At 57.0% G+C, this 57,023-nt stretch carries 53 protein-coding genes and 4 tRNA genes (1 of these 57 running past the window's edge); 13 read left to right on the forward strand and 44 right to left on the reverse strand.

Features of this window, described 5'->3' with window-relative positions; genetic code table 11:
• Positions 1-200: 200 nt before the first annotated feature.
• Genes hemG through pepQ form a run of 4 tightly spaced genes read right to left on the reverse strand, consistent with a single transcriptional unit; the run spans position 201 to position 4,183 of the window.
• Positions 201-734, reverse strand: a complete 534-nt coding sequence (gene hemG, locus NWP14_RS25955) for a menaquinone-dependent protoporphyrinogen IX dehydrogenase (protein WP_375216212.1) — start codon at positions 732-734, stop codon at positions 201-203.
• An 11-nt stretch (positions 735-745) separates the two neighbouring features.
• Positions 746-2,197, reverse strand: coding sequence for a Trk system potassium transporter TrkH (gene trkH, locus NWP14_RS25960; protein WP_095105217.1), 1,452 nt, complete (start codon positions 2,195-2,197; stop codon positions 746-748).
• A 40-nt stretch (positions 2,198-2,237) separates the two neighbouring features.
• Positions 2,238-2,852, reverse strand: coding sequence for an IMPACT family protein (locus NWP14_RS25965; protein WP_095105215.1), 615 nt, complete (start codon positions 2,850-2,852; stop codon positions 2,238-2,240).
• A complete protein-coding gene (pepQ, locus tag NWP14_RS25970; RefSeq protein WP_095105214.1) occupies positions 2,852-4,183 on the reverse strand; it encodes a Xaa-Pro dipeptidase in 1,332 nt (443 codons plus the stop codon). The genes NWP14_RS25965 and pepQ overlap by 1 nt, the downstream gene beginning before the upstream one ends.
• A 192-nt stretch (positions 4,184-4,375) precedes the next feature.
• Here pepQ and fadB point away from each other — a divergent pair, with 192 nt between their 5' ends.
• Together fadB and fadA are read left to right on the forward strand one after the other, a co-directional pair.
• Complete coding sequence (fadB, locus tag NWP14_RS25975) at positions 4,376-6,565, forward strand: fatty acid oxidation complex subunit alpha FadB (RefSeq protein ID WP_375216213.1); 2,190 nt, start codon at positions 4,376-4,378, stop codon at positions 6,563-6,565.
• A gap of 9 nt (positions 6,566-6,574) precedes the next feature.
• Entirely contained in the window at positions 6,575-7,738 is a 1,164-nt protein-coding gene (fadA, locus tag NWP14_RS25980; RefSeq protein ID WP_095105212.1) for an acetyl-CoA C-acyltransferase FadA, read from the forward strand.
• Positions 7,739-8,044: 306 nt separating this feature from the next.
• Here the strand turns inward: fadA and fre are convergent, their stop codons facing one another.
• Positions 8,045-8,746 (reverse strand): NAD(P)H-flavin reductase, encoded by a 702-nt coding sequence (fre, locus tag NWP14_RS25985; protein WP_095105211.1) that lies wholly within the window; start codon positions 8,744-8,746, stop codon positions 8,045-8,047.
• A gap of 55 nt (positions 8,747-8,801) precedes the next feature.
• The gene (ubiD, locus tag NWP14_RS25990) at positions 8,802-10,271 is read right to left on the reverse strand and encodes a 4-hydroxy-3-polyprenylbenzoate decarboxylase (protein WP_095105209.1); all 1,470 of its coding nucleotides are present in this window, start codon (positions 10,269-10,271) and stop codon (positions 8,802-8,804) included.
• A 177-nt stretch (positions 10,272-10,448) separates the two neighbouring features.
• Between ubiD and rfaH the strand changes: the two genes are divergently transcribed.
• Positions 10,449-10,937, forward strand: coding sequence for a transcription/translation regulatory transformer protein RfaH (gene rfaH, locus NWP14_RS25995; protein ID WP_041143524.1), 489 nt, complete (start codon positions 10,449-10,451; stop codon positions 10,935-10,937).
• 8 nt (positions 10,938-10,945) lie between these two features.
• Here rfaH and tatD read toward each other — a convergent pair whose 3' ends face one another.
• From tatD to udp, 9 genes are all read right to left on the reverse strand, one after another.
• Positions 10,946-11,740 carry a 3'-5' ssDNA/RNA exonuclease TatD gene (gene tatD / locus NWP14_RS26000; protein ID WP_375216214.1) on the reverse strand — a complete coding sequence of 265 codons (795 nt, stop codon included), beginning with the start codon at positions 11,738-11,740 and terminating at the stop codon, positions 10,946-10,948.
• A 27-nt stretch (positions 11,741-11,767) separates the two neighbouring features.
• The gene (gene tatC / locus NWP14_RS26005) at positions 11,768-12,541 is read right to left on the reverse strand and encodes a Sec-independent protein translocase subunit TatC (protein WP_041143522.1); all 774 of its coding nucleotides are present in this window, start codon (positions 12,539-12,541) and stop codon (positions 11,768-11,770) included.
• A 2-nt stretch (positions 12,542-12,543) separates the two neighbouring features.
• Positions 12,544-13,080 (reverse strand): Sec-independent protein translocase protein TatB, encoded by a 537-nt coding sequence (gene tatB, locus NWP14_RS26010; protein WP_375216215.1) that lies wholly within the window; start codon positions 13,078-13,080, stop codon positions 12,544-12,546.
• A gap of 3 nt (positions 13,081-13,083) precedes the next feature.
• Positions 13,084-13,335 carry a Sec-independent protein translocase subunit TatA gene (tatA, locus tag NWP14_RS26015; RefSeq protein WP_095105206.1) on the reverse strand — a complete coding sequence of 84 codons (252 nt, stop codon included), beginning with the start codon at positions 13,333-13,335 and terminating at the stop codon, positions 13,084-13,086.
• Between the two features lie 131 nt (positions 13,336-13,466).
• On the reverse strand, positions 13,467-15,107 hold the full coding sequence (gene ubiB / locus NWP14_RS26020) for a ubiquinone biosynthesis regulatory protein kinase UbiB (RefSeq protein ID WP_095105205.1): 1,641 nt from the start codon (positions 15,105-15,107) through the stop codon (positions 13,467-13,469).
• Complete coding sequence (locus NWP14_RS26025) at positions 15,104-15,709, reverse strand: SCP2 domain-containing protein (RefSeq protein WP_375216216.1); 606 nt, start codon at positions 15,707-15,709, stop codon at positions 15,104-15,106. Before NWP14_RS26025 ends, ubiB begins: the two co-directional genes overlap by 4 nt.
• Before the next feature lie 13 nt (positions 15,710-15,722).
• Entirely contained in the window at positions 15,723-16,478 is a 756-nt protein-coding gene (gene ubiE / locus NWP14_RS26030) for a bifunctional demethylmenaquinone methyltransferase/2-methoxy-6-polyprenyl-1,4-benzoquinol methylase UbiE (RefSeq protein ID WP_375216217.1), read from the reverse strand.
• A 70-nt stretch (positions 16,479-16,548) separates the two neighbouring features.
• Positions 16,549-17,997: a DNA recombination protein RmuC gene (rmuC, locus tag NWP14_RS26035; RefSeq protein ID WP_375216218.1), complete on the reverse strand. Its 1,449-nt coding sequence runs from the start codon at positions 17,995-17,997 to the stop codon at positions 16,549-16,551.
• A 141-nt stretch (positions 17,998-18,138) separates the two neighbouring features.
• Complete coding sequence (udp, locus tag NWP14_RS26040) at positions 18,139-18,900, reverse strand: uridine phosphorylase (protein ID WP_375216219.1); 762 nt, start codon at positions 18,898-18,900, stop codon at positions 18,139-18,141.
• A 267-nt stretch (positions 18,901-19,167) separates the two neighbouring features.
• Between udp and NWP14_RS26045 the strand changes: the two genes are divergently transcribed.
• Positions 19,168-19,983, forward strand: a complete 816-nt coding sequence (locus NWP14_RS26045) for a dienelactone hydrolase family protein (RefSeq protein WP_375216220.1) — start codon at positions 19,168-19,170, stop codon at positions 19,981-19,983.
• A gap of 81 nt (positions 19,984-20,064) precedes the next feature.
• Here the strand turns inward: NWP14_RS26045 and metE are convergent, their stop codons facing one another.
• A complete protein-coding gene (metE, locus tag NWP14_RS26050; protein WP_375216221.1) occupies positions 20,065-22,329 on the reverse strand; it encodes a 5-methyltetrahydropteroyltriglutamate--homocysteine S-methyltransferase in 2,265 nt (754 codons plus the stop codon).
• Between the two features lie 236 nt (positions 22,330-22,565).
• Here metE and metR point away from each other — a divergent pair, with 236 nt between their 5' ends.
• Complete coding sequence (gene metR, locus NWP14_RS26055) at positions 22,566-23,519, forward strand: HTH-type transcriptional regulator MetR (protein ID WP_095105193.1); 954 nt, start codon at positions 22,566-22,568, stop codon at positions 23,517-23,519.
• On the opposite strand, the gene NWP14_RS26060 is transcribed toward metR, so the two are convergent.
• The 3 genes from NWP14_RS26060 to pldB all read right to left on the reverse strand — a co-directional run bounded on the left by NWP14_RS26060 (position 23,407) and on the right by pldB (position 26,380).
• Positions 23,407-24,306: a carboxylate/amino acid/amine transporter gene (locus NWP14_RS26060; protein WP_095105190.1), complete on the reverse strand. Its 900-nt coding sequence runs from the start codon at positions 24,304-24,306 to the stop codon at positions 23,407-23,409. The genes metR and NWP14_RS26060 overlap by 113 nt on opposite strands.
• A gap of 88 nt (positions 24,307-24,394) precedes the next feature.
• Positions 24,395-25,195, reverse strand: coding sequence for a sugar/pyridoxal phosphate phosphatase YigL (yigL, locus tag NWP14_RS26065; RefSeq protein ID WP_375216222.1), 801 nt, complete (start codon positions 25,193-25,195; stop codon positions 24,395-24,397).
• Positions 25,196-25,387: 192 nt separating this feature from the next.
• Positions 25,388-26,380 (reverse strand): lysophospholipase L2, encoded by a 993-nt coding sequence (gene pldB, locus NWP14_RS26070; protein ID WP_375216223.1) that lies wholly within the window; start codon positions 26,378-26,380, stop codon positions 25,388-25,390.
• A 109-nt stretch (positions 26,381-26,489) separates the two neighbouring features.
• Between pldB and rhtB the strand changes: the two genes are divergently transcribed.
• Complete coding sequence (gene rhtB, locus NWP14_RS26075; RefSeq protein ID WP_095105181.1) at positions 26,490-27,110, forward strand: homoserine/homoserine lactone efflux protein; 621 nt, start codon at positions 26,490-26,492, stop codon at positions 27,108-27,110.
• Between the two features lie 43 nt (positions 27,111-27,153).
• On the opposite strand, the gene rhtC is transcribed toward rhtB, so the two are convergent.
• From rhtC to pldA, 3 genes are all read right to left on the reverse strand, one after another.
• Positions 27,154-27,774 carry a threonine export protein RhtC gene (rhtC, locus tag NWP14_RS26080; protein WP_375216224.1) on the reverse strand — a complete coding sequence of 207 codons (621 nt, stop codon included), beginning with the start codon at positions 27,772-27,774 and terminating at the stop codon, positions 27,154-27,156.
• A gap of 160 nt (positions 27,775-27,934) precedes the next feature.
• Positions 27,935-29,761: an ATP-dependent DNA helicase RecQ gene (gene recQ, locus NWP14_RS26085; protein ID WP_375216225.1), complete on the reverse strand. Its 1,827-nt coding sequence runs from the start codon at positions 29,759-29,761 to the stop codon at positions 27,935-27,937.
• A 68-nt stretch (positions 29,762-29,829) separates the two neighbouring features.
• On the reverse strand, positions 29,830-30,702 hold the full coding sequence (gene pldA / locus NWP14_RS26090) for a phospholipase A (RefSeq protein WP_375216226.1): 873 nt from the start codon (positions 30,700-30,702) through the stop codon (positions 29,830-29,832).
• A 156-nt stretch (positions 30,703-30,858) separates the two neighbouring features.
• On the opposite strand from pldA, the gene yigI reads away from it, so the two are divergent.
• Both yigI and rarD read left to right on the forward strand, forming a co-directional pair.
• Positions 30,859-31,323, forward strand: coding sequence for an acyl-CoA thioesterase YigI (gene yigI, locus NWP14_RS26095; RefSeq protein WP_095105177.1), 465 nt, complete (start codon positions 30,859-30,861; stop codon positions 31,321-31,323).
• 49 nt (positions 31,324-31,372) lie between these two features.
• A complete protein-coding gene (gene rarD, locus NWP14_RS26100) occupies positions 31,373-32,266 on the forward strand; it encodes an EamA family transporter RarD (protein ID WP_095105176.1) in 894 nt (297 codons plus the stop codon).
• 46 nt (positions 32,267-32,312) lie between these two features.
• Here the strand turns inward: rarD and NWP14_RS26105 are convergent, their stop codons facing one another.
• The 9 genes from NWP14_RS26105 to NWP14_RS26145 form a co-directional block, all read right to left on the reverse strand.
• Positions 32,313-33,215 carry an endonuclease/exonuclease/phosphatase family protein gene (locus NWP14_RS26105; RefSeq protein ID WP_095105174.1) on the reverse strand — a complete coding sequence of 301 codons (903 nt, stop codon included), beginning with the start codon at positions 33,213-33,215 and terminating at the stop codon, positions 32,313-32,315.
• Positions 33,216-33,431: 216 nt separating this feature from the next.
• Positions 33,432-34,382: a magnesium/cobalt transporter CorA gene (gene corA / locus NWP14_RS26110; protein WP_041143496.1), complete on the reverse strand. Its 951-nt coding sequence runs from the start codon at positions 34,380-34,382 to the stop codon at positions 33,432-33,434.
• Between the two features lie 148 nt (positions 34,383-34,530).
• On the reverse strand, positions 34,531-34,587 hold the full coding sequence (ysgD, locus tag NWP14_RS26115; protein WP_350028775.1) for a YsgD/CorL family protein: 57 nt from the start codon (positions 34,585-34,587) through the stop codon (positions 34,531-34,533).
• 148 nt (positions 34,588-34,735) lie between these two features.
• Entirely contained in the window at positions 34,736-36,898 is a 2,163-nt protein-coding gene (uvrD, locus tag NWP14_RS26120) for a DNA helicase II (protein WP_095105173.1), read from the reverse strand.
• 78 nt (positions 36,899-36,976) lie between these two features.
• A complete protein-coding gene (gene yigB / locus NWP14_RS26125; protein WP_375216227.1) occupies positions 36,977-37,693 on the reverse strand; it encodes a 5-amino-6-(5-phospho-D-ribitylamino)uracil phosphatase YigB in 717 nt (238 codons plus the stop codon).
• Complete coding sequence (gene xerC / locus NWP14_RS26130; protein WP_095105170.1) at positions 37,693-38,595, reverse strand: tyrosine recombinase XerC; 903 nt, start codon at positions 38,593-38,595, stop codon at positions 37,693-37,695. Before xerC ends, yigB begins: the two co-directional genes overlap by 1 nt.
• Entirely contained in the window at positions 38,592-39,299 is a 708-nt protein-coding gene (locus tag NWP14_RS26135) for a DUF484 domain-containing protein (RefSeq protein WP_095105169.1), read from the reverse strand. The genes xerC and NWP14_RS26135 overlap by 4 nt, the downstream gene beginning before the upstream one ends.
• Positions 39,296-40,120 carry a diaminopimelate epimerase gene (dapF, locus tag NWP14_RS26140; RefSeq protein WP_045853712.1) on the reverse strand — a complete coding sequence of 275 codons (825 nt, stop codon included), beginning with the start codon at positions 40,118-40,120 and terminating at the stop codon, positions 39,296-39,298. Before dapF ends, NWP14_RS26135 begins: the two co-directional genes overlap by 4 nt.
• Positions 40,121-40,184: 64 nt before the next feature.
• Positions 40,185-40,388: a lipoprotein gene (locus tag NWP14_RS26145; RefSeq protein ID WP_095105167.1), complete on the reverse strand. Its 204-nt coding sequence runs from the start codon at positions 40,386-40,388 to the stop codon at positions 40,185-40,187.
• Between the two features lie 138 nt (positions 40,389-40,526).
• Here NWP14_RS26145 and cyaY point away from each other — a divergent pair, with 138 nt between their 5' ends.
• Positions 40,527-40,847: an iron donor protein CyaY gene (gene cyaY / locus NWP14_RS26150; protein ID WP_095105166.1), complete on the forward strand. Its 321-nt coding sequence runs from the start codon at positions 40,527-40,529 to the stop codon at positions 40,845-40,847.
• Positions 40,848-40,909: 62 nt separating this feature from the next.
• Here cyaY and cyaA read toward each other — a convergent pair whose 3' ends face one another.
• On the reverse strand, positions 40,910-43,462 hold the full coding sequence (cyaA, locus tag NWP14_RS26155; RefSeq protein ID WP_095105165.1) for a class I adenylate cyclase: 2,553 nt from the start codon (positions 43,460-43,462) through the stop codon (positions 40,910-40,912).
• A gap of 348 nt (positions 43,463-43,810) precedes the next feature.
• Here cyaA and hemC point away from each other — a divergent pair, with 348 nt between their 5' ends.
• The 4 genes from hemC to hemY are packed head-to-tail and all read left to right on the forward strand — an operon-like array spanning position 43,811 to position 47,898.
• Entirely contained in the window at positions 43,811-44,752 is a 942-nt protein-coding gene (hemC, locus tag NWP14_RS26160) for a hydroxymethylbilane synthase (protein ID WP_095105163.1), read from the forward strand.
• Positions 44,749-45,489, forward strand: coding sequence for a uroporphyrinogen-III synthase (hemD, locus tag NWP14_RS26165; protein ID WP_375216228.1), 741 nt, complete (start codon positions 44,749-44,751; stop codon positions 45,487-45,489). The genes hemC and hemD overlap by 4 nt, the downstream gene beginning before the upstream one ends.
• A 21-nt stretch (positions 45,490-45,510) precedes the next feature.
• On the forward strand, positions 45,511-46,698 hold the full coding sequence (hemX, locus tag NWP14_RS26170) for a uroporphyrinogen-III C-methyltransferase (RefSeq protein WP_375216229.1): 1,188 nt from the start codon (positions 45,511-45,513) through the stop codon (positions 46,696-46,698).
• 3 nt (positions 46,699-46,701) lie between these two features.
• Entirely contained in the window at positions 46,702-47,898 is a 1,197-nt protein-coding gene (gene hemY, locus NWP14_RS26175; RefSeq protein ID WP_095105160.1) for a protoheme IX biogenesis protein HemY, read from the forward strand.
• A gap of 497 nt (positions 47,899-48,395) precedes the next feature.
• Here hemY and NWP14_RS26180 read toward each other — a convergent pair.
• From NWP14_RS26180 to wecC, 12 genes are all read right to left on the reverse strand, one after another.
• Positions 48,396-48,472: transfer RNA gene (locus NWP14_RS26180), tRNA-Pro, on the reverse strand.
• A 42-nt stretch (positions 48,473-48,514) separates the two neighbouring features.
• Positions 48,515-48,600, reverse strand: a tRNA-Leu gene (locus NWP14_RS26185).
• 22 nt (positions 48,601-48,622) lie between these two features.
• Positions 48,623-48,698: transfer RNA gene (locus NWP14_RS26190), tRNA-His, on the reverse strand.
• Positions 48,699-48,763: 65 nt separating this feature from the next.
• Positions 48,764-48,840 (reverse strand) — tRNA-Arg (locus NWP14_RS26195).
• 102 nt (positions 48,841-48,942) lie between these two features.
• Positions 48,943-50,328, reverse strand: a complete 1,386-nt coding sequence (locus NWP14_RS26200) for an amino acid permease (RefSeq protein ID WP_095105158.1) — start codon at positions 50,326-50,328, stop codon at positions 48,943-48,945.
• A gap of 338 nt (positions 50,329-50,666) precedes the next feature.
• Positions 50,667-51,407 carry a lipopolysaccharide N-acetylmannosaminouronosyltransferase gene (gene wecG, locus NWP14_RS26205; RefSeq protein ID WP_095105157.1) on the reverse strand — a complete coding sequence of 247 codons (741 nt, stop codon included), beginning with the start codon at positions 51,405-51,407 and terminating at the stop codon, positions 50,667-50,669.
• Positions 51,408-51,418: 11 nt separating this feature from the next.
• Positions 51,419-52,765: an ECA oligosaccharide polymerase gene (gene wzyE, locus NWP14_RS26210; RefSeq protein ID WP_375216230.1), complete on the reverse strand. Its 1,347-nt coding sequence runs from the start codon at positions 52,763-52,765 to the stop codon at positions 51,419-51,421.
• Entirely contained in the window at positions 52,762-53,841 is a 1,080-nt protein-coding gene (locus tag NWP14_RS26215) for a TDP-N-acetylfucosamine:lipid II N-acetylfucosaminyltransferase (protein WP_375216231.1), read from the reverse strand. The genes wzyE and NWP14_RS26215 overlap by 4 nt, the downstream gene beginning before the upstream one ends.
• Positions 53,838-55,088, reverse strand: coding sequence for a lipid III flippase WzxE (gene wzxE, locus NWP14_RS26220; protein ID WP_375216232.1), 1,251 nt, complete (start codon positions 55,086-55,088; stop codon positions 53,838-53,840). Before wzxE ends, NWP14_RS26215 begins: the two co-directional genes overlap by 4 nt.
• A 1-nt stretch (position 55,089) precedes the next feature.
• Positions 55,090-56,220 (reverse strand): dTDP-4-amino-4,6-dideoxygalactose transaminase, encoded by a 1,131-nt coding sequence (gene rffA / locus NWP14_RS26225; RefSeq protein WP_375216239.1) that lies wholly within the window; start codon positions 56,218-56,220, stop codon positions 55,090-55,092.
• Positions 56,221-56,224: 4 nt separating this feature from the next.
• Positions 56,225-56,899: a dTDP-4-amino-4,6-dideoxy-D-galactose acyltransferase gene (rffC, locus tag NWP14_RS26230; protein ID WP_375216240.1), complete on the reverse strand. Its 675-nt coding sequence runs from the start codon at positions 56,897-56,899 to the stop codon at positions 56,225-56,227.
• A 78-nt stretch (positions 56,900-56,977) separates the two neighbouring features.
• Positions 56,978-57,023, reverse strand: partial view of a UDP-N-acetyl-D-mannosamine dehydrogenase gene (gene wecC / locus NWP14_RS26235; protein WP_375216233.1) — the 3' portion only. It continues 1,217 nt past the right edge of the window; 46 of the gene's 1,263 nt are visible here — the last part of the coding sequence; its start codon lies off the right edge, out of view; it ends in the stop codon at positions 56,978-56,980.

The raw sequence follows: 57,023 nt of genomic DNA on the forward strand, positions 1-57,023 counted from the left end.
GAGTCAAGCGTTTATTTTGCTTTTCTCCGTCGGCTTTCGCGGCTGATATTCAGCGCTGAAGCCTGCTGACCCGGCGGCGTGCTGGCCGTTGTTCCGTGTCAGTGGAGGCGCATTATAGGGAGTTCTCCGACGTTGACAAGCCCTGTTTTCAAAAAATTATTCAACCGCTCAATTTGCCATCATCGCGGTGATTTTATCCGCTATTTGCTGCTCATTTGTGCGATCTCTCGCGCAAAATTAGCGACCTGCTGCCAGTCGGTATAGACCACCTCTTTACTGGTATCCGTTTCACCGCCGGTCATCTTCATAATCAGGCGAATCATCACGCGATCGTACCAGCTGTAGCGCGGGTAGCGCAGCGCACCGGCAAACACCGCGCTATGCTGCGGCTGCCACGGCGAGCTGAGCAGGAACTTGCGCGTATAGCTATTGGTTTGCGGCGTACGCTTCTCCGGTTTACGCGCGACGAGGTTAACCGAAAAAAACGCACCGGGCAGCGCGTTCAGCGATTGCAGATGTTTCTTCACAAAGCGGTCAACCGCCGGATGGAAGCGACCGTAACGAATGGATGCCCCAATCACCACGCGATCGTAGTCGCGCCATTCAACCGTATCGGTGCGGTTCAGATTGAGAGTGTCCGCATCGACGCCCAGCTCTTTCAGCTCGGATGCCAGAAAGGAGGCAATTTCACGAGTCTGCCCATCACGGGTGGAAAATAGAATCAACGTTTTCACAAATACTCCAGCTATTCACGCCAGAAAGTGGGGGTAAACAGCACCAACAGGGTGAACACTTCCAGACGACCAAATAGCATATTAGCAATCAGGATCCATTTTGCGACCGGATTCATCGTCGCAAAGTTATCCGCCACTACGCCAAGCCCCGGACCAAGGTTGTTTAAGGTTGCGACGACCGAAGCAAATGCGGAGAAGTCATCGACGCCGGTAGCAATAATCGCCAGCATACTAATGATAAACACCAGCGCATAGGCGGAGAAGAATCCCCATACTGCTTCGAGGATACGTTCCGGCAGAGCGCGATTGCCCAACTTAATGCTGTATACCGCATTCGGGTGTACCAGACGTTTGAGCTCGCGGTTCCCCTGTTTAAAGAGCAGCAGAATACGAATAACCTTCAGCCCACCGCCCGTCGAGCCGGCACAGCCGCCGATAAATGCCGAGCACAGCAGCAGCACCGGGAGGAACAGCGGCCAGCGCGCAATGCTATCGGTCGTGAAGCCCGCGGTCGTGGCCATTGAGACAACCTGGAAGAATGCCTGGTTCAATGTGGTTAACGCTGAGCTATAGACATCATGCAGCCACAGCACCAGCGTACAAATCACCACCAGCGTCAGCTGTACGCCGATAAACATGCGGAATTCGGGATCGCGCCAGTACACCTTCAGGCTTCGTCCGCTGAGTAATGAAAAGTGCAGACCATAGTTACAGCCGGAGATCAGCAGGAATACCGCGATAATCGAGTTAATCGTCGGACTGTTAAAGTAGCCGACGCTGGCGTCATGCGTGGAGAAGCCGCCAATGGCGATGGTCGAAAAGCTATGACCAATGGCGTCAAATGCCGGCATCCCGGCGAACCACAGCGCCAGCGCGCAGGCGACGGTCAGCAGGACATAGATGAGCCACAGCGTTTTTGCCGTTTCGGCGATTCGCGGGCGCATTTTGTTATCCTTCAGCGGCCCGGGCATCTCCGCCCGGTACAGCTGCATCCCACCGACGCCGAGTATCGGCAGTATCGCGACCGCCAGCACAATGATCCCCATACCGCCAAACCATTGCAGCATCTGACGATAGAAAAGAATGGCGTGAGGCAACGAGTCGAGGCCGACCAGCGTAGTCGCGCCCGTGGTGGTAAGGCCAGAGAAGGATTCAAAAAACGCATCGGTGACCGTCAGGTTTGGCTGCTCGGCGAAGATAAACGGTAGCGCACCGACGCTGCCCAGCACGGTCCAGAAGAGGACAACGATCAGGAAGCCCTCACGGGATTTCAGCTCACCCTTTTCACGGCGGTTCGGCCACCATAATAGAGAGCCAATAGCTAAAGCGACGAAAAAGGTCTGGGTAAACGCCCGCCCGGCACCATCACGGTATATCAGGGCCACTAATCCCGGGAGGATCATGGTCCCCGAAAATAAAATGACCAGCAGTCCAACGATTCGGGTAATCGCGCGAAAATGCATCTCTGGCGCTTCCTTTGATATGCAAAAAATCAGGTGGGGATTATTCGTCAATCTTCAGTAATTGCAACGAGCCACGGCTAAAATCAGCCAGTTTTGTTGAAAATGACGCCACTTCAGCTTGAGGAAGCGCAACACGCAGCTGGACGAACGCCTGATATTGGCTTTCGACAATTTGCCCTGCGAACTGAGTCAACAGCGCTTCAACACCGGCTAATTGCCCGTATTCACACTGCAAAGTATATGCGGTCAGCGGCGTCTTGCGCTGCGTTGTCAGTTGAGCAAGCGCCTGGTGTACGCCACCGCCATAGGCCTTCACCAGACCACCGGTACCCAGCAGAATACCGCCGTAGTAGCGCACTACGACGGCAGTTATCTCACCAACACCGCTGCCCATAAGCTGTGCCAGCATCGGTTTACCTGCCGTTCCCGCCGGTTCACCATCGTCAGAGAAACCCAGCTGCTGTGAATCGTTCGGCGGGCCGGCCACCCACGCCACGCAGTGGTGGCGAGCGTCCGGGTGATCCGCTCTTACTGATTCAACAAACGCCTTTGCCGCCATTACGCCATCGGTATGCGCCAATAGCGTAATAAAACGGCTCTTCTTAATCTCTTCGACAAAGCTCACCGGCGCGGCCGGTATCAACCAACTCTCCATCAGGCCAGTTTCAGGTCACGCGTCATATTTTCGACACTGTTCTCGTGGATAACGACGTTATCTTCGATACGAATGCCGCCAAACGGTTTCAGCGCTTCAATTTTCTGCCAGTTGAAATGCTTGCTGAACTGCCCTTCGCGCCACGGAGCCAGCAGAGACTCAATAAAATAGATACCTGGCTCAATGGTCAGCACCATACGCGGCTGGATCACGCGCGTGCAGCGCAGGTACGGATATTTCGACGGCGCCGCCAGATGGGTACCGGAATCATCCTGCATAAAGCCAGCGACATCATGCACCTGCAGACCCAGCGGGTGGCCGATGCCGTGAGGCATAAACGGCCCGGTCAGGTCGTTTTCGACCATCGCCTCTTCGCTCATGTTGGTGACGATCTGATGTTTACGCAGCAGTTTAGCAATACGCTGATGGAACTGGACGTGATAATCCACGTAGCTGGTTCCGACTTTCAGCGTGCTAATCAGCGCCAGCTGCTCATCATTAACGTCTTTAATCAGCTGGGCAAAGTCGCTATCGCCGTGCGCGGCCCAGGTACGCGTGAGATCCGCCGCATAGCCGTTATATTCCGCACCGGCATCGAGCAGGAAGCTCCGCGCTTCTGCCGGCGCGCGGTGATCCAGTTTGGTGTAGTGCAGCACCGAGGCGTGCTCATTGATCGCGACGATGTTGCTGTACGGTACGTCGGTATCGCGGTGGCCGGTCGCGGTCAGATAGGCCTGGTTGATATCGAACTCGCTCATCCCGGACAGGAAGGCTTCATGCGCCGCCCGATGGCCGTTGATCGCTGATTTCTGCGCTTCGCGCATGCAGGCCAGCTCGTAATCCGTTTTATAAGAGCGATAGTAGTGCAGATAGTCGATAACCCCTTTCGGGTTGATTTTATCCGCGGCGATCTCCAACCCTAGCGCGCGCTCAGGGACCGGGCCGATATAGCCGATGTTGCCGCGCGCCGCCGGGAGCTGGCTGCCAATACCGTCAGCCTTCGGCAGAGCAATCACTTCCACCTCTTCGGTCCAGAATGAAGTCGGCAGCGGCTCAACGTTATGCCAGTAATCAACCGGCAGGTAGAACCACAGCTTCGGCTTATTCACACCATCCACCAGCAGCCAGCAGTTAGGAACCTGCGTGACGGGCACCCACGCTTTAAACTGCGGATTGACCTTGAACGGGTACGGGTGATCGTCAAGGAAGACGTTAACCAGCTCACCGGAGTGAATCAGTAAGGCATCCAGCTTAAAACGAGATAAAACATCACGGGTACGTTCTTGTAAGGTAGCAATATGGTTTTTATAGAGCGCGGCTAGTGATTCCATCTTTTTATCCTTTGATTTTATTAGATCGTGACTCTCCGCATCTTAGCACATCGGCTTCAGGCAGGGCGATTTCCGCCGGATGTGATCCGACCAGCATTTATTTAAAGACTTGTTTGCAATTCTTTAACATAAATCCCACACTCCGTCTCATCTGGTACGACCAGATCATATTGCTGGATTCAGGAGACTGACATGCTCTACAAAGGCGACAACCTGTACCTCGACTGGCTGGAAGATGGCATTGCCGAACTGGTGTTCGATGCCCCCGGCTCGGTTAACAAGCTCGATACCGCAACCGTAGCCAGCCTCGGCGATGCGCTGGACGTGCTCGAAAAGCAAAAAGATCTTAAAGGGCTGCTGCTGCGCTCTGACAAAGCGGCCTTTATCGTCGGTGCCGACATAACCGAATTTCTCTCCCTGTTCCTGGTCCCGCAGGAGCAGCTCAGCCAATGGCTGCATTTTGCCAATAGCGTTTTCAACCGCCTCGAAGATTTACCGGTCCCCACCGTTTCAGCCGTCAACGGCTATGCGCTGGGCGGCGGCTGCGAGTGCGTGCTGGCGACGGATTATCGCCTGGCAACGCCGGACCTGCGCATCGGTCTGCCGGAAACTAAGCTGGGCATTATGCCGGGCTTCGGTGGTTCAGTGCGTATGCCGCGCATGCTCGGCGCCGATAGTGCGCTGGAAATTATCGCGGCGGGTAAAGACGTCAGTGCCGATCAGGCGCTGAAAATCGGCCTCATCGACGGCATCGTCAAGCCGGAGAAACTGCGCGACGGTGCGCTCAGCATTTTGCGCCAGGCCATTAACGGCGATCTCGACTGGCAGGCGAAGCGTCAGCCGAAGCTGGAGCCGCTGAAGCTCAGCAAAATCGAAGCCGCCATGAGCTTCACCATTGCGAAAGGAATGGTCGCCCAGACCGCCGGGAAACACTATCCGGCGCCGATGACCGCCGTCAAAACGATTGAAGCTGCCGCCCGGCTCGGCCGCGATGAAGCGCTGAAGCTGGAAAACCAAAGCTTCGTCCCGCTGGCGCACACTAAAGAAGCCCGCGCGCTGGTTGGCATCTTCCTCAACGATCAGTACGTCAAAGGCAAAGCGAAGAAGCTGACCAAAGACGTTGAAACGCCGAAACAGGCCGCCGTGCTGGGCGCCGGGATTATGGGCGGCGGCATTGCCTATCAATCTGCCTGGAAAGGCGTGCCGGTCATCATGAAGGATATTAACGACAAATCGCTGACGCTCGGCATGAACGAAGCCGCCAAGCTGCTTAACAAACAGCTTGAGCGCGGCAAGATTGACGGCCTGAAGCTGGCAGGCGTCATCGGCACCATTCACCCGACGCTGGACTACTCCGGCTTTGAGCGCGTGGACGTGGTCGTTGAAGCCGTTGTCGAAAACCCGAAAGTGAAGAAAGCGGTGCTGGCGGAGACCGAAGGTAAAGTGCGCCCGGATACGGTGCTGGCCTCCAATACCTCAACGATCCCGATCGGTGAACTGGCAAACGCTCTGCAGCGTCCGGAGAATTTCTGCGGCATGCACTTCTTTAACCCGGTGCATCGTATGCCGCTGGTTGAAGTGATTCGCGGCGAAAAAACCTCGGATGAGACGATTGCCAAGGTGGTGGCCTGGGCCAGCAAGATGGGCAAAACGCCGATCGTGGTTAACGACTGTCCCGGCTTCTTCGTCAACCGCGTGCTGTTCCCCTACTTCGCCGGCTTCAGCCAGCTGCTACGCGATGGCGCAGACTTCCGCAAGGTCGATAAGGTCATGGAGAAGCTGTTCGGCTGGCCGATGGGGCCGGCGTACCTGCTCGACGTGGTCGGCATCGATACCGCCCACCATGCGCAGGCGGTGATGGCCGCCGGCTTCCCGCAGCGCATGCAGAAAGATTATCGCGATGCGATTGACGCCCTGTTCGACGCTAACCGCTTCGGCCAGAAAAACGGCCTTGGCTTCTGGCGCTATACCCAGGACAGCAAAGGCAAACCGAAGAAAGAAGAGGACCCGGCCGTTGACGGCCTGCTGGCAGACGTAAGCCAGCCGAAGCGCGACTTCAGCGATGAAGAAATTATCGCCCGCATGATGATTCCCATGGTCAACGAAGTGGTGCGTTGCCTGGAAGAAGGCATTATCGCCAGCCCGGCGGAAGCGGATATGGCGCTGGTTTATGGCCTCGGCTTCCCTCCGTTCCACGGCGGCGCCTTCCGCTGGCTGGACACCCTGGGTAGCGCAAAATATCTCGATATGGCACAGCAGTACCAGCACCTCGGCCCGCTGTATGAGGTGCCGGAAGGTCTGCGCAACAAAGCGCGCCATAACGAACCCTATTACCCCCCGGTTGAACCTGCCCGTCCGGTAGGCGAGCTGAAAACGGCTTAAGGAGTCACAATGGAACAGGTTGTCATTGTCGATGCAATTCGTACCCCGATGGGCCGTTCAAAAGGCGGCGCGTTTCGCCACGTGCGTGCGGAGGACCTCTCCGCGCACCTGATGCGTAGCCTGCTATCGCGTAATCCGGCGCTCGATGCGACCACGATCGACGATATCTACTGGGGCTGCGTACAGCAAACGCTGGAGCAGGGTTTTAACATCGCACGTAACGCCGCGCTGCTGGCGGAGATCCCGCACTCGGTACCCGCGACGACGGTTAACCGTCTGTGCGGCTCATCTATGCAGGCGCTGCACGATGCGGCGCGCATGATCATGACCGGTGACGCGAGCGTCTGCCTGATTGGCGGCGTGGAACATATGGGCCATGTCCCGATGAGCCACGGCGTCGATTTTCACCCGGGCCTTAGCCGTAATGTCGCCAAAGCTGCCGGCATGATGGGCCTGACGGCAGAAATGCTGGCGCGTCTTCACGGCATCAGCCGCGAGATGCAGGACCAGTTTGCCGCACGCTCCCACGCTCGGGCATGGGCAGCCACGCAATCCGGCGCTTTTAAAAATGAGATTGTCGCCACGGGCGGTCACGATGCCGACGGGGTACTGAAATCATTTAACTATGACGAAGTCATTCGCCCGGAAACCACCGTGGAAGCGCTGGCCGCGCTGCGGCCAGCCTTTGACCCGGTCACCGGCACCGTCACGGCGGGCACCTCTTCCGCCCTCTCCGACGGAGCTGCCGCCATGCTGCTAATGAGCGAGAGCCGCGCCCGGGAGCTGGGGCTGAAACCCCGCGCCCGCGTACGCTCAATGGCCGTTGTTGGCTGCGATCCTTCCATCATGGGCTATGGACCGGTTCCGGCATCAAAGCTGGCGCTGAAAAAGGCCGGACTGACCGCCAGCGATATCGATGTTTTTGAAATGAACGAAGCGTTTGCCGCGCAGATCCTGCCGTGCATAAAAGATCTGGGCCTGACGGAGCAGATTGACGAAAAGATCAACCTTAACGGCGGCGCGATCGCCCTGGGCCACCCGCTTGGCTGTTCCGGCGCGCGTATCAGCACTACGTTAATTAATCAGATGGAGCGCAAAGACGCGCAGTTTGGGCTGGCCACCATGTGCATTGGGTTAGGTCAGGGGATCGCGACGGTATTTGAGCGGGTTTAATTGAGGGGTTATCTCAAGCCATTGGCGCCAGAACAAGGCGGCAAGCGAATGACAAATTCGTCAGGAACGAATTTGAACAGCCGAAGGCTGCCTTCGGTGAGGGACATGGATGTCCCTTATTCATCCCGATGAGCTTACGCATACATAGTAAGCGATTCGGGTGAACGAGCCTAGCCAACGCAGTTATGGTGATAATGGCAAAGAGAGAAGGTTTAGTTGCCGTTCTTCCCGCCTGTCAGGGGCGGGTTTTTTATTTCTGCAATCTACCATCAGCCGCCCCTTCCCGAAAGAACGGGGCGCCGATAATCAGATAAACGCGAAGGCATCGCCAAACAGGCGATCTTCACGCGCATGACGCTCGTTGCAGAACAGGTCGCGGGCAATTTTAGCCATCTCGAAGCGACCGGCAATGTAGATATCATGCTCCGCCAGGGTGCCGTAATCCTGAAGCACCGCGGTCAGCACGGTCCCGGAACGTCCGCGCCAGTCTTCTTCCGGCTGTTCAACAACCGGCTCGATGCGCAGGCCAGGATGCTCAATGCTCAGCGCTTCCAGCTCAGACAGATCGTAGAGGTGCTTCGCCTCGCGGCCGCCCCAGTAGATGGCAATATCGCGATTCGGATTGCGGGCCAGGGCCGTTAACAAAATGGAACGCACGTATGAAAAACCGGTTCCCCCGGCAATGAGGATGAGCGGACGATCCTCATCTTCACGCAGCCAGGCTTCGCCATGCGGAATATCAACCTCAATCTCACGCTCTTTCAGGATGCGATCCATTACCGCCATCGCATACAGATTTAGCTCAGAAGCGCCGATATGCAGTTCAATAAACTCCTGCTCTGCTGGCGTAGAGGCCATAGAGAACGGACGCTTGTCGCGCTCGTCCATTACCACCATCAAATACTGGCCGGCGCGGAAAGAGAAAGCCGCTTCTGGCACTAATCGAACGCGATACACGGTATCGGTAATCGCCTCCACCGAGGTCACTTTACAGCTTAAGGTTGTCATGCGTCCCCTCTGTCGGGTCTATAGAGCAAAACAGCGGCGTTAGCCCCGCTTACTGTTATTTAAAGATAGCCAGTTCGTCCCAGATGGCGTCGATGCGCGCCGTCACCTCGGGATCTTTTTTAATCGGGCGGCCCCATTCTCGCTGGGTTTCGCCTGGCCATTTGTTTGTGGCATCCAGCCCCATTTTTGAACCCAGGCCGGAAACCGGCGAGGCAAAATCCAGATAATCAATTGGCGTATTTTCTACCAGTACCGTATCACGAGCCGGGTCCATCCGGGTAGTAATCGCCCAGATCACATCGTTCCAGTCGCGCGCATTAACGTCATCATCGCAGACAATAACGAACTTAGTGTACATAAACTGGCGCAGGAACGACCATACGCCCATCATCACGCGTTTAGCATGCCCGGCGTACTGTTTCTTCATGGTGACCACCGCCAGGCGGTAAGAGCATCCTTCCGGCGGCAGATAGAAATCGACAATTTCCGGGAACTGCTTTTGCAGAATCGGCACAAAGACTTCGTTTAGCGCCACGCCTAATACGGCAGGCTCATCGGGCGGTCTTCCGGTGTAGGTCGAATGGTAAATGGCATCTTCGCGCCGGGTGATATGGGTCACCGTAAACACCGGGAAGCTATCCACTTCGTTGTAATAGCCGGTGTGATCGCCATACGGCCCTTCCGGCGCCATTTCCCCTGGCTCAATATACCCTTCCAGCACAATTTCAGCGCTGGCAGGCACTTCCAGATCGTTAGAAATACACTTCACGACTTCCGTTTTCGTTCCGCGCAGCAGGCCGGCAAAAGCGTACTCCGAGAGTGTATCGGGAACCGGCGTCACTGCCGCAAGAATTGTCGCCGGATCGGCGCCCAGCGCCACGGAGACCGGAAAACGTTCTCCTGGATGCGCCGCGCACCACTCCTGGAAATCCAGCGCGCCGCCGCGATGGGATAGCCAGCGCATAATCAGCTTATTTTTGCCAATCAGCTGCTGGCGATAGATGCCCAGATTCTGCCGCTCCTTATGCGGGCCGCGGGTTACCGTCAGCCCCCAGGTAATCAGCGGCGCGGCATCATCCGGCCAGCAGGTCATAATCGGGATCTGCGTCAGGTCAACGCTCTCGCCTTCGATAATTTTCTGCTGACAGGGCGCGCCGCGCAGGCGCTTAGTCGGCATATTCAGTACCTGCTTAAACTGCGGCAGCTTATCGAAGAGATCGCGAAAGCCTTTTGGCGGCTCAGGCTCTTTGAGGAAAGCTAACAGCTTGCCCACTTCCCGCAGCGCGCTAACGTCTTCCTGCCCCATGCCCATCGCCACGCGCTTCGGCGTGCCAAACAGATTACACAGCACCGGCATGGTGTAACCTTTAGGATTTTCAAATAGCAGAGCCGGGCCGCCGGCACGTAAAGTGCGATCGGCAATTTCGGTGATTTCCAGATGAGGATCGACCGGCAGGGATATCCTTTTCAGCTCCCCCTGCTGCTCCAGTAATGTCAGAAAGTCGCGTAGATCGTGGTATTTCATGGAGTTGTTATTGACCTCTATACAGGCGGCTGATTATACGGTGTTCATCGGCGCCATGCTGTACTTTTGTTAAATTAGCGTGAAAGAATATAGAATTTTAGTTTTCACTTATAATGGCTTTCGCGATCGCTCCAGGCTTTTGTTATGCTTGCTACTAATCGAGTGGAAAGAGTTATTATGCAAGCCTGGTATTTACTGTATTGCAAGCGTGGGCAGCTTCAGCGCGCCCAGGAACATCTCGAACGGCAGGCGGTCAATTGCCTGATGCCGACGATCGCACTGGAAAAAATCGTCCGCGGTAAACGCACTACGGTCAGCGAACCCCTGTTCCCTAACTATCTGTTTATCGAATTCGATCCGGAAGTTATCCATACCACGACCATTAGCGCTACGCGCGGCGTGAACAGCTTCGTTCGTTTCGGCGCCCAGCCGGCTACCGTACCGTCGGCGGTGATTCATCAGCTCTCGATCTATAAACCGGAAGGCATTACGGACCCGGAAACGCCGCACGGGGGCGATAGCGTGCTGATTACCGACGGCGCGTTCGAAGGCCTGCAGGCGATCTTCAGCGAGCCGGATGGCGAAACCCGCTCTATGCTGCTGCTGAACCTGCTTAACAAACAGGTGCTGCAAAGCGTCAAAAATACTGACTTCCATAAAATCTGACGGCACGGTTAAAAGCGAACGCCAAAGAGCGTTCTGGCGTTCGTGTCGGTAACCTCTTCCAGCCTCTGAGCCTCCTCACCGCGCCAGCCGGCAACGCGCGTCAGAATGTGCGGCAGATGCATGGGCTCATTGCGCCGGGAATTGGGTTTAGGGCTCAGGTCACGCGGCAGTAAATAGGGCGCATCGGTCTCAATCAGCAGGCGATCGTCCGGGATCTCCGTCAGCAGATTGCGCAGCTCAAGGCCGCGACGCTCATCGCATACCCAGCCGGTGATCCCGATATACAACCCCCTCTCCAGACACTCGCGCACCTCATCACGACTGCCGGTGAAGCAGTGCAGCACCGCTCCGGGCAGCTTATCCAGCCACGGCGCGAGCAGAGTCAGAAAGCGCTCGTGGGCGTCGCGGCAGTGCAAAAATACCGGCAGCGAAAGCTCAGCCGCCAGCGCCAGCTGCGCGCTAAACGCCGCTTCCTGCTCCGCCGGAGTCGAAAAGTTGCGGTTGAAATCGAGACCGCATTCGCCAATTGCCACCACTTCCGCCCTGCGCGCCAGCTCGCCGATCGCCACCGCAACCGACTCCGTCCAGCTGCTGCTGTCATGCGGATGTACCCCTGCGGTTGACCAGCAGCGGGAATAGCGCCGCGCCATCTGCTGGGCCTGTTCGCTTTCATGGAGATTGGTGCCGGTCAGCAGCATACCGGTCACTCCGGCGGCCTGAGCGCGGGCAACGACCTCATCGCGATCGCGGGAAAATTGTGAACTGGTCAGATTTACGCCAATATCGAACATCGCCCCTCCCATATGACAACCGCCCTGACGGGCGGTTAATTACTCTTCTTTGCTGCCCGCCTCTTCAGCGGCGGCATCTTCATCACGCGTCAGTCGTTTTCCGGTGTAGAAGCGGGCGAAGAAGACCCCAACTTCAAACAGGCAGTACATCGGGATCGCCAGCAGCGTTTGTGAGAATACATCCGGAGGCGTCAGCAGCATACCCACAACGAAGGCGCCGACCAGCACATAGGGCCGTTTCTTACGCAGATCGTCCGGCGTGGTGACGCCCATCCAGCACAGCAGCACGATGGCCACCGGCACTTCAAACGAGACGCCGAAGGCGATAAATAACGCCATAACGAAGTCGAGATAGCTGCGGATATCGGTGGAGACCTGCACGCCTTCCGGCGCCGCGTGCGTCAGGAAGCCGAACGCCAGCGGGAACACCACAAAGTAGGCGAAGGCCATACCAATGTAGAACAGCAGCGTACTGGAGACCAGCAGCGGCATCACCAGCCGGCGTTCATGCTTATACAATGCAGGCGCCACAAAGGCCCAGACCTGATAAAGAATGACCGGCACCGACAAAATGACCGAGACCATAAATGTCAGCTTGATCGGCGTAAAGAAAGGAGAGGCTACGTCCGTGGCGATCATCGTCGCGCCTACCGGCATCTGCCGGATGAGCGGTGCCGAAACCAGCTGATAGATGTCGTTGGCAAAGTAAACCAACGCCAGAAAAATCACCAGAATCGCGAGAATGCTGTTGATCAGACGCTTACGCAGCTCAATCAGATGCGAAATTAGCGGTTGAGTATCGTCTACGCCCATTTTTACGGTTTATCACTCGATGCGGGGGAGGAATCGGTAGCTTTTACGGCAGCTTTCTCTTTGGCTTCAGGAAGCTCGGTCGACGGCGGAAGCGGCTCATCGACAGCGCTGGCTGGCGCATGAACCGGCGCGCTGGCCTGATGCTCGGCCGTCGCCGGCGTGATGTCCTGGCGCTGTTCTTCGCTGCCTTTCACCACCGGGTTATGGATAGTGTTCGCTTCGTCACTGGCTTTCTCAGGATCGTGAGCGGAATAGGAGCGTTTCATGGATTCGGCCGCTTCACGCAGTTCGTCCATTGAGGCCTTCAGCTCAGGCGTCAGGTTATCCAGGCTCGCCTTTTCGACTTTCTTCAGGCTTTCCTGAAATTCCTGCAGTTTTAGTTCCTGAGTAATCTCATTTTGTACGGTGGCCGCCAGCGACCGCAGCGTGCGGATCCAGCTAGCCACCGTTTTTACCGCTACAGGCAGTCGCTGTGGCCCCAGTACGATAAGGCCAATCACAAACACCAGCAGTAGTTCACTAAAACCGATATCGAACACGAATTACACCTGCTCTTTGTCGTGGCGTTTTGTCTCGTCTTTTTTCGCATCATCCTGCTTATCAGCGATAGATTTCGCCGCGAAATCTGCATCCTGAGTCCCGTTTTCAGGTTTTTCATCATCATTCATGGCCTTTTTAAAGCCCTTGATTGATGCGCCTAAATCCGACCCCAGCGAGCTCAGCTTTTTTGTCCCAAAAAGCAGAACTACGATGACGACAACAACTAATAACTGCCAGATACTGATACCACCCATACACATTCCTCTATGACAGATGATGAATTAATGGGACGCATTATACACGTCATCCTGCGGGTCGCCTCTTTGTCCGGCCGCTCGCATGACTTCGCGCATGAACGAATGCGCCGTGATGAAGGCAATACCGCTTAGCGCGTTTTCCGCCAGCCAATCAGCCAGGTCACAACGCCACCGGCCATTAGCCAGCCGGGCATCAGGCCCCACTCCGGTCGGTGGATGAATAACAGAGTACCGCTAAGTAACAAAACGGCGCCTATACCAAACAGATAACGGGACTGTCCCTGGCGAGCGTGCCGCACCTGGATGTCCCGGACAATAGTATCAACGCTGTTCTGCAGCTGTTTGCTCTGCTGCAGGCTTTGGTACACCAGCTCCGGTATCTCCGGCATTCTTTCAATCCAGAACGGCGCTTTTTCTTTGAACGCGCGTACCAGCGCCGGAATACCGACCTGATCTTTAATCCACGACTCAAGGAAAGGCTTCGCCGTTTTCCACAAGTCTAACTGAGGATAGAGCTGGCGGCCTACCCCTTCTACGTAAAGTAATGTCTTCTGTAACAATACCAGCTGCGGCTGAACTTCCATATTGAAGCGCCGGGCGGTATTGAACAGGTTCAGCAGAACATGCCCAAAGGAGATTTCAGCCAGCGGCTTTTCGAAGATAGGTTCGCAGACGGTGCGGATGGCAAATTCGAACTCTTCAACGTTTGTATCCGCAGGCACCCAGCCGGAATCAACGTGCAGCTCGGCAACTTTGCGATAATCGCGGTTGAAGAAGGCAATGAAATTTTCCGCCAGATAGCGCTTATCCTCTTTATTCAGCGAGCCCACAATGCCGCAGTCAATGCCGATATATTTCGGGTTCTCCGGATGTTCGTAGCTGACAAAAATATTACCCGGGTGCATGTCGGCGTGGAAGAAGCTGTCGCGGAATACCTGGGTGAAAAAGACCTGCACGCCCCGCTCTGCGAGGAGCTTCATATTGGTGCCCTGGGCCTCCAGCGCCTCGACATCGGAAACCGGGATGCCGTAAATCCGCTCCATCACCATCATGCCTTCGCTGCAGTAGTCGGAGTAAACCTCCGGAACGTACAGCATTGGGCTATCTTCAAAATTGCGCCGCAGCTGGATAGCGTTTGCCGATTCGCGCAGCAGGTTGAGCTCGTCGAGCAGCGTTTTTTCATATTCGCGCACCACTTCCTGCGGGCGCAGGCGGCGGCCGTCGGGCAGCAGGCGAGGTACCCAGCGCGCCAGGCGATAGATAAGCTTCATATCCGCTTTGATAACCGGCACGATGTCCGGGCGGATAACCTTAATCACGATCTCTTTGCCGTTCTCTTTCAGGCGCGCGGTATGTACCTGGGCAATCGAGGCGGAAGCCAGCGGCTCAATCGAGAAATCATCAAACCAGGCCTCAACCGGAAGGCCGCCCATCGCCTGCTCGATCTGCTTTTTGGCCTGCTGACCATCAAACGGCGCCACGCGATCCTGCAGGAGCGCGAGCTGATCGGCAATTTGCGGAGGAAAGAGATCGCGACGAGTTGACAGCATCTGACCAAATTTGATCCAGACGGGTCCCAGCTCCTGTAACGCAAGGCGTAAGCGTTCGCCGAGGGGTTGGTCTTTATGACGATTTGGCATCCAGAACAGCGTGCGCCGCCAGATACGCAGCGGCAGCGTGATACGCATCCTGGGGATCAGCTCATCAAGCCCGTAGCTCAAAAAGGTGCGGATAATAAGATACAGGCGCCGTAATTCTCCTGGCGTCATTTGCCCTCCAGCATTTCCAGCCGTTTTTCAAGCGCAGACAGGGCGCGTTCCGCCGCGGCGGTCTCTTCCCCAAACCAGGCCATTTCCAGCGGACCTGGCGCCAGACGCCACTCTTCGGTGAGCGTCTCAGCAACATACCGCTGCTGGCGCTGCGCGCCGTGCAGCAGGAAGCGAGCGCCGGTGCGGAATACTTTGCTGACGCCCTCGGCGACAATATCGCCGGTATACGGGGCCAGCAGCTCTGCGGGATCGAACTCCGCCAGATCGCACAGCGTCACCATATTCTGCACCACCTGCAAATCGCCCTGCACCTGCAGGTCGCCGCTGCGGATAAGCGCGGTAAGCTGCTGACGATTGCGCAGCTGCGGCAGAACGCTCAGGCGGGTGATGACGGTACAGTCCGCTTCGCCTTCCCACGCGCCGAGCACATCGACCTGGCGGTCGCTAAAGACCAGAACCACCGGCGCCGCCAGCTCCTGCAGCTCCACGCGCAGCGCTTTCCCTGACAAACGCTGACGCGCCGGTTTTAAGGCCTTATCGCGCCAGAGAAAAGTATTCAGGACCGTCTCAATACCCGCGGTTACCAGTGGTTTGAAAGGCATAGCGTCTCCCCTGTCAGAACTTATAACCGCGGTGTAACGCCACGATACCTGCCGTCAGGTTGTAGTAATCGACGCTTTCAAAGCCCGCATCCTGCATCATGCCCTTCAGGGTGTCCTGATCGGGATGCATGCGAATAGATTCCGCAAGGTAGCGATAGCTCTCGCCGTCGTTAGCCACCAGCTCCCCCACGCGCGGCAGGATATGGAAGGAGTAGGCGTCGTACGCTTTGCTAAGCGGCTCAATAATCGGTTTTGAAAATTCCAACACCAGCAGACGTCCGCCCGGCTTCAGAACCCGGTACATGGAACGCAGCGCTTTTTCTTTATCAGTGACGTTACGCAGGCCGAATGAAATAGTGATGCAGTCAAAGGTGTGATCGGCAAACGGCAGCGCTTCCGCATTTGCCTGAACGTATTCAACGTTGCCGATAATGCCGATGTTGCGCAGCTTTTCGCGGCCCATTTTCAGCATTGAATCGTTAATGTCTGCCAGCATGACGCGGCCAGACTCACCCACCAGGCGGGAGAATTTCGCCGTCAGGTCGCCGGTGCCGCCGGCCAGATCCAGTACGGTCTGCCCACGACGCACGCCGCTGCAATCGATGGTGAAACGCTTCCACAAACGATGAATACCGAACGACATCAAATCGTTCATCACATCATATTTTGCGGCCACAGAATGGAATACATGCGCAACCATGTCCGCCTTCTGCTCTTTGGCAACCGTCTGAAAGCCAAAGTGCGTCGTTTCTTGTGAATCCTCAACCATCTCAATGCCTGCTTGCTTATCAAGAAAATGTTCAGCGAGTGTAACAGATTTAGCGCATTTCCCATACGGTTCAACGCGGCTGAGAACCCTCACCTGACATCGATGCAGCGGAAGATTCTGATGAAAATTCGTTATTTTCCGGTGAGTTATCATCCTCATCCAGCCGGTATTCATCGTCCTGGGCGGTTGCCTGCTCAACTAAGTCAGGATTAATCCCGCGCTTAACCTCCACGCCGAGGCCACGAAAGGCTTCAGCCTGCACCAGCAGGTTGCCGCGGCCGGAGGCCAGCTTTTTCATCGCCTGGCGGTAATTATCCTGCGCTTTGTCGAGGCTCTGGCCTATTGCGGACATATCATCGACGAACAGCCGCATTTTGTCGTACAGGCGGCCCGCGCGTTCGGCAATTTTCTGCGCATTGCGGCTTTGGTGCTCATAGCGCCAGAGATTGGCAATGGTACGCAACGCCACCAGAAGCGTGGTGGGGCTGACCAGCATAATATTGTGCTGCAGCGCTTCGCTGATCAGTTCGGGCTGGCGGTCTATCGCCAGCAGAAATGCGGGCTCAACGGGGATAAACATCAGGACGTAGTCGAGCGATCGCAGCCCCGGCAGCTGTTGATAATCTTTCCTGCCAAGCAGGCGGATATGGCTGCGCACCGACGCAATATGCTCTTGCAGCGCCGCCTCGCGGGCGTAATCATCTTCGGCGTTAAAGTAGCGCTCATAGGCCACCAGCGTCATTTTGGCATCAATGACCACGTCTTTTCCCTGCGGCAAACGGACGATCACGTCCGGCTGCATCCGCGAGCGGTTTTCCGTTTCAATACTGACCTGGGTCTGGTATTCGTAGCCATCCCGCAGCCCGGAAGCCTCCAGCACGCGGGTTAAAACCACTTCCCCCCAGTTGCCCTGGGTTTTGTTATCGCCTTTAAGCGCACGGGTCAGGTTCAGGGCCTCCTGAGCCATCCGGGTATTCAGCTGCTGCAAATTGCGGATTTCATGGGCCAGCGTGTGGCGTTCTCGCGCCTCCTGACCGAAGCTGTCCTGTACCTGGCGACGAAAACCGTCCAGCTGTTCGCGCAGCGGCGTCAGCAGGCCGTGCAGGCTTTGCCGGTTCTGCTCATCAACCCGCCGGTTGCTGTGTTCGAAGATACGGTTAGCCAGATTTTCAAACTGCTCGCTGAGTCGCTGCTCGCTGTTCACCATCTGGCGAATTTTCTCTTCCGCATGTAGCTGGGTGGATTCAAGGCGGGTGGTGACTTCACGGAGATCGGCCTCCAGCGAACTATTGATATCGCGCAGGCTGCGCAGCTCATTATTCAGCAGCTCGCACTCATCGCGCCAGTGGGCCGCCTGCACCAGCTGCTGCCGGGCCGAGCTCAGCTCAATATCCAGCTCGCGCCGCTCTTCAATAAGGTCAGCACGCGTTTGATCGGCGGCGGCCTTCGTCGCCAGCCAACCGACGACCAGCCCTACGGCCAGCGCCGCGATGGCACTTATAATAATTGAGATATCCACAACGCCCCCTGCTACTGCAACCGCTTACGGCACAAAAATAGAATTGTGCTGTACAAACGTCCAGTTTAAAAGGAATTTCCTGCGAGGCGCAGCGCAAAAAAGAGAGGCCGGACGAGCCGGCCTTCGCAACGAGGGGATGAACTACAGCAGGCGGCGGGCCGCTTCAACGACAATTTTCACCGCATGGCTTTCGGTTTGCTTCATGGTTTCGGCGTCAGGTATTTCCTGCTGGGTACGGTTAACGATCACCCCGGCAACCATCCCGGCACGCAGGCCCTGGCTGGAGCACATGGTCAGCAGCGTGGCGGATTCCATTTCATAGTTCATCACGCCCATCGCCTGCCACTCTGCCATCGAGCCTTTAAAACGGCTCACCACGCGACCGGAAACGGTGTCATAGCGCTCCTGGCCCGGATAGAAGGTGTCGGACGATGCGGTCACGCCGATATGAGTCGTCGCACCGATTGATTTAGCCGCTTCCACCAGCGCGGTGGTACAGGCAAAGTCAGCGACTGCCGGATATTCCATTGGCGCAAAGTGCAGGCTCGCGCCGTCGAGACGCACGGATGCCGTGGTAACCAGAACGTCGCCAACGTTAATATTCGGCTGGATGGCGCCAGTGGTACCGATACGCAGGAAGGTATTGATTCCCAGCTGAGCCAGCTCTTCAACAGCAATCGATGTCGACGGGCCGCCGATACCGGTAGAGCATACAATCACCGGCTTGCCGTCAAGCTCGGCGCGCCAGGAGGTAAATTCGCGGTGAGATGCCAGCTTGACCGGCTTATCCATCAGCGCGGCGATCTTTTCCACACGCTCCGGATCGCCAGGGACGATAGCCAGCGTAGCCCCTTGTAAATCGTTTTTGGTGAGGCCGAGATGAAAAACATCAGACTTAGACATAAAAAACTCCTCTGTGGGTCGAATTATCAGCAGAAGCAAAACGGTACTTTACAGAAGCTATCCGCTTAATTTTGTGACACCAATCACCATGAATGAAAATCATTGCAACAATATTCCATTAAATAGTGAGTTACGTCACATTAACAAGTTATATTCACTGCAGCTGAACAAAAGATAGCCTGTTTCGGGCACTGTGATTCGTTAACGTTCGGTCTTAAGAGTCTATAGTTATCGATGCGCTGATAAATTAAGGGTACGGAGAATACCATGACCACAACCAAGCAACCCGGCTTTGCACCTGCAGCCACCCCGCACGCTTCTACCGCCGTTTATACGCCGGAAGAGAGCATTACTGCCGGAGAAACCTCTATCCCTTCCCAGGGAGAGAACATGCCGGCGTACCATGCCCAGCCAAAAAATAGCGATGGGCCGCTTCCGGTGGTTATCGTGGTGCAGGAAATTTTCGGCGTCCATGAGCACATCCGCGACGTTTGCCGTCGTCTGGCGCTGGAAGGCTATCTGGCTATCGCCCCAGAGCTGTACTTTCGCCAGGGCGATCCGAATGAGTACACCGATATCCCGACGCTATTCCAGGAGCTGGTCAGCAAAGTCCCGGACTCTCAGGTGCTGGCAGACCTTGACCATGTCGCCAGCTGGGCGGCGCGTCATGGGGGCGACGCTCATCGCCTGCTGATCACCGGTTTCTGTTGGGGCGGACGAATTACCTGGCTCTATGCCGCGCATAACCCGCAGCTGAAGGCCGCGGTCGCCTGGTATGGCAAACTGGTCGGGCAGAAAACGCTGAACTCCGCGAAGCATCCGGTGGACATCGCCGTCGATCTTAACGCGCCGGTGCTGGGACTCTACGGTGCGAAGGATGAGAGCATCCCGCAGGATACGGTAGAAACCATGCGCCAGGCGCTGCGCGCCGCCAACGCTACGGCAGAAATCGTGGTCTACCCACAGGCCGGACACGCGTTTAATGCCGACTATCGTGCCAGCTACCACGAGGAGTCGGCGCAGGACGGCTGGCAGCGCATGCTGGCGTGGTTTGCTCAGTATGGCGGACGGAAGAAAGCCTGAACTTACGCTCCCGACGAATAAAAAATAAAAAAGAGGAGGCATTAGCCTCCTCTTTTATTATCACGCTACCGCTGCGGCTCTTTACGCGGATTCACGCAGGTTCTGCGCGGCTTTGACCATGTTAGCCAGCGCAGCGCGGGTTTCCGGCCAGCCGCGAGTTTTCAGGCCGCAGTCCGGGTTAACCCACAGACGCTCCGCAGGGATGCGCTGAGCGGCTTTCTCCAGCAGGGCTTCAATCCACTCTACGCTCGGAACGTTAGGCGAGTGGATGTCATACACCCCCGGCCCGATTTCGTTCGGATATTCGAACTCCTCGAACGACTCCAGTAGCTCCATGTCGGAACGCGAGGTCTCAATGGTAATCACGTCCGCGTCCAGCGCCGCGATAGAATCCATGATGTCGTTGAACTCGCAGTAACACATATGGGTATGGATCTGGGTATCATCCTGCGCTACGGCGGCGTTGATACGGAAGGCTTCCACGCCCCACTGCAGGTATGCATCCCAGTCGCTACGCTTCAGGGGCAGGCCTTCACGCAGTGCCGGTTCATCAATCTGAATGATGCCGATACCCGCAGCCTCAAGATCCGCGACCTCATCACGCAGCGCCAGCGCAATCTGCTTAGCAATCTTTTCACGACTGACGTCTTCGCGCGGGAATGACCAGCACAGAATCGTCACCGGGCCGGTCAGCATGCCTTTCACCGGTTTGTCGGTGAGAGACTGCGCGTATTTCGCCCACTCAACGGTGATGGCCTCCGGGCGGCTGACATCGCCGATAACCACCGGCGGCTTCACGCAGCGCGAACCGTAGCTCTGCACCCAGCCATTTTGCGTAAAGATAAAGCCGTCGAGATGCTCACCGAAATACTCCACCATGTCGTTACGCTCGGCTTCACCGTGTACCAGCACGTCCAGGCCTAGACGCTCCTGCTCAACGATCGCCTGCTTAATATGTTCCGCAATGCCGGTACGGTAGTTGTTAGCGTCGAGATTACCTTTCTTGAAGTCCAGGCGCAGGCCGCGAATCTCAGTGGTCTGCGGGAAAGAGCCGATGGTTGTGGTCGGCCATGATGGCAGGTTAAAGCGGGCGCGCTGCGCCTGGGCACGCTCTGCGTACGGGCTGTTGCGCTGGCTGTCCCGGGCGGTAATGGCCGCCAGACGTTTTTCCACCGCGGCGTTGTGTACGCGGGTCGAGTGGCGACGGGCCTGAATCGGCGCGCTCCACTCCTCAAGAGCGGCGGTATCGCCGCTGTTCAGCGCATCGCGCAGCAGCGCCAGCTCTTCACATTTTTGCAGGGCGAAGGCAAACCAGCTTTTCACTTCCGCATCCAGGCGGGTTTCCACGCTCAGATCGATCGGGCTGTGCAGCAGGGAGCAGGAGGAGGCCACCCACAGCGGACGTTTGCCGACGATCTCTTTAATTTGCGCATATTTCTCGGTGAGATCCGCACGCCAGACGTTACGCCCGTTGACCAGGCCCGCAGAGAGCAGCCAGTCTGACGGCAGGCGCGTATTCAGTTCGGCAACATCATCTTTACCGTGAACCAGGTCAACGTGCAGACCCTGCACCGGCAGCGCGGTGATGGTATCGAGGTTGGCGCTAACCCCTTCAAAATAGGTGGTCAGCAGCAGCTTAACCTCTCCCTGTAGCGCATCGTATGCCGGCTTGAAGGCATCCAGCCACGCCTGCGGCAGCTCCAGCACCAGCGCCGGTTCATCAATTTGCACCCACTCAACGCCGCGTTTTGCCAGCTCCGCCAGCACCTGCCGATAGACCGGCAGAATATCGTTCAGCAGATCCAGACGATCGAACTGCTCACCCTTCACTTTACCCAACCACAGATAAGTGACCGGGCCAAGCAGCACGGGCTTCACCTTATGGCCCAGCGCCAGGGCTTCGTCAACTTCGTCCAGCAGCTGGGTCCAGGTCAGTTTGAACGCCTGACCTTTCACAAACTCCGGCACCATGTAGTGATAGTTGGTGTTAAACCATTTGGTCATTTCCGCCGCTGCCGCCGGTTCGCCGGTCGGCGCGCGGCCGCGGCCAATGCGGAACAGCGTATCGATATCGACGGAGCCGTCTTTGTTCTGATGACGAGCCGGCACGTTACCCAGAAGCAGGCTGGTGGTCAGAACATGGTCGTACCAGGCGAAATCGCCCACCGGCAGCAGATCGATGCCCGCCTGCTTTTGCTGATCCCAATGGCGAGCGCGCAGCTCGCGACCCACCGCCAGCAGTTCTTCACGGGTGGCGTTACCCGCCCAGTAGCTCTCTTGCGCTTTTTTCAGATCGCGGCGCAGACCAACGCGAGGGAAACCGAGGGTGTGATTAATAATTGTCATTTTTTGAGCCTCATGATGTGCAAATCCTAAGGATTTTAAATTCAGAGAAGGCGGTAAGTCTGCTCATCCCCGGGAGGTTACATAAGTCAGTGACCGGGGTGGGGAAACGTAGCCAACGCGCTATTAATTTAAAAGACGACGGACTTTTTAGACGTCCAGATGTTTACACATCCATAATTGGCGGTTACTGTATATTCCTCAAGCGCAAATTATTCATGCCGAAGTGAAGGACTTTCATGATCGAAATTAAACACCTGAAAACGCTGCTGGCGTTGCGGAATAGCGGTTCACTGGCGGGCGCTGCGGCGGCCCTGCACCAGACCCAATCCGCCCTGTCCCACCAGTTCAGCGATCTGGAACAGCGCCTTGGCTTCCGTCTGTTTGTGCGTAAAAGTCAGCCCTTGCGCTTCACCGCCCAGGGGGAGATTTTGCTGCAGTTAGCAAACCAGGTGCTGCCGCAAATCACCCGCGCCCTGCAGGACTGTAACGAGCCGCAGCAAACCCGGCTGCGCATCGCCATTGAGTGCCATAGCTGCATTCAGTGGCTGACGCCGGCGCTGGAGAGCTTCCGCGCCAGCTGGCCGCACGTTGAGGTTGATTTTCAGTCCGGGGTAACCTTTGACCCGCAGCCTGCGCTGCAGCAGGGCGAGCTGGATCTGGTGATGACTTCCGATATTCTGCCGCGCAGCGGGCTGCACTATTCGCCGATGTTTGATTTTGAAGTGCGCCTGGTGCTGGCGCCGGATCATCCGCTGGCCTTGAAAACGCGGATTGTGCCGGAAGACCTGGCCGCAGAGCTGCTGCTGATTTACCCGGTGCAACGCAGTCGCCTGGATATCTGGCGCCACTTCCTGCAGCCGGCGGGCATCAGCCCACAGCTGAAGAGCGTCGATAATACGCTGCTGTTAATTCAGATGGTTGCCGCACGCATGGGCATCGCGGCGCTGCCGCACTGGGTAGTGGAGAATTTTGAACGCCAGGGTCTGGTGGTGACCAAAACCCTCGGGGACGGCCTGTGGAGCCGGCTGTACGCCGCCGTGCGCGATGGCGAGCAGCGTCAGCCGGTTACCGAAGCGTTTATTCGCTCAGCGCGGAACCACGCTTGCGATCATCTGCCGTTTGTCCGGAGTGCGGAGCGACCCAGCGGCGATGGACCCACAGCGAGGCCAGGATCACCAGAGCCCCGATAATAAAGCTCGGCCAGTGGGGCTGCTCCTGCCAGATGGCAAGGTTAACCAGCAGCCCGGCTGGAACATGGACGTTATTCATGATGCCCAGCGTTCCGGCATCCACCTGCGTCGCCCCGTAGTTCCACATAAAGTAGCCTAACCCTGACGCCACCACGCCGAGCCATACCAGGATGCTCCACTGGAGGGTAGTCGTCGGCAGCCTGTGCGGGTTGCCCAGCATAAGCCAGGCCGCAACCGCCACCAGCAGCGCCCCCATATAGAACCACGCGAAAGCGTTGTGCTGGGGCATCGGCCGCAGCTCCATCAGGCGTTTGTAGCCCACCATGCCGATGGCAAAACAGATATTCGACAGCTGAACCAGCAGCAGCCCGGTCCAGAAATGATCGCTCACTTTATCGTAGCGAATAATGGCCGCCCCCAGCACCGCCAGCCCGGCGCTGAGCAGGTAGCCCCAGCGCAGCTTGCGCCCGCTGATCAGGTCATAAATCAAGGTGATATAGAGCGGCGTAAATACCGTAAACAGCAGGAATTCAGATACCGTCAGGTAGAGGTAGGCGCGGAACGCCAGCAGATACATAATGCCAAGCTGCATGGCCCCTACCAGCATATACAGCACGATAGTACGCGGCGACTGCCCGCGGGTGCGCAAAAACGGCAGGAACACCAGCGCCGCCAGCCCAACGCGCATCAGCACCGAAAAGTAGCTATCCACGCTGCCCGCCAGGTATTCGCCGATCAGGCTAAAGGAGAAGGCCCACAGGATGGTGGTAATAATCAGTAGCGCCACAATGAATGTCTCTCAGGAGGAAGAGCACTCATTGTAGCGAAGAGTCTGGTTGACAACTGAACAATAAACCGCCAGTCGTCAATCTTTATCAGGAGAGATAGAGCCTGCGCAGATAGTGCGGCACCGCATCGTCGGCGTTGCTGCCAATCACCTCCAGCTCGGGGTGAAGATCTTTCAGGCGCTGGTGCGCATTCAGCATAATGCAGCCTTTTCCCGCCATCGATAGCATCTCTGCATCGTTCATGCCGTCGCCAAAGGCGATACAATCCTTCAGGCTATAGCCCAGCATTTTGGCCACCGCTTCGAGGGCATGACCTTTCGATACGCCGCCCGCCATTACTTCCAGACAGGTCAGCGTGGAGAAGCTGACGTTTACGCGATCGCCCCAGCGCGCGTTGATCGCCTGCTCCAGCGGCAGCAGATGCTGGTGATCCTCGCAGGTGAAAAACACCTTGCTGATCCCCTGAGAATCAAGCTCACCGGCCTCGTACAGCTTGTAGTTAAACACCGCTTCTTTGAAAAAACGCATCTCTTCCGGGCGGTGGCGGTTCATGTACCACTCGTCGTCGCGATAAACGTTGGTGACGACCAGCGGATCGCTACGCATCATCTCAAACAGATCGGTGGCAATATCGCGATCGAGGTTATGGGCAAACACCTGATTCCCCTCGCTATCGTGCACGCGCGCGCCGTTGGAGGTGATCATGTAGGACTTAATGCCGAGATTATCGCGAATCTGCCCGACATCGATGTAATGACGGCCGGTAGCAAAAACAAAATTAATGCCGCGAGCGGTCAGCAGCTGCAGCGTCTCTTTCGCGTAGGGGGTTAAGTAGTGATCGGGGGAAAGCAGCGTGCCATCTAAGTCAGACGCAACAACCTGGTACATAAAAATGTTAACCTCTAAGCAGGGCGACGAGCGTTTTCGTCGGATTAAGAGCCTATCCCATTAGGCTATTTTATTTGCCATTTTGGACCTGGGCAGTGCTCACAATCCTCACGTACTACGTGTACGTTGCGGTTGTTCCGCGCTGTCGGTGTCCAAACTGGCTGCAACAATTTACACCTGCTGGGATAGGCTCTAATTGTGTCGAGTGAAAAAATCGACGATGGCATTGAGCGCGACTGAGCGCATGGCGTCCTTTTCAAAAAGGATCTCATGGTATGCCCCTTCTATGACAAGCGGCTTATTACCTTCGCAGGGGTGGCCCGCCGCAGCGCGGAGCTCGCAGTAGCGCTCGTGCATACGGTTGTCGACCACGCGTTCTTCTTCAGCCTGCAACAACAGCGTGGGGGTAATATCTTTTTCTACGCCAGCCAGCGCCTCTTCGCCCGCGAGGATCCCCTCGCGCACCCAGTGATACGTTGGCCCGCCCACCCTCAGCTGGGGTTCGTCCGCATAAAAACGCAGGTTGCGCCGGTAGCGCTGGCGGCTATGCGTCAGGACGTTAACCGAGAAGGGCAGCGCCCGCCAGCGGCCGGTGCCAATGGCGTACTCTTCACGAATGCGCTGATAGCCCTCAGCCCAGTCGAGAATATGGCGCACCATCCAGTCCGGGAGGCGCATGACGATCCCGAACATCGGCGCGCACAGCGCGATGGCGTCACAGTGCTGGCGGTGGCGTTGCAAAAATAACGTCGCGATTGCACCGCCCATTGAGTGGGCCAGTATAAAGCGTTTTCGCCAGTGGCCTGGCGCAACTTCCTGCTGCCAAAGCGCAGCAAGATCGTCAACATAATCGCTGAAGTTGACGACGTGACCACGGTGGCTATCGGTTAATATGCGCCCCGATCGCCCCTGTCCGCGGTGATCGATAATCATCACATCAAAACCGCTGTGGAACAGATCGTAGGCCAGCTCGGCGTACTTCACGTAGCTTTCGATACGCCCCGGGCAGATAACCACCACCCGGTCGTGTTCTTTGGCGCAGAAGCGAACAAAGCGGACCGGGATGCTATCCACGCCCGTAAATTCCGCTTCTTCCCGCTGTCGCCAGAAATCGGTCAGCGGCCCCATAGTGAAAGCCGCAAACGCGTTTTCTCGTGTGTCCCAATCCTTTTGCTGCCAAAACATCGGGTTTACACCCCTGTTAACCGCCAGAAATCGTTTTTTTATCGTGTATCACACAAGGCTTACACAATAGCGTATTGTGGCATAAAAACAGACAATCAGGGAGTTTCTCATGACGTTCGAGTGGTGGTTCGCCTATCTGCTGACATCGATTATTCTCAGCCTGTCCCCGGGCTCAGGGGCGATTAATACCATGACCACCTCAATCAACCACGGCTACCGCGGGGCAACGGCCTCGATTGCCGGCCTGCAGACCGGCCTGGCGATTCACATCGTTCTGGTGGGTATTGGTCTGGGAACGCTGTTTTCCCGTTCGGTGCTGGCCTTTGAAGTGCTGAAATGGGCGGGCGCGGCTTATCTTATCTGGCTGGGCATTCAGCAGTGGCGAGCCGCGGGGGCAATCAATTTGACGACCCTCGCCAAAGCGCAAACCCAGGGGAAATTATACCAGCGGGCGGTTTTCGTTAATCTGACCAACCCGAAGAGCATTGTGTTCCTGGCCGCCCTGTTCCCGCAGTTTATCGTGCCGCATCAGCCCCAGGTGATGCAGTATCTGGTACTGGGAGTCACCACCATTGTGGTCGATATCATCGTGATGATTGGCTATGCCACGCTGGCGCAGCGCATTGCGGTATGGATTAAGGGGCCAAAGCAGATGACGGCGTTGAACAAGATCTTTGGATCGCTGTTTATGCTGGTTGGCGCGCTGCTGGCTTCAGCGCGCCACGCCTGAGGTGAATAACCCGGCCAGGCGCCGCCTGCCGGGTCGTTCGGGCTTAACGTGAAATAATCAGATGAATGCCGAATCCGGTGAACAGCGCGCCGGCGACGCCGTCAATCCACTTCGCCATGCGCTGGTAGCCACGGCGCATAGCCGGCAGGGCAAACAGGCTGGCAACCACCGCAAACCACGCCAGCGTTTCCAGGACGATCAGCAGGAAAATACCACAACGCTCCCCTGCGCCTACGTCATCGCCAACAAACAGCGAGAAAACGGAGCCGAAGTAGATAATCGCTTTCGGGTTAGCCAGGTTGGTGAGCAGCCCTTTGAGGAAGCTACGGCCGCTGCGGGCCAGTTCAACCTGCGGCTCCGCGGCGGGCGCCTCGCTTTTTTTCAGCGCCCCGCGCAGCATTTGATAGCCCATCCAGCACAGATAGAGCCCGCCGCCGACCATAATAATGGTGTGCAGCCAGGCCATTTTTTCAATGATCAGGTGCAGGCCGAGCAGCGCCACTCCCGCCCAAACCATCACCCCGCAGGTGATCCCGAGTACGCCCATCATCGCCTCTTTGCGCGAGCGGCTGACGGCGGTTTGCGAAACGAAGAAAAAGTCCGGGCCCGGACTCATCAGCGCGATGATGTGTACCAGCGCGACGGTAAGGAAAAGCATCAGCATAGTTAACCCACTGGAATTGAGTGATCAAGATGCGTCAAGGTGACAAATGAGGACATTCCCAGGCGCGGAAAACAGCCGGCGACGAGGGTGAGTGAGCGCAGTCAACGCAGAGCAGCTTGAAGGATGAAGAGGATATCCTGACACCTTTTCGCCCGCCTGACTACTCCTCTTCACCATCAATATGCGCGCGGATCAGCGCCATAAACTCTTTGCCGAAGCGCTCCAGCTTGCGCGTACCGACGCCGTTGACGCTGAGCATCTCGCCGGCGGTAATCGGCGATTGCTCGGCCATTTCGATCAGCGTCGCATCGTTAAACACGACGTAGGGCGGGATATTCTCTTCGTCGGCAATGGCTTTACGCAGCTTGCGCAGCTTGGCAAACAGCTTGCGATCGTAGTTGCCGCCGAATGATTTTTGCATCGCTTTTGGCTTCAGCGCCACGATCCGCGGCACCGCCAGCTGTAGCGGAACTTCGCCGCGCAGTACCGGGCGAGCGGCTTCGGTGAGCTGCAGCGCCGAGTGCTGGGCGATATTCTGCGTCACCAGCCCGAGGTGGATCAGCTGGCGAATCACGCTCACCCAGTGCTCGTGGCTCTGATCGCGACCAATACCGTAAACCGGCAGCTTATCGTGGGCCATATCGCGAATACGCTGGTTATTGGCGCCGCGCAGAACCTCCACCACGTAGCCCATCCCGAACCGCTGGTTGACGCGATAGATCGTCGACAGCGCCTTACGCGCATCCATTAAGGCATCGTACTGCTTCGGCGGGTCAAGGCAGATATCGCAGTTGCCGCACGGCTCCTGACGCCCTTCGCCAAAATAGTTCAGCAGCACCAGGCGGCGACAGGTCTGCGCCTCGGCAAAAGCGCCCATGGCGTTCAGCTTATGGCGTTCAATATCCAGTAGCGGCCCGGCGGGCTTTTCTTCAAGGCAGCGGCGCAGCCACGCCATATCGGCCGGATCGTAAAACAGCATCGCCTCCGCGGGCAGACCGTCACGCCCGGCGCGGCCGGTTTCCTGATAGTAGGATTCAATATTGCGGGGAATATCAAAGTGCACCACAAAACGGACGTTCGGCTTATTGATGCCCATCCCGAAGGCCACCGTCGCCACCACGATTTGTAAATCATCGCGCTGGAACTTCTCCTGCACATCGGCACGGACCTCATGCTCCAGCCCGGCATGGTAAGCCGCCGCGCTGACGCCGCGGCTTTGCAGACGAGCGGCGGTATCCTCGACTTTCGAACGGCTGTTACAGTAAATAATGCCCGACTTGCCCCGCTGGTCCTGCACATAGCGCATCAGCTGATCCAGGGGCTTAAACTTTTCCATCAGCATATAGCGGATGTTGGGGCGATCGAAGCTGCTGACCTGAATCAGCGGGTCGTTCAGACCCAGCAGGCGAACAATATCGCGACGGGTGGTGTCATCGGCGGTGGCGGTCAGCGCCATAAACGGGATTTGCGGCATCCGCTGACGCAGCTGCCCCAGCGCGGCGTATTCCGGACGGAAATCATGCCCCCACTGGGAAATACAGTGCGCCTCATCCACCGCCAGCATCGACAAATTCCAGTGGCTAAGATGCTCGAGGAAATTATCCAGCATCAGGCGTTCAGGAGCGATATAGAGCAGGCGAATCTGTCCGCTGCGGCAGCCGGCCATCACCTCCTGCTGCTGCTCACGGCTCTGCGTTGAGTTCAGGCAGGCCGCCGATACGCCGTTCGCCAGCAGCTGATCGACCTGATCTTTCATCAGCGAGATCAGCGGGGACACCACCACCGTCAGGCCATCAAGTACCAGAGCCGGTACCTGATAACACAGCGATTTACCGCCGCCGGTTGGCATAACCACCAGGCAATCACGCCCTTCCAGCGCGGTGTCGATAATGGTTTCCTGACCCGGGCGGAACTGCTGGTAGCCGAAGGTTTCCTGTAAAACCTGCTTTGCCAGCAATGTTTGATTCAATACTTCCGCCTGTGCCACATTGACCCCGTCTGCCTGAAAAGAAAAACAGGCGCTATTTTCAGCGCCCGTGAGCCAGAGTGCAACGATTAAAACAGATCGTTGAGCGTCACGCCGACGCCGACGCGCGTCTGGTTAAAGTTATAGTCGATAAGCGACTCGCCATAGCCGCTGTAGACCTGAGTATAAAAACGCACGTGACGGGTTATCGGATAGCTGACGCCAACCTCTGCGCCGCCGTAGCCGGTATTCCAGTTATATTGCCCCTGCGCGCTGAGTATGGCATCGCCTAGCTGATAGCCGACTTTCAGCCGGTAATAGCCCATATATTTGGTAATGTCCGGATTATCATCGGTGCTGCCGATAACGTACCAGGGCTTCACTTCCACCAGCCAGTTGCCGTTTTGCGCCATCAGGCGGGTATACAGGCGATTCCAGCTGCGGGAGGTGGGATCGGAGCGGCCGTTGGAGTCATGGTTATAGCCTACCTCAATATCGCGCAGCGTCCAGCCGGCGAGCCGATAATCCGTCGCAAAGCCGAGGAAAAGCTGCGGTTCATAGTTCGTTTCGCGAAACGGCGCGGACTCCTTGCTGTTTGAGAGCTGCCACCAGGATTTCTGCGTATAGGAAGCGCCGAGCAGCGAATTATCACCGAGGATCCCCCGCCACAGCGGGAAGGCCAGGCTGAGCTGGAATTTCACCTCATCCTTGCGGGCATTTTCGGCCCAGTCGTAGCTGGAGATCGCTTCCTTGTTGATATCGCTGCTCCACGTATAGAGCAAATAGTTGCTCTCATAGGGATAAAGCAAGAACGGATTATCATGATCCTGCAGCAGGTTAGCGATAATGCTGCCGCGCACCGGCGGGGTATCGTGAACCTGATGATTAACCGGAACGTCCTGTGCCAAAACGCCGGCCGGAAGCGCAACCAGCGCCAGCAGCCAGGCCAAAGAGATACGCATTACTGTTCTCCTGAAAGAGTGATTTTTATTTCTATTTTACACCGGGCTCATTTTACCTGTTTATCGACTCCCTGCGCGGTTATCCGTTCCGAAAGTGGAAATCAATATTTTTGAGGCATAAAATCAACATCTCATTAACGAATGGATACGCCTGCTATGTCTGAACTCACTTCCGAAGCCGCCCTAAAGCTGGTGGGAGAAATTTTTGTCAACCATATGCCGTTTAACCGCGCCTTAGGCCTGAAGCTGGAGCGTTACGAAAAGGAGTTCGCTCAGCTTAGCTTTAAAAACCAGCCCATGATGGTCGGCAACTGGGCGCAAAGCATTCTGCACGGCGGCGTGATTGCCTCGGCGCTGGACGTTGCCGCCGGCCTGGTGTGCGTGGGAAGCACGCTGACCCGTCATGGCACCATCAACGAGGAAGAGCTGCGCCAGCGTCTGTCGCGTATGGGCACCATCGATCTGCGCGTCGACTATCTGCGGCCGGGCCGCGGGGAGCACTTCACCGCCACCAGCAGCCTGCTGCGCGCCGGCAATAAAGTGGCGGTCGCCCGCGTAGAATTACATAACGAAGATCAGGTTTATATTGCCAGCGCAACGGCGACGTATATGGTGGGTTGATCGGCATAAATCGAGTAACATCGCTGTTTTGGCGTAACGGATTTTACCGATGGATGCAAAACAAACGCGGCTTGGCGTTATTCTGGCTCTTGCCGCCTATTTTATCTGGGGTATTGCACCCGCATATTTCAAGCTTATCTACTACGTTCCCGCTGATGAAATTCTGACTCACCGCGTGATCTGGTCCTTCTTCTTTATGCTGGCGCTTATTAGCCTTAGCCGCCAGTGGTCGCAGGTTAAAAAACTGCTGCATACGCCGAAAAAAGTGCTCCTGCTGGCGCTGTCGGCGGTGCTGATCGGCGGCAACTGGCTGCTCTTCATTTGGTCGGTGAATAACCACCATATGCTGGAGGCCAGCCTGGGCTACTTTATTAACCCGCTGGTCAATATTGTGCTGGGGATGATTTTCCTCGGCGAGCGTTTTCGCCGCATGCAGTGGCTGGCGGTGCTGCTGGCCCTCTGCGGGGTGCTGGTGCAGCTATGGACCTTTGGCTCGCTGCCGATCATTGGCCTCGGGCTGGCGTTTAGCTTTGCCTTCTACGGGCTGGTGCGCAAGAAGATTGCCGTTGATGCCCAAACCGGGATGCTGTTTGAAACCCTGTGGCTCTTGCCGGTTGCCGCCCTTTACCTGTTCGGTATTGCCGATAGCCCCACCAGCCATATGGGACAAAACCCGTGGTCGCTGAACCTGCTGCTGATGGCCGCCGGCGTCGTTACCACCATCCCGCTGCTGTGCTTTACCGGTGCGGCCACCCGCCTGCGTCTCTCCACGCTGGGCTTTTTCCAGTATATTGGCCCGACGCTGATGTTCCTGCTGGCGGTGCTGTTTTACGGGGAAGTGCCGGGGGCAGATAAGATGGTGACCTTCGCCTTTATCTGGGTGGCGCTGGCGGTGTTTATCGTCGATGCGCTGTATACCCAGCGCCGACTGCGTCGGGCATAACGCCATCACGCTCCTGCCTCTCGTGCGCAGAGGCAGGAGCGTGATCTTACTGCTCGGTAAGCTCCAGCTCGGCAATCAGGGGTAAATGATCGCTGGCGGATGACCAGCTAAAGGCCGGTGAGTTATGCGGCACCTCGATTTTTTTCACATTCCATTTTTGCCCTTTGAAGGTGAAAATATGATCAATATCTATTGCCGGGTTAACCGCAGGCCAGGTGCGGTAATCCGTCCCCTGCTTCGCCACGGGGTTAAAGAAATAACCTACCTCTTTTAACGGCTGCTCATCGTGCGTGGAGTTAAAATCACCCGCGAGAATTTTGATTGATGAGGCGATATCTTTGAAGTCCGACGGGGCATCGCCGATGCTCACGTCCAGAAGATGGCGAACCTGCTCAACGCGCATCGTCGGATCTTTTTGCCAGTCGAGATGGGTAACCATCACCAGCACCGGGCTGTCAAAGCCGGGAACGGCGATTTGCGCCAGCAGCGCAATTCGCTGCTCGGCATCCCCTGACGGCAGCTTAATCACCTGAGTGTGCTCAATTTTATATTTAGACAGAATACCGACACCGTACTCTCCGCCGTCGAACTCCAGCGCTTTGCCGAAGGCATAGCGATAGCCGTTAGCGTCCGCGATGGTTTTTAGCTGATCGATTTTTTGGCTTCTGGCGGTTTTATTATCGACTTCCGGAACCGCAATAATATCGGCGCCAATGTTCTTAATCGCTAAATTGAGTGCAGTAAAATCCGCCACGTTATCGGAAGCTTCATTCTTGCCGATGTTATAGGTCGCAATCTTCAACTGAGGATAATTCTCGGCATAGACTTTATCCGCAACGCCGCCTTTTTGAACCGCAAGGATTTCATTACCAGCAAGTTTTTCAACAGCTTGTGCATTTACAGAGAGGCAGGCAAGGGCCAGGAAGGTTAGTGTAAAGATACTTTTCATTATGAAATTTCACCTTTTTTTAGCGGGAATATTGCGATGTTAACAATTATCCTGCCCCCTTTTTGTGATACACGGCCCACACTTTTGGTGCGAAGAGAATTAAGTTGGCCGCGATAATAAAAGAATATTTCCGGTGTCCACCGCTGATGACCGACATAAAGGCAAAAAAAAACCGGCTACCCCAGGAGAGAGCCGGTTTTGATATAATATATTGTTTTAAAGCCAGTTTTTTCGCTTAAAGTAGAGGTATGGCGCCAGCCCGGCAAGCATCATAAAGACAATCGCCCCCGGATAGCCAAAGCTCCAGTGCAGCTCAGGCATAAACTCAAAGTTCATCCCGTAGCTCGACGCCACCAGCGTTGGCGGCAGGAAGACCACGGATACCACCGAGAAGATTTTGATGATGCGGTTCTGCTCGATGTTGATAAAGCCCATCGCCGCCTGCATCAGGAAGTTCACCTTCTGGAATAGCGATTCGTTATGCGGCAACAGGGATTCGATATCTCGCAGGATCTCGCGCGCCTGCTCCAGCTGGCCCGCCGGCAAACGCGCCTTACGCACGAGGAAGTTCAGCGCCCGCTGGGTATCCATCAGGCACAGGCGCACCTTCCAGCCGATATCTTCCTGTTCCGCCAGGGTAGAGAGCGCGTCATCGTACTCGTCGCCCTGCCGACCTTCCATAATCACCCGGCTCAGCTTTTCCAGGTCGCTGTAGATATTTTCAATTTCATCCGCCAGCTGCTCGATTTTTGTTTCGAACAGATCGAGCAACAGCTCATAGGCATTACCATCAACCATTGACTGGTTGCGAACGCGCATGCGGTACAGACGAAATGCAGGCAACTCACGCTCACGCAGGGTAAAAAGGCGCCCTTCGCGGATGGTAAACGCCACCGTGGAGTTGCCGGCGTGATCCTCTGCATCTTCAAAGAAGAAAAATGAGTGAATGTGTAAACCGTCTTCATCTTCGAAGAAACGTGCCGACGCTTCGATATCTTCCAGCTCCGGACGGGTTGCCAGGTTCTGGCCCAGTTCCGTCTGCACGCGGCTACGTTCTTCATCGTCAGGCTCGACCAAATCGACCCACACCGAGCTGGCAAGGTGCTTGATCTCGTCGGCTTCGAGGCGCGTCAGACGATTATTTTCCAGTTGAAATGCGCTCAGCATGACCGGGACTCCCAATGCAAAAAAATTATCGGACAGTTCGGTGGGCACACAGAAACAAAAGGGGTTTCAGACCATTAAGCCTGACTCAGAGCGACGGGTATGACGGGTCGCTGACAACCGCTAAGGCTATCAGCATAAGAGGATAGCCTTAGGAGTTGTTCCTGACGGACAGGAAGTTGAGCCAGCATCTACTGGGTGTGTCCAAGGCGAATGTCCTCTTAGCGTAATCGTGCGCGCATGTTACGCCAGCGCAAAAACGGCGTCAACACGCAACGGAACGCTAAAGAGCAAATCCTGCCCTTTAGCATATAAGGCTAGCAGATTATTACAAAAAAACGATACTTTTCTTACTGTTACACTGTTTCCAGCCGCGCATAGGCCGCCACCAGCCATTTGATGCCCTGCCCCTGGAAAGCCACCTGCAGGCGGCTATGCTCGCCGCTGCCTTCCAGATTGACGATGGTGCCTTCGCCGAACTTCGGATGGCGCACGCGCTGGCCCAATTTGTAGCCGGTATCGTTTTCCGCCATCGGCGTCCCCATTCGCTGATGGCTAACCGGACGGCTCACCGTTGCGCGCAGGCGCACCTCTTCCACGCACGCTTCCGGCAGCTCGCCGATGAAGCGCGACGGACGATGGTAAACCTCTTTGCCGTACAGGCGACGGGTTTCGGCGTAGGTCATCGTGAGCTTCTGCATCGCACGGGTCACGCCAACGTAGGCAAGGCGGCGCTCTTCTTCCAGGCGCCCGCCCTCGTCGAGCGCCATCTGGCTCGGGAACATCCCCTCCTCCACGCCGACGATAAACACCTGCGGGAATTCCAGGCCTTTCGCCGAGTGCAGGGTCATCAGCTGGACCGCATCCTGCCAGGTATCCGCCTGCCCTTCGCCCGCCTCCAGCGCGGCATGAGAAAGGAACGCCTGCAGCGGCATTAAATCCTCATCTTCATCGTTGTAGCTGAACTGGCGCGTTGCCGTAACCAGCTCTTCTAAGTTCTCGATACGCGTTTGGCCTTTTTCGCCCTTCTCCTGCTCGTACATCATGCGCAGGCCGGAATCTTTAATCACCCGATCGGTCTGGACATGCAGCGGCATATCCGCCGTTTCCTGCGCCAGAGCGTCAATCAGCTCCATAAAGCGCTGCAGGGCGCTGGCGGCACGACCCGCGAGGGCTTTATCTTTCAGCAGCTCGCGGCACGCCTGCCATAGCGTCAGCTGGCGATCGCGCGACGTTTGACGAACCACGTCCAGGGTGCGATCGCCGATGCCGCGGGTCGGCGTATTGACCACGCGCTCAAACGCCGCGTCATCGTTGCGATTGGCAATCAGGCGCAGGTAAGAGAGCGCGTCTTTAATCTCCTGGCGTTCGAAGAAGCGCATGCCGCCATAGATACGGTACGGCATGCTGGCCTGCAGCAGCGCCTCTTCCATCACGCGCGACTGGGCGTTGCTGCGGTAGAGGATGGCGCACTGCTCCAGCGCCCCGCCGTTTTCCTGCCAGGTTTTAATCCGGTTAACCACGAAACGCGCTTCGTCGAGATCGTTAAAGGCGCAGTACAGAGAGATCGGCTCGCCGTCGGCGCCGTCGGTCCACAGCTTTTTCCCCAGACGCCCGCTGTTATTTTCAATCAGGGCGTTGGCGGCGCTGAGGATATTGTTGGTTGAGCGGTAGTTCTGCTCCAGGCGAATGGTCTGCGCGCCGGGGAAATCGGTCAGGAAGCGCTGGATATTCTCAACCTGCGCGCCGCGCCAGCCGTAGATCGACTGGTCATCATCGCCGACGATCATCACCTTGCCGCTATCGCCCGCCAGCAGGCGGACCCAGGCATACTGAATATTGTTGGTATCCTGGAATTCGTCGACGAGGATATTGGTAAAGCGTTCGCGGTAGTGCTGAAGAATATGCGGCTTGTTGAGCCACAGCTCGTGCGCGCGCAGCAGCAGTTCGGCAAAATCCACCAGCCCAGCGCGATCGCAGGCTTCCTGGTAGGCCTGATACACCTTCTGCCAGGTCTGCTCCACCGGATTACCGTAGCTCTGGATATGATGCGGGCGCAGCCCCTCATCTTTTTGACTGTTGATGTACCACATCGCCTGACGCGGCGGCCACTGCTTCTCATCGAGGTTCATCGCTTTGATCAGACGCTTCAGCAGGCGAAGCTGATCTTCGCTATCGAGGATCTGGAAATCCTGCGGCAGGTTGGCATCAAGATGGTGGGCGCGCAGCAGACGGTGCGCCAGGCCGTGGAAGGTTCCTACCCACATGCCGCCCTGGGTAGTGCCCATCAGCTGGCCGATACGATGGCGCATTTCCGCCGCCGCTTTATTGGTAAAGGTCACCGCCATAATGGAGAACGGCGAACAGTTTTCTACGCTTATCAGCCAGGCAATGCGATGCACCAGTACGCGGGTCTTACCGCTGCCAGCTCCAGCCAGAACCAGCATATTGGTACGCGAGGCCGCGACGGCTTCACGCTGTTTATCATTAAGGCTGTCGAGCAGGTAAGAAACGTCCATTGGCACCGCCGGAAATGAGCCGCCCGGCAGCGCTTCGCCGACCGGGCATACTGTTAATATATACAGAACTAATGGTGATTATATCAGCGAGGTCAGAGATGCCAACCGCGAAATTTCAATGTGCGGCAGCAGCCGGCTGTCGGTGGTGTGCATCAGGTCGGCGCCCTGCGGCTTAATCCAGCAGGCCTGCATGCCGCAGCGGATGGAGCCCGCCACGTCGGTCGTCAGGTCATCGCCTACGTGCAGTATCCGGCCCAGCGGCAGCGCCAGCCGTTCCGCCGCCAGATGATACATATCGGCGAACGGCTTAGAACGACCATCCGGCCCGGCGCGCAGCACAAAGCGGAAATAGTCGCTCAGGCCGAACAGTTCCGGCTGCGCATTGCCGTTAGTCACCGCCACCAGCGGCCATTTTTCCGCCAGCGCGGCCAGGGTATCGTGGGTTTCCTGCGGTACGTCAATCAGGCTGCGCCAGTGGGCAAAGTTTGCCATCGCCGCATCGGCGCCGGATTCGGCCTGCGCCGCAGAGAGTCCGGCGTTCATCATTCCCAGCACCAGGGCCCGGCGTCGCCATTCGGTCACGTCGTGGTAAATATCCGGTTCGGTCTGCAGCAGCGTCTGGCGCAGCTGCTGCAGATGGTGGGCATCGAACTCGCTCAGCGAAGGATGGTAGCTGCGCACGAAGGCCAGCGACTCGTGCAGCGTCCGGTCGATGACCGGGCGGTTGTCATAAAGGGTATCGTCCAGGTCAAACGTCAGTGCTGAAATCTGGCCCAGAGGTCGGTAAAAGCGCATTATTTCCCCCGTTTGGCGCGCGGATGCGCCGCATCGTACACCGAGGCAAGGTGTTGAAAGTCAAGATGGGTATAAATTTGAGTGGTGGAGAGGTTGGCATGGCCCAGCAGCTCCTGCACGCCGCGCAGATCGCCGCTCGATTCCAGCATATGCGTGGCAAAGGAGTGGCGCAGCTTGTGCGGATGAACGTGGCTGTTCAATCCCTGCTTAATTCCCCATTCGGCAAAACGTTTTTGAACATTACGCGCGGAGATGCGTTTGCCGAGCTTCGACAAAAACAGCGCGTCGTCATCGGTGCCGAACAGCCCGCGCAAATCAAGCCAGTGTTCAATCCACGCCACCGCGCTGCGGCCAATCGGCAGCCGGCGCTCTTTACTGCCTTTCCCCATCACCCACACTTCTCCCGACTCCAGGTCGAGGTGCTTAATGTCGAGATTCACCAGCTCAGAAAGACGCAGACCCGCGCCGTACATCACTTCCAGCATCGCCCGGTCGCGTACCGCCAGCGGATCGTTCAGATCGATATCCAGCAGTCGGTTCACGTCATCAACGTCGATATTTTTCGGTAAATGGCGCGGTATTTTAGGCGCCGAAATCCCCTTTGCCGGGTTCGCGGTAAGCTCGCCCTGCGCCACCAGCCAGTCAAAAAAGCTGCGCAACGCGGAAAGGCGCAGCGCCAGGCTTGCCGGACCCAATCCCTGTTTTCGACTCCGCACCGCCAGGCCGCGCACCTGGGCCGCATCGCACTGCTGCCAGCTTTTTAAGCCAGCGCTTTCAGCAAGCGCGATCAGCGCATCAAGCTGGCGTCGGTAGTTAAGCAGCGTAATCGGGCTAAGCTGACGCTCCACGCCAAGATAGCGCAGGAAACGGGCGACGGAGGCAAACAGAGGAGAGTCGGTCATGCGCGTTCAACCCAGCGCTCCAGCAGTCCTGGCAGCATCTGGGCTATTTCCTGCAGCAGCTGCGTGCCCTGTCCCTGCTGATAGTGCTGCGCATCGCGGCTGCTGAACAGCATAACGCCGGGCGCATCATCGCCGCCCAGCAGCGACATCGCCACCGAACCGATGGCTTTCGCTTCCGGCAGCACCACCAGCAGCTCCGGCCCGTTCAGCGGACCGAGGTAGTGGCGCTCTTGCCTGAGACGCTGAATACGCACGGGTTCAAAGGCCTGTCGGGTCAACGCCAGGTGGGTGAACTTTGAGGGCGCGCCGAGCCGCCAGCTATCGGGGAACAGACGCACCGTCGCTCCGGCCAGGCCCAGCTCGCGGGCCCAGCGATGAAAGCGATTGAGCATCTCATCGAGGCTGTCTGCCGCCGCCAGCCGCGTCTGCAGATGAAAGAGCCGCTGGAACAGGCTTTCGTTGGCCGTCGCCTGCTCCATCAGCAGCGTCATGTTCTCTTCCAGCACGTTGATATGATTACGCGCGCGGGCCATGTGCCACTCTACCAGCGAAACGGAGCCCCGAACCGGGTGAGGAACCTGCATGTGCTCCACAAGAGCAGCATTACGAATAAAGAATTCAGGATGTTGCAACAGATAGTCCACCACCGCGCGGTCATCCAGCGCGCCGATCGTATCCTGCTGTTCTTCCCCGACTTGTTTCATAGATGAATAAATCCGTCGTAGACGTGTGCCGCCGGGCCAGTCATAAACAACGGTTGACCCGGGCCTTTCCAGGCGATATCAAGACGCCCGCCTGGTAATTCCACGCGCACTTCCTCGGCCAGCAGTCCCTGTTGGATGCCAACCGCGACCGCCGCGCAGGCGCCGCTGCCGCAGGCCTGAGTCTCGCCTGCGCCGCGTTCATAGACGCGCAGGCGAATGCGATGACGCTCGACTATCTGCATAAAACCGATGTTCGCGCGTTCCGGGAAGCGTTCGTGGCTTTCCATCACCGGGCCAAGCGTTTCCACCGCCGCGGTTTCCACATCATCGACCTGAATGACGCAGTGCGGGTTCCCCATTGAGACCACGCCGCACAATACTGTCTGTTCAGCGGCGCGCATAATATAGGTCTTTTCCGCTTTGTTCGCGCGGAACGGGACCTGGGACGGCTCGAAGTTCGGCTCGCCCATATTCACCCGCACCAGATCGTCTTCCGTTACGCTTAATACCATACGCCCGTTCGCCGTGCTGACGCGGATATCACGTTTATTGGTCAGGCCTTTCAGACGCACGAACCGCGCAAAGCAGCGCGCGCCGTTGCCGCACTGCGACACTTCGCTGCCGTCAGCGTTAAAGATGCGGTAATGAAAATCCAGATCCGGATCGTAGGGCGGCTCGACAACCAGCAGCTGATCGAAGCCAACGCCAAGATGCCTGTCTGCCAGCCGGCGAATCAGCTCCGGAGAGAAAAAAACATTCTGTGTTACCGCGTCAACGACCATAAAGTCGTTACCCAGGCCATGCATTTTAGAAAACTGCATCATCTGTACTCTAACTAATTTGCGTTTCAGGAAGACGGCAAGCCGTGCATCCCCGGGAGTATCGTCAGTAGTCTACCTGGGTCGGGCCACCGCTATCGCCGCGATCGTTACGATCCGGCGTTGCGCTCTGGATACCGCTATCGACCGGTTTGGTCGGCGGCGGCGCCGTTTTATCCGCCGGTGGGAAATACAGCGGCCCCTTCAGACCACAGCCGGTGAGGCTGAAGATCGCCAGCAGAACGGCAAGCGTAGGAAAAAGGTTTTTCATTGATAGTTGCCCGTGAGTCATTCTTTCTGCTTTCTATCATCGCAGGAGAAGACGTAAAAGCAAGCGTTTAGCATCCGACTGCGCGCGCTTTTGTTTCGCGCTATACTGCCGCCATCTTCAAAAAAGCAGGGTAGAACCATGAATGACAGTGAATTCCATCGCCTGGCTGACAGCCTGTGGATGACTATCGAAGAGCGCCTGGACGAGTGGGACGGCGATAGCGATATCGATTGTGAGATTAACGGCGGCGTGCTGACCATTAGCTTTGAAAACGGCAGCAAAATCATCATTAACCGTCAGGAACCGCTGCATCAGGTCTGGCTGGCGACCAAACAGGGCGGCTACCATTTTGACCTGAAAGGCGATGAGTGGATTTGCGATCGCAGCGGCGAAGCCTTCTGGGATCTGCTGGAGCAGGCGGCAACCCAGCAGGCAGGCGAAGCGGTGAGTTTCCGTTAAAGCCGACTGCGCTCATCGGTAGCCCCGGTACGCCTCGCGCAGCCGGGGAATACTGCGCGATATCAGGAGTAGTGCTGCTGGAGCATCGGCGACACCGCGGCATCCTGATTCATCGGTGCCGTCACGGCGCCGATTGCCTGGCTACGGAAGGGAATGACCTGAGGCCGGCCGTCAACGTCAACGATCTGGTAGAACTGCGGCAGGTTGAAGTTGATAAAGCTGGAACCGTAGGTGAACCGGTCGTGCGATGACGAGTAGAAGCGGCTAACGTCGCGCACCAGCTCCTCTTTACTGCCTTCACAGTGATGGTAAACCTCGGCGCGATTGCTCTCATCGAGAATATAGATATTAAACCCGCTGTCGTTATCCGCATCTTCAAAGAAGAACTGAATAATCCCTTCGCTGGCAAAACCATCGACCACCTGCGGCAGCTTAACGTGGTTGGTTTCCACCTGAACCGACAGGCCGTGCAGCTTGTTGTGCGAGATGGCGCCATAGAATTCGATGGCATTTTCCAGCTTCTGCACCGAGACGTTAAGACGCTCGAAGAACAGGCCCCACGTCTGTCCGGACACGCGCAGCGCCTTGAAGCGGCCGGTATCCTGACGGGTGCTGGAAAGGCGTAGCTCAATGCACTCGGAGACCAGCTGCTGCACGCGGGTGCGGATAAGTCCGCGCAGATGCTGGCTATAGCAGAACACTTCAACGCTATCCGGCGGCGCGGCGTCCTGGTGCATTTTACCCAGAATGGTCTTCAGCGCTTCGATCATCGCCTGCTCGCCGTTAAAGTGCAGGGTTCGCACTTCGTTCCACGAGTTACGATACAGCAGGTCCACGCTGCCTATCAGGCACTTCTGCTCTTCGCCAAAGCTAAATACGTCCAGCTTGCGGAAGTCAAAATGCACCACCTGATTGCGGAACGCTGCGGTCGGATCGTATTCAAGGTTAACGATAATCGCCAGATGGCGGATTTCGCAGGGGCTATACAGCGCTTTCGGCGTGGGTGAAGGCAGGCGTAAAGGGAAGTGGTGGGCAACATCGGCCACCATCTCCTGCAGCTTCGCCAGGTCGACAATGCCGTTACCCTTAATAAACAGCCGGGTACGCGACGTCAGCAGGCCGTTAAACCACGCCCATGCCACCAGCTTGTTAAGATAGCGGTTATATTCCAGCGGCTGATGGCTAACGATCGATTCCATATCCGGCGCGCGATTATAGACGTACCAGCCGGTGCGGTTAGCACGGCCCGGCGGCACGTGGATAAAGGTCAGATTTGGTTCGGACAGATCCGGCGATATCTGCGGGTTAACCAGGGTTACTTTCCCCGGCAGCGCTTCAAACGCCGCATACAGCTTACGGGTCAGCACGCCAATATCCTGCGGGCTGGCGGAAACGCTCAGGTTGTTGCGACGCGCAAAACGAATCAGGTTGCGGTAGCTCTGCATCATCGCATCAAGCAGTTCGTTGTGCGCTTTACGTACTTCGTCGATCTTCCAGTTGGCCCGGTTGTCCAGCATCGCCAGACGCTTTTCATCCCAGCCCCACTCTTTCACCAGGTGGCTCACCACCTCACGACGCCAGCCTACGCAGGCGCGCTCGCGGCTCAGCTTTTCGCACACTTTGAGGTAGAAACAGCGGCGTACCAGGTCGAGACGCGTATCGTCCCCGATGGCCTGCAGGTAGATCGTGACGCGTTCCAGCATCATGCAGTAAGGATCGAGACCGAACGAAACGATCTCGCCGTCGTGCAGGCGCTGTTTAATATCTTTCGCCAGCAGGCGGTTATTTGGATATTCCCAGGAATAGGCTTCCAGCAGCAGCGTTTTCAGCACCGCCTTATAAGGCGAATCAATGCTTTTATACAGCTGCCACAGGCTGGCGCCGAAATACTCTTCCGCCGACAGCGAGCTCAGGCCGCCGAGATCCAGCCATTCGTTCGGCGTCAGCACGCCCTGCGCGTAGAGGCTCATGACATAGTCGTCATAGTGCTCTTCTTCGTCGCACGGCACCATATTCCACAGAATACGCTTACCGGCAAGGCGCACGGCGGTACGATAGAATTCGTCCAGCAGCAGGATATGCTGCGTTGAGCCGCAGTCTTCACCGCCCAGGCTACCGCTTTCGTTATGGCGGAAGCGGTTTTCATCGATCAGGAAGAAGCTGACTTCCACGCCCAGCGACGCCGCCCAGCTCTCCAGCAGGCTGCATTTACGCTGCAGCAGCTGGCGCTCATCGGTATCGAGCCAGGCCTGGTGGCATACCCATATATCAAGGTCGGAAGAGCAGCTTTGGCCGACGGATGAGGTGCTGCCCATGGAGTAAAGGCCAGTGATCGGCAGCTCGCCTTTCGGCGGCTCCTGCGTCAGCATTCCGCGGTGCAGCTCAAGCTCGTCAAGGTAGTGGCGTTGGGTTTCATCAGGCGTGTAAAGGCAAATGCCTCGGGGAACGTTACCGTCAAGGTAACCCGGCATCAACGGGTGATGATAATGTAGTAATGTCGGCAGTAGACTGTAAACCTGCTGGAAAGCGGGCCCCATAGCAGCAAGCGCGCGATCTACGCGCAGTTGGTTGATGGCATCCAGTCTCTGTTTCAGCGTCTCAATATAGAGGTACAAGACATATCGCCTGATGTTCAAAAACCCGCCGTACCATAGCCAGTACCGGGTTTCAGTATTTCAACAAAAACCGTCACCATTCGTCGTCGGTGTGGTTGTGATGAACTGCTGACGGACAAATGGTTTAAAACGTGATCAATCTAACACCTTGCTGATTGACCGTAAAGAAAGATGCGCTACATACAAGTGTAGCACCGTTTAGTGCGTGTAAATTCCTCTCTACGGTTCGGCAACCGGTATGCGCATAAAAGGCCAATAAAGAGATCGCCAAGGCCCTGACCCACAAAACTAACATCCATAAGACAACAATGTTAGGATGGTTTGTGGTCGACAATGACGGTAACAAGCATGTTAGACAAAGTTTTGAAAATTGCCACACGGCAAAGCCCACTTGCGCTATGGCAGGCGCATTATGTGAAAGAGCGCCTTGAGTCCTGCCATCCGGAGCTCAAGGTTGAACTGGTGCCAATGGTCACACGCGGCGACGTGCTCCTTGATACACCCCTCGCAAAAGTGGGTGGCAAGGGCCTGTTTGTCAAAGAGTTAGAGCTTGCCATTATGGAAGGGCGCGCCGATATCGCCGTGCATTCCATGAAGGATGTTCCCGTCGAGTTTCCCGAGGGTCTGGGACTGGTAACCATTTGTGAACGCGAAGATCCTCGCGACGCTTTTGTCTCAAATCACTATGCTTCCATTGACGCGCTGCCTCAGGGCAGCATTGTTGGCACATCAAGTTTACGCCGCCAGTGTCAGCTGGCCGCACAGCGCCCGGATCTGCAGATTCGCTCCCTGCGCGGCAACGTCGGTACCCGGCTGGGTAAACTTGATAGCGGTGAGTATGACGCAATTATTCTCGCCGCTGCGGGGCTGCTACGCCTGGGGCTCGAAGCGCGAATTCGCCAACCGTTAAGCCCTGAACAGTCGCTGCCCGCCGTCGGCCAGGGCGCAGTCGGCATTGAGTGTCGGCTTGACGACGAATGGACGCAAGCTCTGCTGGCGCCGCTGAACCATGCGCCAACGGCAATACGTGTTCGCGCCGAGCGGGCAATGAATACCCGTCTTGAGGGCGGCTGTCAGGTGCCGATCGGCAGCTACGCCGAGCTTATTGACGGCGAGCTGTGGCTACGCGCGCTGGTCGGCGCGCCGGACGGTTCGCAGATGGTTCACGGCGAGCGCCGCGGACGCCCGGAAGACGCCGAGCGCCTTGGCGTCTCTCTGGCGGAAGAGCTGCTGGATAATGGCGCCCGGGAGATCCTGACCGCCGTTTATGCCGGAGACGCGCCACGATGAGTATCCTGGTCACCCGTCCGCTGCCGCAAGGCGAAGAGCTGGTCAGCCGCCTGCGCGGGCTGGGACACGTGGCCTGGAGCTTTCCGCTCATTGAATTTACGCCCGGCCGCGAGCTGCACACGCTCAGCGACCGGCTGGCGGCCCTCTCCGCGGGCGATTTATTGTTCGCCCTTTCGCAGCACGCCGTGGAGTTTGCCCACGCTCGCCTGCAGCAGCAGGCCCTGCGCTGGCCGCTGGCTCCCGGCTATTTTGCCATTGGCCGCACCACGGCGCTGGCTCTGCATAAGGTCAGCGGCCACAATATTCGCTACCCATTAGATCGGGAAATCAGCGAAGTCTTGCTACAATTACCTGAATTACAAAACATTGCTGGTAAGAAGGCCCTCCTGCTTCGCGGCAACGGCGGCCGGGAACTACTCGGCGAAACGCTCCGCGAGCGCGGCGCTGATGTCACTTTTTGTGAGTGCTATCAACGTTGTGCAAAGCATTATGATGGTGCAGAAGAAGCAATGCGCTGGCAGTCTCGCGGCGTCTCCACGCTGGTCATTACCAGCGGTGAGATGCTGCAACAGCTTTGGACGCTGATCCCGCAATGGTATCGAGAACGGTGGCTCCTCCGCTGTCGCATTTTAGTTGTCAGCGAGCGCCTGGCCCAGCAGGCACGGGAATTGGGCTGGCAGGATATCCAGGTTGCCGAAAGCGCCGACAACGATACGCTGCTACGCGCATTACAATAACTCTCAACATTGGAAGCCATAATGACGGAACAACAAAATCAATCCGCCGTGGTTGAAGAGACCAGGGAGGCCGTGGAAAAGACGCCACAGCCAGAGAAAACCGGGAAGGAAAACGGCGGGAATAAAACCAGTCTCGTTTTGAGCGCGGTCGCTATCGCTATTGCCCTCGCCGCCGGCGTGGGCCTGTACAGCGTGCACAAGCAGCAGCTATCCCGACAAAACGCGGCCAGCTCAGCGTTAGCCGCGCAAATTGCGGCCCTGCAAAAATCGCAGGAAGGCCAAAAAACCGAACTCGAAGGCATCATCAGGCAGCAGGCTGACCAGCTGACCGCGGCCAAAAGTCAGCAGGATGCGCTGGCGAAGCAGCTGGAAGAAGTGCAGCAGAAAGTGGCCGTTATCTCCGGCAGCGACGCCAAAACCTGGCTGCTGGCTCAGGCTGATTTTCTGGTGAAAGTCGCCGGACGCAAGCTGTGGAGCGATCAGGACGTCACGACCGCCGCCGCGCTGCTAAAAAGCGCCGACGCCAGCCTCGCCGACATGAACGACCCCAGCCTGATTGGCGCCCGTCGCGCCATCACCGACGATATCGCCTCGCTCTCGGCGGTAAGCCAGGTCGACTACGACGGCATCATTCTCAAAGTGAATCAGCTTGCTAATCAGATAGACAACCTGCGTCTTGCGGATAATAACGACGACGATTCCCCGATGGATTCCGACAGCGAAGAGCTATCCAGCTCAATCGGTGAGTGGCGCATTAACCTGCAGAAGAGCTGGCAGAGCTTTATGGACAGCTTTATCACCATCCGCCGCCGCGACGAAACGGCAGTACCGCTGCTGGCGCCGAACCAGGACGTCTACCTGCGCGAGAATATTCGCTCCCGTCTGCTGGTCGCCGCGCAGGCGGTTCCGCGCCACCAGGAAGAGACGTACAAGCAGGCCCTGGAAAACGTGTCGACCTGGGTCCGCGCCTATTACGATACTGACGATGCCACAACCAAAGCCTTCCTTGAGGAAGTCGATAAGCTGAGCCAGCAGAGCATCACCATGAGCGTACCGGAAAATCTGCAGAGTCAGGCAATACTTGAGAAGCTGATGCAGACGCGAGTACGTAATCTGATGGCACAGCCCGCCGTCGCGCAGAGCGCTCCCCCGGCTCCTGCCCCGACGCCAGCCGTGCCGGCACCAGCGCCTGCGCCACAAGGAGAGTAACGCATGTTGAAAATTCTCTTACTCTTCGCACTGCTGATCGCCGGGATCGTTATCGGCCCCATCATTTCCGGGCATCAGGGCTATGTGCTGATCCAAACCGATAACTACAACATTGAAACCAGCGTCACCGGCCTGGCGATCGTGCTGATCCTCACGATGGTGGTGCTGTTCGCCATTGAATGGTTGCTGCGGCGTATTTTTCGCACCAGCGCGCATACCCGCGGCTGGTTCGTAGGACGTAAACGCCGCCGCGCGCGTAAGCAAACCGAGCAGGCGCTGCTAAAACTGGCTGAAGGCGACTACCAGCAGGTTGAAAAGCTGATGGCCAAAAATGCCGATCACGCCGAGCAGCCGGTGGTTAACTATCTTCTGGCGGCGGAAGCGGCTCAGCAGCGCGGCGATGAAGCCCGCGCCAATCAGCATCTTGAGCGCGCGACGGAGCTGGCCGGAGACGATCTGATCCCGGTAGAGATTGCCCGCGTGCGCCTGCAGCTGGCGCGTAATGAAAATCATGCGGCTCGCCACGGTATTGATAAACTGCTGGAAATCACTCCCCGACATCCTGAAGTCCTGCGTCTGGCGGAACAGGCCTACACCCGCACCGGCGCGTGGCACTCGCTGCTGGATATCATCCCGTCCATGGCAAAAGCCAACGTCAACGATGAAGAGCATCGCGCCGCGCTGGAGCAGCAGGCGTGGATCGGTTTAATGGATAAGACGCTGGCCGATCGGGGCAGCGAAGGCCTGCGCGAATGGTGGAAAAACCAAAGCCGTAAAACGCGTGGCCAGGTCGCGCTGCAGGTGGCGATGGCGAATCTGCTCATTGAGAGCGATGACCACGATACCGCGCAGCAAATTATTATCGACGGCCTGAAAAAGCAGTATGACGATCGTCTGGTGATGCTTATCCCGCGCCTGAAGACCAATAATCCGGAACAGCTGGAAAAAGTGCTGCGCCAGCAGATCAAAACCGTCGGCGATCGTCCGCTGCTGTGGAGTACGCTGGGGCAATCGCTGATGCGCCATGGCGAATGGCAGGAAGCCAGCATCGCGTTCCGCGCCGCGCTGAAGCAGCGCCCGGATGCGTTTGACTACGCCTGGCTGGCCGATACGCTCGACCGCCTGCATCAGCCGGAAGAGGCAGCCGCTCTGCGCCGCGATGGCCTGCTGCTAACCCTGCAGAACAATACGCCGCAGTAGCCGTCCTTCCTGCAGCTGTCGCCTCATCAGGGGCGACAGCTCTCTTCTCGCCGCGCCCCTTCTCTGTTTATCCCCTGCCCTTTTCTTACCGGTCCCTGAAAGAAAAAAACGCCCGCACTGATAATCAGGGCGGGCGTTAAAACAGGTCTGTTTGACAACAAATTGGGTGCTTCACTCAACGTCGTGTCCATGGTGTTTGATGAGACCAGATATAGAATGGCGACATCTGTCAGTGGACGATAAGCACCGTAAACGGCTCTGCATCATTCCTGAGTTTATGAGGCACTAAGGCGAACATAAGAGATGGAATGAGCATCTACCCGGTTATTATCGCACAGGTTCTGTGGAGATGACATCTCCCCCGATGGCGAATTGAGAGTTTTCTGGACGAAAAATTTTGCCAGAGCCGGGGATGTTTTATTTTTTAAATCAGGGAGATACAAGAAGTTTTCGCGATAGCAGAAAACAAAAAACCCCGCCGAAGCGGGGTTCAAAATTGGTCGGCGAGAGAGGATTCGAACCTCCGACCCACTGGTCCCAAACCAGTTGCGCTACCAAGCTGCGCTACTCGCCGATATACTGCTTTTTGAATTTTTAGTTCAATTCTTTAAAGTCGTGGTGCGAGGGGGGGGACTCGAACCCCCACATCCTAAGGACACTAACACCTGAAGCTAGCGCGTCTACCAATTCCGCCACCTTCGCAATTCACAACTCTATCAAATAATGGGGTGGCTAATGGGATTCGAACCCACGACAACTGGAATCACAATCCAGGGCTCTACCAACTGAGCTATAGCCACCACTACAAATCTTTTCACGCGGCACTGTCTTAAACAGTCCACCGCAGCTCAAGCACCGGGTTAAATGGTGCGCCCGACAGGATTCGAACCTGAGACCTCTGCCTCCGGAGGGCAGCGCTCTATCCAGCTGAGCTACGGGCGCTTAGCGCCGTTGCGGGGTCGGATATTACGGACTTCCCCCCCCGCTGTCTAGTGCCTTTTTAAATAAAATTTCCGTTTGCTCACACTTTATTCGCTTTGCTGCTTATTCCGTCGCTTTGTCGACATTTCCATGCCGCCCGAGGCCAAAAACCTTATAAATAAGGGTCACCAGGGCAAGAAAAAGAATTCCGACAAACAGCGACATCCGGGTATCGTCGTTAAAACCCATGCCGATCAGCACGCAAACCAGAAATGCCATCGTAAAATAGTTCGCCCACGGGAAGAGCAGCGAGCGGAACGGGTGGCTGGCCATCGCCGCCCGGTGCGCGCGACGAAAACGCAGCTGGCTAATCAGGATCACAAACCACGGCACCATCCCCGGCAGCACGCTGGCGCTGTAGACGTAGACGAATACCCGCTGTGGATTAGGAATAATATAGTTCAGGCAGGAGCCGACCAGCAGAATCAGGATCGACAGCGCGACGCCTGCCGCCGGTACGCCGTTGCGGGAGACCTTGCCGACTGCCGCCGGTAGCTGACGGTTTTTGGCCAGCGCGTAGAGCATGCGCCCACAGCTATACATTCCGCTATTGCAGCCGGAAAGCGCGGCCGTCAGCACCACAAAGTTGATAATGCCCGCCGCCGCCGTGATGCCGATCTTAGCAAAGGTCAGCACGAACGGGCTGCCGCCGGAGCCAATCTGATTCCACGGGAAGATAGTCACAATGACGAAAATGGCGCCTACGTAAAAAATAAGGATACGCCACAGAACTTTGCCGACCGCGCTGCGCAGGGTCACCTGCGGGTTCTTCGCTTCTCCAGCGGTAATACCGATAAGCTCAACGCCCTGGTAGGAGGCAACGACAATACACAGCGCGGTCAGGAAGCCCTTCCAGCCGCCGGCAAAGAAGCCGCCGTGTTCGGTCAGGTTGCCAAAGCCGATAGAGTGCCCACCGTTACCAAAGCCAAAGAAAATAACCCCCAGCCCGACCACAATCATCACGATGATGGTCGTGACCTTAATCATCGCAAACCAGAACTCGATCTCACCGTACAGGCGTACCGCCGCCAGGTTCGCCAATGCCACCAGCCCAACGGCAATCAGGGCCGGTATCCACTGCGCCATCTCAGGGAACCAGAACTGGACGTAAACCCCGATGGCCGTAATCTCCGATATCCCTACAGCCATCCACATAAACCAGTAGGACCAGGCGGTAAGATAGCCGAAGAACGGGCTCATATAGCGGTGGGCGTAAACGGCGAACGAACCGGTTACCGGTTCAAGAAACAGCATCTCCCCCATCGAACGCATGATAAAGAAGACAAATAAGCCCGCAATAATATACGCCAGCAGGACGGACGGGCCGGCCCATTTCAGCGTACTCGCCGATCCCATAAATAAACCGACGCCAATCGTACCGCCAAGGGCGATTAGCTCAATGTGCCTGGCCTCCAGCCCGCGCTGAAGTTCCGCTTTTTTCTTAGTCATATAGCCTCTTGTGTTTGCCCTGCTCCGGGTTTTTAGCTGTTCCTCGCCGAACGGCCTCTTTATTGGCAGCACGTACCCGTCCCTCCGTCATGATTATCGATGTCGGAAAGTTAACGGATGAGCCGCCTTGATGCCCTTCTGAAGGTCCCGCGCATATACCGGTTATTTTTATAAATATGTGAAATGAAATAGCCCTGCCTGCGCGCCGGTAAAGAGTGCCGGCGCGCATTAAGCATGCGAATGGTTAATTAATTTTTCCGAAATGGCAAATAAAGTATCAGCCAGGCGAATACATTACACAGAATATGTGTGAAAATGCGCCAGTTTGCAGTGGAATATTAGAGCTGACCGGTATAATACCAACGTAAATATCGCAGCAGTCTGATCTGTCTTTTAATCCGGCTGGGCTGTGATATCAAACGATAAAACCACTCCAGCCCCATGTCCTGCCAGAACTTTGGCGCCCGGTGAACGTGGCCGGTAAATACGTCGTAGGTGCCGCCCACGCCCATATAGAGCGCCTGGGGATAGACCAGCCGGCAGTCACGCATCAGGATCTCCTGGCGCGGCGAGCCCATCGCGACGGTGACAATCCCGGCTCCGCTGTCGCGGATGCGCTCAAACAGCTCCTGACGCCGGTCGGCGGAGAAATAGCCGTCCTGGCTACCGACAATGTTAACGTTCCAGCGCTGGCGCAGCTGCGTACAGGTCTGGGCCAGCACCTCCGGCTTGCCGCCGATCAGAAAGACCGGCGTGCCCTGGGCCCCGGCGCGTTGCATCAGGGCTTCCCATAAGTCGGCCCCCGCCACGCGCGATACCTGCGCCTGAGGATATTTTTTACGTAATGAACGCACCACGCTAATGCCATCGGCATATTTAAATTCAGCCGCTTCAATCAGCGCCCGAACCTCGGGATCGTCCTCGACTGCCAGCATCTTTTCGGCATTGATCGCCACCAGCGTACCCTGACGAATTGCGCCGTCAGCGTAGAGAAAATCCAGCGCATGCTGCATATCGCGCCATCCGATGAGCTGTAAACCTCTCAGCAGATACAACGGCGCGGAAGTACTCTCAGACATGTTAATCCTTATCAGACCTGAGGTTGCGAAAGCGGTTTGGTCCGCTTATGAATCAGTCCTACGCTATCCAGGAACCAGTACAGCAATTTCGCCGCCAGCAGGCAGATACCAAAGATCACGAGGAAAAACACCACGCGGGAGCCGAAAGAATCCAGCCCTTCACGAGCCAGCACGATCATATTGAAGATAGCGCCGAAACAAAAACTATGCAGAATGGCCGCCTTATAGCGGTTGCTCTCCCGGTTGCCAAGCTCATACAGCCAGTCAAACCACTTAATAATCAGCCCGACCGCGACCGCCCCAAGCGGAATAAACCAAACTCCGCCCATCACCACCAGTGAACCAATCAGCGTGGGCGAGATAGCCAGCCCGGAGTGATTATTCAGCACTTCCCAGGTGAAGTAGTTGGCGGTATTCAGAACCATCGAAGGCCGGCCGTGCCACATCCAGCTGGGGATAAAGACGTAGAAATCCCTGATCATCGGCGCCAGCCCCTGGAACTCTATCTTATCGTAGTTCTGCAGCAGCAGCGCCAGGTTCTCCCACGGTGAGAAGGTATCGCGGGTCAGATACAGGAAGGTATAAAACGCCTCATCGCCGCTGACGTTCATCCCGTAGCGCTTCAGGGCCAGCCAGAACATACCGACAATGCCCAGCACGCCGGCCGCAGCCAGCATCCACAGGCTTATCCAGCCGCGAATAATGCCGATAAACAGGAAGATGGCGAAGGCAATAATGATGTTCGCCCGCGTGCCGCCGACGATCGCATAGGTCAGCAGGCCGAAGGCGGTGGTGCTGATAAGGAAGAAAATCCACGCCTTATAGTCCTGGCGCAGAAAATAGACCACCAGCATCGCCGGGATAAAGAAATAGAAAAAGCGCTTCAGCGCCACGCCGGACACTTCGCTGGAGAAGATCTGGCTATAGGAGTTGAGCCTGAACAGCAGGAAGCCGTTGTGGGCAAAGAAAATCCCGACGCACAGCAGCGCAACGCCCAGAAGAATAATCCATGCCAGATGGGTCTCAACGCGGTTCATGGTGAACAGCGGACGGCGCTGGCGATCGTGCGCGGACGAACGCAGCCGCGTTTTGTAGGTGACGTAATACACCGCATAAAAGCATACCGACACCAGCAGGGTTTGCAGCAGCACTTCCGGCGGCGCAACGCTGACATCAAAGCGGAATACCAGAATGCTGGTCAGCGGGAAGCCAAAGAAAAAAGTCAGCAGAAACAGCAGCGAAAAAAAGACGTTGAAGTTAAAGCGCACCCGGCGAAACTCGAAATACGTCGCGGTGGCAATAAACAGCGACGACAGCAGCCAGACCACCAGCAGTCCGCAAAATTGCATTAATGTCATGCGCTCACTCCCGAGGCAATCTGCAATGCCCGCTGCCAGCCCGTCAGGTAGTTTGGCCGGAAGAAGGCGATCTGGTTCTTATCAACGTTCGCCAGCTGACGTTGAGCCTCGCGTACCACGGCAACATCCAGGGTATCGCTGGTAAACAGTACCGGAATATTCTGCTCCGTCATATCCTGCCAGAACGGATTCTCCCGATTCAGGACGCAGGGAATACCCGCCTGAATCAGCAGGCACAGCGTGCCGATCCCCTGCTGGCGGGCAAAGAGGAAATAGCCCAGATCGCAGCGGCGCAGCAGTGCCAGGTAATCGTTGAATTCCAGCCTGTCGCTGAGTACCTGTAAACGCCCGGGGCTAAACAACGCCGCGCCCGCCGCGCGCACTTCGTTAATATATTCCGCATTGTTGGCCGGATAGCCCATCGGGACAATCACATTTACCGTATCGCCAAACTGCTGATGAATAGCGCGCAGCGCCGCAATATGTTCATTGCTGCGATCGCCTGAGTTGCCCACCAGAATAGTCAGCGCTTCGGCACGCGGAGCGCTATCCGCCAGCGTATTCAGCGCCGGATCCATCCGGGTCGGGAAATAGAGCAGCTCCCCCGCCACCTTAGGGTGGCGACGGGCAAACCAGCTCAGGTCGCCGCGGGTGGCAAAAACGCGCCCCACTCGTCCCTGCGCCATACGCCGCAGGGGATAGAATAAACGAAACTTCAGGCTGGACGAATTCTCATACAGATCGGCGCCCCAGATATGCCAGTTGAACTGGGAAGGGCGAATTCCGCCGCTGAGCAGCGCCAGCCACAGCCCCGTATTAAACTGGCCGTGGAAGAAAAAGCGCTGGTGTCGATCCGCTTTGGCCGCGGAAATAACCGCCTGTGCCAGCGATTTCTTCCCGGGATAGCAGGCGATCGACAGCGCCGGGTACGCCTCGCGGACGCCCGTTGCATCACCGACGACCATAAACGTGCGCGCCCGCTCGTCGCTACCGGCCAGCTCGTCATTAAAGAACCGCAGAACGGTCTGGTTGTGGTGCGGAATATCCGATCCCAGTACGTGTATCAGTGCTGTCATGCCCGTTTACGCCAAAGTAAAAACACGCCGCTACAAAGGGCGAAATAAACAATATACGTAGCCATATACGCCTGCGCCGCGCCAACTGCGCCGTGCGCCGGAATAAGCCAGTGTGAGAAGGCGGTCAACAGCGTGAACTGGCTGATTTCCGTCAGAATATAAAAACGCAGTGACGCTTTGGCGATCACCAGGTAGCCGTAAACATAGGCTCCGACCTTAAGGACATCGCCAACCAGCTGCCAGGCAAACAGATCGCGCATCGCCGTAAAGCGTTCGGAAAACAGCAGCCAGATGGCAAAGTCGCGCAGTAGCCAGACGGTCAGGCTTGCCGCCGCCACCGCCGGCAGGACAAATTTTAACGATTTGCCGATCTCGCGGGTAATATCCGCTTTGGCGGTTAGCCGGGAGAGCGTAGGCAGCAAATAGACGCTGAACGACGCGGTGATGAACTGCAGATAGGCGTCGGAAATACTGCTCACCCCCTGCCAGATCCCGACCGCCTCCCAGCCGTAATGTTCCGCCAGCAGGTTACGCATCATCACGTAGGCGACCGGCAGCGTCACCGAGGTAATCAGCGCCATCAGGGTAAATTTAGACAGCTGCCCCGCCAGGCCGTTATCCCAGCGCGGGCGCAGCGCGCTAAGCGGGATGGTCCCCCGCCGCCACAAAACGATAGCCGCCGGAACCACCACCAGCGCCGGCACCAGCGCCAGCCCAAGCAGCGCGCCCTGATAGCCGCCGAAATGGTAACAGGCATAGTATGCCGCCACGCCGATCAGGCTGCCGGCAATCAGCGATACCGCGTTCCCCGCCGCATCGCGGAAGCCTTTTATCAGCGCCAGCAGGAAGTTAGCCCAGGCAATGCCCATCTGCACCAGCGCCACCAGCCGCACCAGCCCCTGGTACTGCGGATGACCAAACAGCCCCTGGCTGACGGGCGCCGCGGCGAGTAAAAATATCAGCGCCAGCAGCGTCGAAAAGCCCAGCACCATCGAAGAGGAGGTGCCGACCACCCGGGTAAGCTGCTGGCTATCGTCATGATGCTGCGCAACCAGCTTGGTTACGCCATTGAAAATACCGGCGCCGGCAAGGACGCCAAGCACGGTGACCAGCTGGCGAAAGTTACCGGCCTGGCCTACGCCTGTCGGCCCGAAGGAAACGGCAAGCAGCTTAACCACCAGCAGCCCGGCGCCGATTTTGACCAAGGTGGACGCCGCGGTCCACAGGGAAGCTTTTGCCAACGACATATCAGGAGAAATAGCTCAGCAGCGAGTTAATCACCGTACGCTGGTTAACCGGCGACAAATTGTAGAACAGCGGCAGGCGCAGCAGGCGCTCGCTCTCCTGCGTGGTAAAACGGTCTTCACCACGGAACTCGCCGAAGTTCTCCCCTGCCGGGCAGCTGTGTAGCGGGATATAGTGGAATACGGCGAGAATCTCGGCCTCTTTCAGCCACGCGATCAGCCTGCTGCGGTCGTCGATATCCCGCAGCTTGATATAGAACATATGCGCGTTATGTCCGCAGTCGGCAGGGACAATCGGCAGCTCGATGCGCCCGGCGCGCGCCAGCGGCAGCAGCGCGTCGTAATAGCTCTGCCACAGCGTCAGGCGCTGCTGATTAATTTTCTCCGCCGCTTCCAGCTGCGCCCACAGATAGGCGGCCTGCAGGTCGGACATCAGATAGCTGGAGCCGATATCGCGCCAGGTGTACTTATCCACCAGTCCGCGGAAAAACTGGCTGCGGTTGGTGCCTTTTTCACGAATGATTTCCGCGCGCTCGACCAGCTGGCGATCGTTGATCAGCGTCGCCCCGCCTTCGCCGCCGGCGGTATAATTTTTGGTTTCATGGAAGCTAAAGCAGCCGATGTGCCCGATAGTTCCGAGCGCACGCCCTTTGTAGGTCGACATGACGCCCTGTGCGGCATCCTCCACCACGAACAGGTTGTGCCTGCTGGCAATAGCCATGATGGTGTCCATCTCGCAGGCAACGCCGGCATAGTGAACCGGCACAATCGCCCGGGTCTTCTCAGTAATGGCGGCTTCGATCAGCGTTTCATCGATATTCATGGTATCGCGACGAATATCGACAAAGACAATTTTCGCTCCCCGCAGCACGAAGGCGTTGGCGGTAGAGACGAAGGTATAGCTCGGCATAATGACTTCGTCGCCCGGCTGGATATCCAGCAGCAGCGCCGCCATCTCCAGCGAAGCGGTACAGGACGGCGTCAGCAGCGCTTTTACCGTGCCGAAACGCTGCTCCATCCACTGCTGGCAGCGGCGGGTAAATCCGCCATCGCCGCACAGCTTGCCGCTGCCCATCGCAGACTGCATATAATCAAGCTCGGTTCCCACCACCGGCGGCGCGTTAAATGGAATCATCATGTCACCTGTATAACCAGTACGCGGTGTTTTCCACATTCGCACCGCTGAGAATATAACGTTTAAGCGCGGCGGTATTACCCATCTGGGTCGCCACCCGCAGTGTTGAGAGCCCGCGCGATCCGGCCCAGCTTCGCGCCGCCTGCATCAGCTCAGCGCCGGCGCCGCGGCCGGCCAGCAGGCCGATCCGGGCGTCCGTAGCATTGAGCTGACGCAGGGAGACAAAAGCGCGAACATCGCCGTCGGAGGTGCGAAAAATCAGGCACTGGTTATCAAAGGTCCCCAGCACCGCATTTTCAATCCATTGAGCATAGAAACGGCCGCTGGCATCAGCGGCATACCACGGCGCGCGAAAGCGGCTCAGGGCAAACGCCTGCGCCGCCAGCTCCCGCAGTCGCGGAATGTCCGACGCGGTGGCGACTTCGCATCCGAGATCGTCAGCCGTCCCGACCGACAGCGCCAGATCGACTTCCCCTTCCACAAGCTGGAAACCCAGCTGCTGTAAGGCGTCCAGCCGTTCGGTATCGTCCGCCGCAATCTTCGCCTGCAGACGCGACCAGCCGGTCAGCGCCTGGTTCGTCAGCGGCGGAGCATCGGCGCGAAAGCGCACGATCGCGCTGTTAACGCCAAAGAAGCGATTTTCCCACTCCAGGGGCTCAATACTGGCGCGGACGGACACGGATAAGATCCCGTAAATATTGGCCATAGCCGGAACCAGGCCTCGGGCCCAGGCTCATTCCGCTGGCCAGAAGCGTTCTCACCGCCATACCCCTTTGGTATCGACGATAAATGCCTGGGTCACG

Origin of the sequence: Klebsiella sp. C349492, assembly GCF_042055345.1 — a bacterium.
GTDB classification, from domain to species: domain Bacteria; phylum Pseudomonadota; class Gammaproteobacteria; order Enterobacterales; family Enterobacteriaceae; genus Klebsiella; species Klebsiella scottii.

Excerpts from the sequence above, each read along its gene's own strand:
- wecG (WP_095105157.1), bottom strand. The coding sequence starts at position 51,407 with ATGTCTGAGAGTACTTCCGCGCCGTTGTATCTGCTGAGAGGTTTACAG.
- ubiB (WP_095105205.1), bottom strand. The coding sequence starts at position 15,107 with ATGACGCCAGGAGAATTACGGCGCCTGTATCTTATTATCCGCACCTTT.
- wzxE (WP_375216232.1), bottom strand. The coding sequence starts at position 55,088 with ATGTCGTTGGCAAAAGCTTCCCTGTGGACCGCGGCGTCCACCTTGGTC.
- uvrD (WP_095105173.1), bottom strand. The coding sequence starts at position 36,898 with ATGGACGTTTCTTACCTGCTCGACAGCCTTAATGATAAACAGCGTGAA.
- pepQ (WP_095105214.1), bottom strand. The coding sequence starts at position 4,183 with ATGGAATCACTAGCCGCGCTCTATAAAAACCATATTGCTACCTTACAA.
- NWP14_RS26025 (WP_375216216.1), bottom strand. The coding sequence starts at position 15,709 with ATGCCTTTCAAACCACTGGTAACCGCGGGTATTGAGACGGTCCTGAAT.
- NWP14_RS26045 (WP_375216220.1), top strand. The coding sequence starts at position 19,168 with ATGACCACAACCAAGCAACCCGGCTTTGCACCTGCAGCCACCCCGCAC.
- ubiE (WP_375216217.1), bottom strand. The coding sequence starts at position 16,478 with ATGGTTGAGGATTCACAAGAAACGACGCACTTTGGCTTTCAGACGGTT.
- tatA (WP_095105206.1), bottom strand. The coding sequence starts at position 13,335 with ATGGGTGGTATCAGTATCTGGCAGTTATTAGTTGTTGTCGTCATCGTA.
- NWP14_RS26145 (WP_095105167.1), bottom strand. The coding sequence starts at position 40,388 with ATGAAAAACCTTTTTCCTACGCTTGCCGTTCTGCTGGCGATCTTCAGC.
- NWP14_RS26200 (WP_095105158.1), bottom strand. The coding sequence starts at position 50,328 with ATGACTAAGAAAAAAGCGGAACTTCAGCGCGGGCTGGAGGCCAGGCAC.
- wzyE (WP_375216230.1), bottom strand. The coding sequence starts at position 52,765 with ATGACATTAATGCAATTTTGCGGACTGCTGGTGGTCTGGCTGCTGTCG.
- hemC (WP_095105163.1), top strand. The coding sequence starts at position 43,811 with ATGTTAGACAAAGTTTTGAAAATTGCCACACGGCAAAGCCCACTTGCG.
- metE (WP_375216221.1), bottom strand. The coding sequence starts at position 22,329 with ATGACAATTATTAATCACACCCTCGGTTTCCCTCGCGTTGGTCTGCGC.
- rhtC (WP_375216224.1), bottom strand. The coding sequence starts at position 27,774 with ATGCTGATGCTTTTCCTTACCGTCGCGCTGGTACACATCATCGCGCTG.
- yigL (WP_375216222.1), bottom strand. The coding sequence starts at position 25,195 with ATGTACCAGGTTGTTGCGTCTGACTTAGATGGCACGCTGCTTTCCCCC.
- NWP14_RS26135 (WP_095105169.1), bottom strand. The coding sequence starts at position 39,299 with ATGAAACAAGTCGGGGAAGAACAGCAGGATACGATCGGCGCGCTGGAT.
- rarD (WP_095105176.1), top strand. The coding sequence starts at position 31,373 with ATGGATGCAAAACAAACGCGGCTTGGCGTTATTCTGGCTCTTGCCGCC.
- tatD (WP_375216214.1), bottom strand. The coding sequence starts at position 11,740 with ATGGGAGGGGCGATGTTCGATATTGGCGTAAATCTGACCAGTTCACAA.
- pldB (WP_375216223.1), bottom strand. The coding sequence starts at position 26,380 with ATGTTTTGGCAGCAAAAGGATTGGGACACACGAGAAAACGCGTTTGCG.
- NWP14_RS26105 (WP_095105174.1), bottom strand. The coding sequence starts at position 33,215 with ATGAAAAGTATCTTTACACTAACCTTCCTGGCCCTTGCCTGCCTCTCT.
- fadB (WP_375216213.1), top strand. The coding sequence starts at position 4,376 with ATGCTCTACAAAGGCGACAACCTGTACCTCGACTGGCTGGAAGATGGC.
- trkH (WP_095105217.1), bottom strand. The coding sequence starts at position 2,197 with ATGCATTTTCGCGCGATTACCCGAATCGTTGGACTGCTGGTCATTTTA.
- tatC (WP_041143522.1), bottom strand. The coding sequence starts at position 12,541 with ATGGGCGTAGACGATACTCAACCGCTAATTTCGCATCTGATTGAGCTG.
- hemD (WP_375216228.1), top strand. The coding sequence starts at position 44,749 with ATGAGTATCCTGGTCACCCGTCCGCTGCCGCAAGGCGAAGAGCTGGTC.
- pldA (WP_375216226.1), bottom strand. The coding sequence starts at position 30,702 with ATGCGTATCTCTTTGGCCTGGCTGCTGGCGCTGGTTGCGCTTCCGGCC.
- fadA (WP_095105212.1), top strand. The coding sequence starts at position 6,575 with ATGGAACAGGTTGTCATTGTCGATGCAATTCGTACCCCGATGGGCCGT.
- fre (WP_095105211.1), bottom strand. The coding sequence starts at position 8,746 with ATGACAACCTTAAGCTGTAAAGTGACCTCGGTGGAGGCGATTACCGAT.
- yigB (WP_375216227.1), bottom strand. The coding sequence starts at position 37,693 with ATGCGCTTTTACCGACCTCTGGGCCAGATTTCAGCACTGACGTTTGAC.
- cyaY (WP_095105166.1), top strand. The coding sequence starts at position 40,527 with ATGAATGACAGTGAATTCCATCGCCTGGCTGACAGCCTGTGGATGACT.
- rffA (WP_375216239.1), bottom strand. The coding sequence starts at position 56,220 with ATGATTCCATTTAACGCGCCGCCGGTGGTGGGAACCGAGCTTGATTAT.
- rhtB (WP_095105181.1), top strand. The coding sequence starts at position 26,490 with ATGACGTTCGAGTGGTGGTTCGCCTATCTGCTGACATCGATTATTCTC.
- hemX (WP_375216229.1), top strand. The coding sequence starts at position 45,511 with ATGACGGAACAACAAAATCAATCCGCCGTGGTTGAAGAGACCAGGGAG.
- hemY (WP_095105160.1), top strand. The coding sequence starts at position 46,702 with ATGTTGAAAATTCTCTTACTCTTCGCACTGCTGATCGCCGGGATCGTT.
- rfaH (WP_041143524.1), top strand. The coding sequence starts at position 10,449 with ATGCAAGCCTGGTATTTACTGTATTGCAAGCGTGGGCAGCTTCAGCGC.
- NWP14_RS25965 (WP_095105215.1), bottom strand. The coding sequence starts at position 2,852 with ATGGAGAGTTGGTTGATACCGGCCGCGCCGGTGAGCTTTGTCGAAGAG.
- yigI (WP_095105177.1), top strand. The coding sequence starts at position 30,859 with ATGTCTGAACTCACTTCCGAAGCCGCCCTAAAGCTGGTGGGAGAAATT.
- dapF (WP_045853712.1), bottom strand. The coding sequence starts at position 40,120 with ATGCAGTTTTCTAAAATGCATGGCCTGGGTAACGACTTTATGGTCGTT.
- corA (WP_041143496.1), bottom strand. The coding sequence starts at position 34,382 with ATGCTGAGCGCATTTCAACTGGAAAATAATCGTCTGACGCGCCTCGAA.
- metR (WP_095105193.1), top strand. The coding sequence starts at position 22,566 with ATGATCGAAATTAAACACCTGAAAACGCTGCTGGCGTTGCGGAATAGC.
- NWP14_RS26215 (WP_375216231.1), bottom strand. The coding sequence starts at position 53,841 with ATGACAGCACTGATACACGTACTGGGATCGGATATTCCGCACCACAAC.
- xerC (WP_095105170.1), bottom strand. The coding sequence starts at position 38,595 with ATGACCGACTCTCCTCTGTTTGCCTCCGTCGCCCGTTTCCTGCGCTAT.
- udp (WP_375216219.1), bottom strand. The coding sequence starts at position 18,900 with ATGTCTAAGTCTGATGTTTTTCATCTCGGCCTCACCAAAAACGATTTA.
- ubiD (WP_095105209.1), bottom strand. The coding sequence starts at position 10,271 with ATGAAATACCACGATCTACGCGACTTTCTGACATTACTGGAGCAGCAG.